This is a genomic window from Glycomyces harbinensis, from assembly GCF_900101745.1.
GTDB lineage: Bacteria > Actinomycetota > Actinomycetes > Mycobacteriales > Micromonosporaceae > Glycomyces > Glycomyces harbinensis.
In genome coordinates this window covers 283,752-341,422 of sequence record NZ_FNAD01000001.1, presented here as the reverse complement: position 1 = coordinate 341,422, position 57,671 = coordinate 283,752, and the positions used below count along the sequence as shown (strand labels likewise).

General features: G+C 70.7%; 43 protein-coding genes (2 of these 43 cut by a window edge). 17 read left to right on the top strand and 26 right to left on the bottom strand.

Annotation, left to right across the window (positions count from 1 at the left end; all coding sequences use genetic code 11):
- The 6 genes in view from BLQ63_RS01420 to BLQ63_RS01395 are tightly spaced (at most 34 nt apart) and all read right to left on the bottom strand, a layout consistent with a single transcriptional unit that may run on beyond the window.
- Positions 1 to 468: the 5' portion of a substrate-binding periplasmic protein gene (locus BLQ63_RS01420; RefSeq protein ID WP_091027361.1), read on the bottom strand. Its footprint begins 357 nt before the window's first position; the window shows 468 of its 825 coding nt (coding positions 1–468); its start codon is at positions 466 to 468; the stop codon falls past the left edge of the window.
- 10 nt (positions 469 to 478) lie between these two features.
- Positions 479 to 1,831: a hypothetical protein gene (locus BLQ63_RS01415; protein WP_091027360.1), complete on the bottom strand. Its 1,353-nt coding sequence runs from the start codon at positions 1,829 to 1,831 to the stop codon at positions 479 to 481.
- Positions 1,828 to 2,484: an FHA domain-containing protein gene (locus tag BLQ63_RS01410; RefSeq protein ID WP_091027359.1), complete on the bottom strand. Its 657-nt coding sequence runs from the start codon at positions 2,482 to 2,484 to the stop codon at positions 1,828 to 1,830. The genes BLQ63_RS01415 and BLQ63_RS01410 overlap by 4 nt, the downstream gene beginning before the upstream one ends.
- Positions 2,481 to 3,764, bottom strand: a complete 1,284-nt coding sequence (locus BLQ63_RS01405; protein ID WP_091027358.1) for a vWA domain-containing protein — start codon at positions 3,762 to 3,764, stop codon at positions 2,481 to 2,483. Before BLQ63_RS01405 ends, BLQ63_RS01410 begins: the two co-directional genes overlap by 4 nt.
- A gap of 34 nt (positions 3,765 to 3,798) precedes the next feature.
- Positions 3,799 to 5,919: a serine/threonine-protein kinase gene (locus tag BLQ63_RS01400; RefSeq protein ID WP_091027357.1), complete on the bottom strand. Its 2,121-nt coding sequence runs from the start codon at positions 5,917 to 5,919 to the stop codon at positions 3,799 to 3,801.
- A complete protein-coding gene (locus tag BLQ63_RS01395; protein WP_177154735.1) occupies positions 5,916 to 8,309 on the bottom strand; it encodes an AfsR/SARP family transcriptional regulator in 2,394 nt (797 codons plus the stop codon). Before BLQ63_RS01395 ends, BLQ63_RS01400 begins: the two co-directional genes overlap by 4 nt.
- 140 nt (positions 8,310 to 8,449) lie before the next feature.
- On the opposite strand from BLQ63_RS01395, the gene BLQ63_RS01390 reads away from it, so the two are divergent.
- From BLQ63_RS01390 to BLQ63_RS01375, 4 genes are read left to right on the top strand one after another with little or no spacing between them, the layout of a single operon-like run.
- On the top strand, positions 8,450 to 8,788 hold the full coding sequence (locus BLQ63_RS01390) for a CU044_2847 family protein (RefSeq protein WP_091027355.1): 339 nt from the start codon (positions 8,450 to 8,452) through the stop codon (positions 8,786 to 8,788).
- A gap of 11 nt (positions 8,789 to 8,799) precedes the next feature.
- Positions 8,800 to 12,735 (top strand): trypsin-like peptidase domain-containing protein, encoded by a 3,936-nt coding sequence (locus BLQ63_RS01385; RefSeq protein WP_177154734.1) that lies wholly within the window; start codon positions 8,800 to 8,802, stop codon positions 12,733 to 12,735.
- Positions 12,736 to 12,772: 37 nt separating this feature from the next.
- Positions 12,773 to 13,606 (top strand): CdiA C-terminal domain-containing protein, encoded by an 834-nt coding sequence (locus BLQ63_RS27590; protein WP_143014722.1) that lies wholly within the window; start codon positions 12,773 to 12,775, stop codon positions 13,604 to 13,606.
- Entirely contained in the window at positions 13,596 to 14,072 is a 477-nt protein-coding gene (locus BLQ63_RS01375; protein WP_091027352.1) for a SitI3 family protein, read from the top strand. The genes BLQ63_RS27590 and BLQ63_RS01375 overlap by 11 nt, the downstream gene beginning before the upstream one ends.
- Before the next feature lie 137 nt (positions 14,073 to 14,209).
- Here the strand turns inward: BLQ63_RS01375 and BLQ63_RS01370 are convergent, their stop codons facing one another.
- From BLQ63_RS01370 to BLQ63_RS01355, 4 genes are all read right to left on the bottom strand, one after another.
- Positions 14,210 to 14,836, bottom strand: a complete 627-nt coding sequence (locus BLQ63_RS01370; protein ID WP_091027351.1) for a hypothetical protein — start codon at positions 14,834 to 14,836, stop codon at positions 14,210 to 14,212.
- A gap of 31 nt (positions 14,837 to 14,867) precedes the next feature.
- The gene (locus BLQ63_RS01365) at positions 14,868 to 16,235 is read right to left on the bottom strand and encodes a S1 family peptidase (RefSeq protein ID WP_177154733.1); all 1,368 of its coding nucleotides are present in this window, start codon (positions 16,233 to 16,235) and stop codon (positions 14,868 to 14,870) included.
- A 166-nt stretch (positions 16,236 to 16,401) separates the two neighbouring features.
- Positions 16,402 to 17,775: an outer membrane protein assembly factor BamB family protein gene (locus BLQ63_RS01360; protein WP_091027349.1), complete on the bottom strand. Its 1,374-nt coding sequence runs from the start codon at positions 17,773 to 17,775 to the stop codon at positions 16,402 to 16,404.
- A gap of 267 nt (positions 17,776 to 18,042) precedes the next feature.
- Positions 18,043 to 18,900, bottom strand: coding sequence for a hypothetical protein (locus BLQ63_RS01355; RefSeq protein WP_091027348.1), 858 nt, complete (start codon positions 18,898 to 18,900; stop codon positions 18,043 to 18,045).
- A gap of 233 nt (positions 18,901 to 19,133) precedes the next feature.
- On the opposite strand from BLQ63_RS01355, the gene BLQ63_RS01350 reads away from it, so the two are divergent.
- The 3 genes from BLQ63_RS01350 (at position 19,134) to BLQ63_RS01340 (ending at position 26,632) form a co-directional block, all read left to right on the top strand.
- On the top strand, positions 19,134 to 20,360 hold the full coding sequence (locus BLQ63_RS01350) for a glycosyltransferase (protein ID WP_091027347.1): 1,227 nt from the start codon (positions 19,134 to 19,136) through the stop codon (positions 20,358 to 20,360).
- A 769-nt stretch (positions 20,361 to 21,129) separates the two neighbouring features.
- Positions 21,130 to 24,894 carry a GTPase gene (locus BLQ63_RS01345; RefSeq protein WP_091027346.1) on the top strand — a complete coding sequence of 1,255 codons (3,765 nt, stop codon included), beginning with the start codon at positions 21,130 to 21,132 and terminating at the stop codon, positions 24,892 to 24,894.
- A gap of 1 nt (position 24,895) precedes the next feature.
- Positions 24,896 to 26,632: a GTPase domain-containing protein gene (locus BLQ63_RS01340; RefSeq protein ID WP_091027345.1), complete on the top strand. Its 1,737-nt coding sequence runs from the start codon at positions 24,896 to 24,898 to the stop codon at positions 26,630 to 26,632.
- A gap of 866 nt (positions 26,633 to 27,498) precedes the next feature.
- On the opposite strand, the gene BLQ63_RS01335 is transcribed toward BLQ63_RS01340, so the two are convergent.
- From BLQ63_RS01335 to BLQ63_RS29515, 5 genes are all read right to left on the bottom strand, one after another.
- Entirely contained in the window at positions 27,499 to 28,539 is a 1,041-nt protein-coding gene (locus BLQ63_RS01335) for a LacI family DNA-binding transcriptional regulator (RefSeq protein WP_218124985.1), read from the bottom strand.
- A gap of 19 nt (positions 28,540 to 28,558) precedes the next feature.
- Positions 28,559 to 29,341, bottom strand: coding sequence for a carbohydrate ABC transporter permease (locus BLQ63_RS01330; protein WP_342673908.1), 783 nt, complete (start codon positions 29,339 to 29,341; stop codon positions 28,559 to 28,561).
- 95 nt (positions 29,342 to 29,436) lie between these two features.
- The gene (locus BLQ63_RS01325) at positions 29,437 to 30,327 is read right to left on the bottom strand and encodes a carbohydrate ABC transporter permease (RefSeq protein ID WP_091027343.1); all 891 of its coding nucleotides are present in this window, start codon (positions 30,325 to 30,327) and stop codon (positions 29,437 to 29,439) included.
- 91 nt (positions 30,328 to 30,418) lie between these two features.
- Positions 30,419 to 31,732: an ABC transporter substrate-binding protein gene (locus BLQ63_RS01320; RefSeq protein WP_091027342.1), complete on the bottom strand. Its 1,314-nt coding sequence runs from the start codon at positions 31,730 to 31,732 to the stop codon at positions 30,419 to 30,421.
- Positions 31,733 to 31,741: 9 nt separating this feature from the next.
- Positions 31,742 to 33,844 (bottom strand): glycoside hydrolase family 36 protein, encoded by a 2,103-nt coding sequence (locus BLQ63_RS29515; RefSeq protein WP_091027341.1) that lies wholly within the window; start codon positions 33,842 to 33,844, stop codon positions 31,742 to 31,744.
- A 211-nt stretch (positions 33,845 to 34,055) separates the two neighbouring features.
- Between BLQ63_RS29515 and BLQ63_RS01310 the strand changes: the two genes are divergently transcribed.
- A complete protein-coding gene (locus BLQ63_RS01310) occupies positions 34,056 to 36,752 on the top strand; it encodes a carbohydrate-binding protein (protein ID WP_218124982.1) in 2,697 nt (898 codons plus the stop codon).
- 99 nt (positions 36,753 to 36,851) lie between these two features.
- Here BLQ63_RS01310 and BLQ63_RS01305 read toward each other — a convergent pair whose 3' ends face one another.
- The 3 genes from BLQ63_RS01305 to BLQ63_RS01295 all read right to left on the bottom strand — a co-directional run bounded on the left by BLQ63_RS01305 (position 36,852) and on the right by BLQ63_RS01295 (position 39,146).
- Complete coding sequence (locus BLQ63_RS01305) at positions 36,852 to 37,739, bottom strand: C40 family peptidase (RefSeq protein ID WP_091027339.1); 888 nt, start codon at positions 37,737 to 37,739, stop codon at positions 36,852 to 36,854.
- 52 nt (positions 37,740 to 37,791) lie between these two features.
- Positions 37,792 to 38,412, bottom strand: coding sequence for an N-acetylmuramoyl-L-alanine amidase family protein (locus BLQ63_RS01300; RefSeq protein WP_245680817.1), 621 nt, complete (start codon positions 38,410 to 38,412; stop codon positions 37,792 to 37,794).
- Positions 38,413 to 38,624: 212 nt separating this feature from the next.
- Positions 38,625 to 39,146, bottom strand: a complete 522-nt coding sequence (locus tag BLQ63_RS01295) for a MarR family winged helix-turn-helix transcriptional regulator (RefSeq protein WP_091027337.1) — start codon at positions 39,144 to 39,146, stop codon at positions 38,625 to 38,627.
- 132 nt (positions 39,147 to 39,278) lie between these two features.
- Here BLQ63_RS01295 and BLQ63_RS01290 point away from each other — a divergent pair, with 132 nt between their 5' ends.
- Complete coding sequence (locus tag BLQ63_RS01290; protein ID WP_091027336.1) at positions 39,279 to 40,211, top strand: NADP-dependent oxidoreductase; 933 nt, start codon at positions 39,279 to 39,281, stop codon at positions 40,209 to 40,211.
- A gap of 59 nt (positions 40,212 to 40,270) precedes the next feature.
- Here BLQ63_RS01290 and BLQ63_RS01285 read toward each other — a convergent pair whose 3' ends face one another.
- The 3 genes from BLQ63_RS01285 to BLQ63_RS01275 form a co-directional block, all read right to left on the bottom strand.
- The gene (locus BLQ63_RS01285) at positions 40,271 to 40,648 is read right to left on the bottom strand and encodes a hypothetical protein (RefSeq protein ID WP_091027335.1); all 378 of its coding nucleotides are present in this window, start codon (positions 40,646 to 40,648) and stop codon (positions 40,271 to 40,273) included.
- Positions 40,649 to 40,802: 154 nt separating this feature from the next.
- On the bottom strand, positions 40,803 to 41,387 hold the full coding sequence (locus BLQ63_RS01280; protein WP_091027334.1) for an alpha/beta fold hydrolase: 585 nt from the start codon (positions 41,385 to 41,387) through the stop codon (positions 40,803 to 40,805).
- Positions 41,388 to 41,461: 74 nt separating this feature from the next.
- Positions 41,462 to 42,220: a sulfite exporter TauE/SafE family protein gene (locus BLQ63_RS01275; RefSeq protein WP_091027333.1), complete on the bottom strand. Its 759-nt coding sequence runs from the start codon at positions 42,218 to 42,220 to the stop codon at positions 41,462 to 41,464.
- Between the two features lie 306 nt (positions 42,221 to 42,526).
- Here BLQ63_RS01275 and BLQ63_RS01270 point away from each other — a divergent pair, with 306 nt between their 5' ends.
- From BLQ63_RS01270 to BLQ63_RS01250, 5 genes are read left to right on the top strand one after another with little or no spacing between them, the layout of a single operon-like run.
- Positions 42,527 to 43,798 (top strand): ABC transporter substrate-binding protein, encoded by a 1,272-nt coding sequence (locus tag BLQ63_RS01270; protein WP_218124981.1) that lies wholly within the window; start codon positions 42,527 to 42,529, stop codon positions 43,796 to 43,798.
- Positions 43,799 to 43,808: 10 nt separating this feature from the next.
- Positions 43,809 to 44,780: a carbohydrate ABC transporter permease gene (locus BLQ63_RS01265; RefSeq protein WP_091027332.1), complete on the top strand. Its 972-nt coding sequence runs from the start codon at positions 43,809 to 43,811 to the stop codon at positions 44,778 to 44,780.
- Positions 44,780 to 45,712, top strand: coding sequence for a carbohydrate ABC transporter permease (locus BLQ63_RS01260; RefSeq protein ID WP_091027331.1), 933 nt, complete (start codon positions 44,780 to 44,782; stop codon positions 45,710 to 45,712). Before BLQ63_RS01265 ends, BLQ63_RS01260 begins: the two co-directional genes overlap by 1 nt.
- Positions 45,713 to 48,295, top strand: a complete 2,583-nt coding sequence (locus BLQ63_RS01255) for a beta-galactosidase (protein ID WP_091027330.1) — start codon at positions 45,713 to 45,715, stop codon at positions 48,293 to 48,295. It abuts the gene before it with no gap.
- Between the two features lie 27 nt (positions 48,296 to 48,322).
- Positions 48,323 to 49,549, top strand: coding sequence for an ROK family protein (locus tag BLQ63_RS01250; RefSeq protein WP_091027329.1), 1,227 nt, complete (start codon positions 48,323 to 48,325; stop codon positions 49,547 to 49,549).
- Positions 49,550 to 49,556: 7 nt separating this feature from the next.
- Here the strand turns inward: BLQ63_RS01250 and BLQ63_RS01245 are convergent, their stop codons facing one another.
- Positions 49,557 to 50,201 (bottom strand): hypothetical protein, encoded by a 645-nt coding sequence (locus BLQ63_RS01245; RefSeq protein WP_091027328.1) that lies wholly within the window; start codon positions 50,199 to 50,201, stop codon positions 49,557 to 49,559.
- Positions 50,202 to 50,369: 168 nt separating this feature from the next.
- A complete protein-coding gene (locus BLQ63_RS01240) occupies positions 50,370 to 51,242 on the bottom strand; it encodes an alpha/beta fold hydrolase (protein ID WP_091027327.1) in 873 nt (290 codons plus the stop codon).
- A 254-nt stretch (positions 51,243 to 51,496) separates the two neighbouring features.
- Between BLQ63_RS01240 and BLQ63_RS01235 the strand changes: the two genes are divergently transcribed.
- From BLQ63_RS01235 to BLQ63_RS01225, 3 genes are read left to right on the top strand one after another with little or no spacing between them, the layout of a single operon-like run.
- Positions 51,497 to 52,168 (top strand): GOLPH3/VPS74 family protein, encoded by a 672-nt coding sequence (locus tag BLQ63_RS01235; protein WP_091027326.1) that lies wholly within the window; start codon positions 51,497 to 51,499, stop codon positions 52,166 to 52,168.
- 33 nt (positions 52,169 to 52,201) lie between these two features.
- Complete coding sequence (locus BLQ63_RS01230; RefSeq protein ID WP_091027325.1) at positions 52,202 to 53,707, top strand: APC family permease; 1,506 nt, start codon at positions 52,202 to 52,204, stop codon at positions 53,705 to 53,707.
- The gene (locus tag BLQ63_RS01225; RefSeq protein WP_091027324.1) at positions 53,697 to 54,260 is read left to right on the top strand and encodes an N-acetyltransferase; all 564 of its coding nucleotides are present in this window, start codon (positions 53,697 to 53,699) and stop codon (positions 54,258 to 54,260) included. The genes BLQ63_RS01230 and BLQ63_RS01225 overlap by 11 nt, the downstream gene beginning before the upstream one ends.
- 55 nt (positions 54,261 to 54,315) lie before the next feature.
- Here BLQ63_RS01225 and BLQ63_RS01220 read toward each other — a convergent pair whose 3' ends face one another.
- The 3 genes from BLQ63_RS01220 to BLQ63_RS01210 all read right to left on the bottom strand — a co-directional run.
- Complete coding sequence (locus tag BLQ63_RS01220; RefSeq protein ID WP_091027323.1) at positions 54,316 to 54,858, bottom strand: maleylpyruvate isomerase N-terminal domain-containing protein; 543 nt, start codon at positions 54,856 to 54,858, stop codon at positions 54,316 to 54,318.
- A 37-nt stretch (positions 54,859 to 54,895) separates the two neighbouring features.
- Positions 54,896 to 56,518 (bottom strand): copper resistance CopC/CopD family protein, encoded by a 1,623-nt coding sequence (locus BLQ63_RS01215; protein ID WP_091027322.1) that lies wholly within the window; start codon positions 56,516 to 56,518, stop codon positions 54,896 to 54,898.
- 90 nt (positions 56,519 to 56,608) lie between these two features.
- Positions 56,609 to 57,671, bottom strand: partial view of a short-chain fatty acyl-CoA regulator family protein gene (locus tag BLQ63_RS01210; protein WP_177154769.1) — the 3' portion only. It continues 356 nt past the right edge of the window; only the last 1,063 of its 1,419 coding nucleotides appear in the window; the start codon falls outside the window, past its right edge — the gene reads right to left on this strand; its stop codon occupies positions 56,609 to 56,611.

The window sequence follows — 57,671 nt, the reverse complement described above, 5'->3', positions numbered from 1 at the left end:
GCGCTCGAACACGTTCGCGCCGGTGGCCTCGCAGATGGTCTTGCCTTCGAGGTCGGCGAGCGCGGTGATGGACTCGTCGGCGCCGCGGACCAGGAGGTTGAACGACTCCAGCACGTACGGTCCGGCGAAGTCGATCTGCTGCTTGCGATCGGGGGTGATGGAGAAGGCGGCGAACACGAGGTCCACCTCGCCGGTCTGGAGGAAGGTGATCCGGTCGTCGGCGTCGAGCGGGACGAACTCGGCCTCGATGCCGAGGTCGTCGGCGATGTGCCGCGCCACCTGGACGTCGAAGCCGTCGTAGGTCCCGTTGGCGTCGGCCTCGCTGATGAGCGGGTAGTCCCTGAAGACGCCGATGTGCAGGACGTCCTTGTCGAGGATGGACTCGTCCTCGTCGGCCGCGCAGGACGTGAGCGCGGCGGCCATCGCGGCGCAGGCCGCCCCGGCGGCAAGGGTTCGCAGTCGGTTCATCGGTCTCCTCTCAGGACAGTTCGCGCAGTCGCGGGACGATGCCGCTGAAGGTGAACACGGCCAGGGACACGAGCGCGGCGGGCAGGAGGAACGCGAAGTCGGCGATGGCGCTCTCGCCTTCGCCGATGGCGTCCGCGAAGAGGTCGAGGTGCCTGCCCGACAGGTCCTTGAGCGCGGCCTCGTAGTCGGCGATCGCGGCGACGACCGTCGCGAGGCGCTCGGAGGGCGGCGCGTCGCTCGCGCGCATGGCGGCGTCGGCGCGGATGAGCGCGGTGTAGGCCGCGAGGGCGTCGTCGCCGCTGGCGCTGCCGTCGAGGCCGACCGCGACCAGGCCGGTGTCGGAGGGGGCGCCCTCGAGCGAGGCCGCGTACTCCTCGAGGTTCCCGGCTTCGACGTAGACGAGCTGCTGGGCCTTGTCGAAGTAGGTCTGCTCGTAGACGTCGGCGCGTTCGGGGTCGAGGAGGAACCGGATCTGGTCGGCGTGGAGGCTGTTGGAGATGGCCTTGGCGCGTTCGAGGGACAGTGCGGCGTCGAACCCGTCGGTCTTGGCCTCGGCGAGGGCGTCGCGTTCGGCGTCGAGCACGACGACGCCGGTGTACAGGTAGAGGCCGGTGACGGCGGTGGCCACGAGCAGTGCGGGGCTGAGGAGCCGCCGGAACGTCTGCGCGAAGTAGACCTGGAGCCAGATCAGGGCCGCGAGCGCGGCCGCGCCGGCGAGGGCGACCGCGGGAATGCCGAACCGGATCGCGGACTGGGCCTCGTCGTGGGCTTCGCGGACGATGGTGCCGTTCTCGAGGGTGAGGTTGTAGGCCTGCGGGAGGATCCAGCCCTGCATGAGGTCGGAGGCGGCGCGGTAGGCCTCCAGGACCGCCTCGGGCACCTGGCCTTCGGTGTAGGCGGCCTGCTCGGACTGGAGCAGGGCTTCGGCGGCGAGCTGTTCGTACTCCCCGTAGTAGGTCATGATCGATTCGATGGTGTCGCGCTGGGTCGCGGCCGCGCCCGCGAGCCGGTGGGCTTCGAGGAGGGACGCGGCGATGTCGCCGCGCAGGCGGGCGTATTCGCGGGCGGCCGCCTCGGTGGCGTCGGGGTCGGTCTCGCCCAGGAGGATCGCGGTCGCGACCTGGGTGTCGGCGTCGCTGAGGGCGAAGTAGAGGTCGGCGGTGGCGACCACCTGCGGGCCGGACTCGTGGCCGATGGTGTCGAGGGCGTCCCGGGAGGCGACGACGGCGAAAGCGAGGCTCGACACCATCGCGACGAGCGCGATCACCACGACGGCGGCGCGCGACCACAGCGAGGTGGTGCCGGTGGTCCCCCGGCGGAGTCCGAGTCGGCCGAGGGCGGCGTCGTCGCGAGAGGCGGTCACGGGCGGCTCCCCTCGGTGTCCTTGCGGTGCAATGTGATCGCGGTGAAGAATCCGATGTTGATCACGTCGTCGGGGGCGAGCAGGCGGGGAGCGCCGGATTCGAGCCGCACGCCCGAGACGTAGGTGCCGTTCTTGGAGTCGAGGTCGGTGACGGTCCAGTCGTCGCCCTCGCGCTGGAGGACGGCGTGGACGTGGGAGACGCCGAGGTCGGCGGCGGGCTTCTCGGCGAGGTTGACAGGGGGCAGGGCCTTCCCGCCGGGCCGGACCCGGCGGACGCGGCCGATCTCGACGGCCTCTCCCCGCAGCCGGACGGTGCGTTCCGGTGCGTAGGAGGGGAAGACGGGCCGCTCGTCGCCGCGGGTGGCGGCGGTGTCGTCGTAGTAGCCGCGGTCGACGTTGATGCGGACTTCGAAGTCGGCCACCAGCACCGGCGGGGTCGGGGGGTCGGTCTCGGCGGCGTATCGGGTGCCGCATTCGGGGCAGTACTTGTGGTCGCCGCCGCGTACGGCGCCGCAGGAGGAGCAGCGGGCCTTGGGCGCCATGAGGAACGTCGGGTTCCTGGGGAGGCCGACCGAGTCCGACATGGGCATCGCGCATGCGGTGCACAGGTCGGGGTCGGCGGAGGCGTGCCCGTTGGGGCACCGGAAGGTCATGACGGCTCCTCCTTGCGGCCGAGGACGGTCCGGCTGCCCTCCATCTCGTAGCTTCCGGTCATCGCCGACTTCAGGTCGCCGTCGCTGACCTTCTGGCGGATTCTGACGGACTTGGTGTCCGGGTCGTAGACGGCCAGCCTCCCGAGCGTGTGCATCAGGCCGTCGAAGCCGCCCTCCTCGGCGAGGCGGTACGCGCGCTGCGCGGCCTGGGTCGCCGTGTCGAAGTCGCCGGCGTCGATCGCGCGCACGGCCGAGTCGATCTCGGCACTCACCTCGCCCTGTCCCAGCAGGGCGGCGACCTGCGGATCGATCGCGAGGAACTGCGAGCGCTCCTCGGTCCACCTGACGATGACGCGCTTCTCGGCGACGAGCTCGTCGCCGCGCCACACCTCGATCAGGACCTGGAGCCGCATGCCCAGGCCGGTCGGGGGGAAGTCGAACCGGAGCAGGTACTCGCGGGTCTCGGTCCCCCACGCGGCCAAGGGGAACGCCCAACCCTCCTCGTCGTCGTCGAGCGGCCGCCGATGCCCGGCGAGGTCCTGTTTGACCGGGACCATCTGGCTCAGCGACTCCAGTTCGGTCTCCTCGGGCACGACCACGTGCAGTTCGACGTCGGCGGCGGCCTTGGACATGGCGTTCCCGCTGATCTGCGTGAAGTACTCGGGCAGAGCCGCGAGGTCCTCGCAGAACTTGAACGTGCCCTGGAAGCGCTCGGCGAGTTGCGCGAGCTCGTCGGGGTCCCAGTCCAGGCCGATGCCCACCGAGTCGCACCGGAACTTCCCGTGGCAGTAGTCCAGGTCGGCGTGGTAGCCGAAGGTGTTCTGCGTGACCTGGCCGTCGGTCAGCAGCAGCACCTGCCCGATCGCGGCGGGCCGGGTGGCCAGGATGTCGGCCGCGCAGCGCAGCCAGGCGCCGATCGAGGTGGAGCTGCCGCCGTTCATCGCGTCGATCGCGGCGCGGGCGCCGGCCCGGGTCCGGTCGTCCGCCTGGGCGAGCGTCCCGTCGAGCGGGTACTGCGGGACCGCTTCGGTGGCGCCGGCGACGACCGAGAAGTAGGCGCCGTCGCGCAGGACGTCGACGGCGGCCTTCGCGGCCCGTTTGGCCTCGGTGAACTTGTCGCCGTACATCGACCCGGACCGGTCGATCACGATGATCTCGGCGACCTCGGCCGTCGAGTTCCCGTCGGTCTCGCTCGTGATCGCGACGGCGGCGTCGAGCCGCGTGTCGCCGGCGGCCAGCCAGCCGTTGTACCCGACGGTGAGGTCGAATGCGGTGCTCACGGGTTCCTCCTCGTTCGGTCCGGACAGGGGTTCGTCACAGCCAGGTCCTCGGTCGGTTGCGGTTCGCCTCCAGCACCAGGGCCCACCGGGCCGACTTGGCGTCGCAGTACAGTGCCACCCGGCGCAGTACCGCCTCGTATGCCGCGCCGATGTCGTTGCGCGTCAGCGGGACACCGTGAATCCGGCGACTGGAGTCCTCTTCGGACGGTTCGAGGACGGCCAGCGCGGCCCGCCAGATCTCGGCCTCGATGAGTCCGGCCTGGAAGGTGTCGAGGCCGCCGAGATGGTCGAGGCGGGCGGCGGCCTCCGAGACCGAGTCCAGGCTCGGCCCGAGACGCACGTGGTCGGCGATGAGCGCCTGCTGAGCGGCCAGGTACTGGCTGGAGGCGGCCGGGACCTGGGCGAGGGCGTCGAGGCGGTCGGAGCGTTCGGTCGAGCAGCGGGCGATGCCGAAGGCGGCGCTCGGGTAGGTGCGATCGACGCGCCACACCTGGGCGTAGCGTCTGGCGGCGCCGCGGTTGCCGTCGGTCGTCGTCGCGGCCTGGCCGTCCAGTTCGGCGCAGACGGCGAGCGCGAGCATGGGGGCCAGTTCGCCGGGGAGGTGGCGGCGGACCTTCTCGAAGTGCTCCTTGGCTTCGGCGGGTCGGTCGGCGAGGTCGCGCACGCCGCGGAACCAGTCGAGCCGCCAGTCGTCGCGGAGGCGGGTCTCGGCCGCTTCGAGGAGCGTCGCCGTGTCGGCGGCGTCGGTCTCGATCGCCAGGCGCAGGAGGGTGAGGAGGACTTCGTCGGTCCGAGGGAGCACGGCGGCGAGTTCGACCGCCCGCGAGGCCGGGTGCGCCGCGAGCGCCGCCAGCGCTGAATAGGAGGTGTCGGCGCGGTCGGCCAGGGGCACGGGCAGCACGGCGCGGGCGTCCTGGCCGCGGGCGTGGTCGAACACGCGGTCGGTCGCCACGGCCAGCTCGGAGGCGAAGGCTCCGCGTTCGCTGCCGAACCGGTTGGAGGCCAAGGGGGTGGGATCGCCTTCGGCCTCGGCGAGGAGCTGCCGCAGGACGCCTTGGAGCTGGTCGGCCATCTCCTCGGCCGTTTGGAACCGGAGTCTCCTGTCGGTGTGGCAGGCGCGTTCGAGGAACAGGTACAGCGATTCGTTGAAGGCGTCGGGTCGCTCGGGGAGGGGGATTTCGCGCACCTCGTCGCCGACCAGTTCGGCGGTGTCGAAGCCGAGGGTCAGGACGGCGAGGGTGCGCCCGACCGTGCGCAGGTCGGAGACGACGTCGGGCGCGTGGCCGAGGGCGACTTCGGGGGCCTGGTAGCCGGGGGTGCCGTAGTACCGGCTGGCCTCCATTTCGAGGTGGCGCATCGCGCCGAGGTCGATGATGGTGAGCCAGTTGCGCGACTGGATGATGTTCGAGGGCTTGAGGTCGCAGTAGACCAGTTTGGACCGGTGCAGGAACGCGAAGGCGTCGAGGATCTGGAGGCCGAAGCCGGCCGCGGCGATCGGCGAGACGACGCCGCGGCGTCCGTGGCGGGCCGGGTGCGCCTTGTCGCCGAGGGTCTTCCCGGGCACGAAGTCCATGACGAGGTAGTCGTATTCGGCGCCGTCGGGGAAGCGGTGCTTCACGGAGTTGTGGATGTCGACGATGTGGGGGTGTTTGACGGTGACGAGGAAGCGGCGCTCGGCCTCGACGAGCGCTTGGGCTTCGGGGTCGTCGGGGTTGAGGAGTCCCTTGAGGATCACGTCGCTGTCGAGGTTGCGGTCGTGGGCCTTGTAGATCCCGCCGAAGCCGCCGTGCGCGATGCAGCCCAGGACCTCGTACTGGTTGGCGACGAGGACGCCTGCCTTGAGATGGTTGGTGAAGTCGAAGGGCTCGTGGCAGCTCTCGCAGGTGCCCTTCAGCGGACCGGAGCGGCCGTCGCTGGTGAAGCCGACCCGGTGGTGGTTGCGGCAGCGGCGCTGGCTCTCGGGCGGAACGGGGTCGATGAAGACCGAGGTGAACTCGTCCTCGGGGAGTGACGGCCCTCCTCTCGGTGCGGGCGGTTCCTCGACGGGGTCGTCGATGTGGGCGCCGCACCTGTTGCAGAAGCCGCGTTTGTTGTGGACGCCGCTGCCCTCGCCGGGGCAGTCGGGACGGACGCAGTGGGTGCCGGCGTGGGTCATGGGGCGGCTCCGTCGCGGTTGCCGTCGCGCTGTCGGCGGACGTCGTCGAGATGAGTGTCGATCATGGTGGCACGCAGTCCGTGGGACCGGTCCCGGTCGAGGGCGCGCGCGGCCAGGAGGCGGGCTTCGGCGGCCCGGAAGTCGCCGAGGCCCTGGTGGACGCGGGCCAGCGACAGCGAGGTGGTGACCGCGCCGTCCCACGCACCGCAGGTCTCGGCCGCGGCCAGGGCCGCTTCGAGGACGGGCAGGGCCTCGTCGTACCGCTCCAGGAGCGCCAGCGCGCCGCCGAGGTTGGCGCGGGCGGTCCCGGGGCGGTCCCCGCCCGGAGTGGACTCCAGGGCCGCGACGCACCTGCGGCCGTAGGCGACGGCATGCTCCAGGTCGCCTTGCGCGAAGGCGGCGACGGCGACGAGGTTGCAGTGCCGGGCGAGGTCGACCGGATCGGTCGCGGACGCGGCGGCGCGTTCGCCGAGGCGCACGAGTTCGGGGAGCCGGTGCCCGCGCTGGGCGAACGCGCACAGCGCGTTGGCGAGCCGGGAGGTGTTGGGTTCGGCCTGCCAGGCTTCGTATGCGGCGGTGAGGAATTCGAAGTCCTCCAGTGCCACCGCGGCGCCGAGGAGGTGGAAGTGGGCCACGACCCGGTCGCGGGTGAGCCGGCGTTCGGCGGCGGACAGTTCCCGTTCGGCGCGGTCGGCGGCGTAGGCGGCGACGAGGTTGTGGGTCTCGTACCGGTCGCCGACGCGGCGCAGCCAGTGGGCGCGGACGAGGCCGTCGAGCAGCGCCTGCGGGTCGTCGCCGATCCGGCGGGCCACAGACAGCGCCAGGTCCGGGCCGATGCTCGGGCCCGGGAGCGGCGCGAGCGCCAGGTGCAGGCGCCGTTCGGCTTCGCTGAGGTGGCGGTAGGACAGGTCGAACACGGCCCAGAGGTCGGCGCGGTCGTCGTCGGCGCGGCCTGTCGGGTCCGTGAGCGTCCCCGCGGGCTGGTCGGTGTCGCCGAGGAGGTCGGAGGCGATCCTCAGGGCCAGCGGCAGGCCGCCGCAGCGTCGGATGAGCGGCGCGAGGGTTGCGGAGCGCTCCGCCGAGGGCGCGGCCCCGGCCAGGCGCAGCAGGAGTTCTTCGGACTCCTCCGCGTCCATCTCCTCCAGTTCCAGCGCGTCCAAGTCGCCCAGTTCGGGCATCTTGGCGCGCGCGGTCACGATGGTGAAGCCGTCCCCGACGCCGGGCAGCAGTGGCCGCACCTGGTCGGCGTCGAGGGCGTTGTCGAGGAAGACGAGCAGGCGCCGCCCGGCGGCGTAGGCGCGGAAGTCGGCCCCGGCCTGGCCGAGGTCGGCGGCGAGCGCGGAGGCGGGGAATCCCAGGGCGCGCATGAAGCCGTGGAGGACCGCGAGCGGTTCAGCCGGCCGTTCGGCCGAGGCGCCGCGCAGGTCGGCGAAGAGCTGCCCGTCGGGGAAGTCCTTGACCTTGCGCTCGGCCCAGGCCAGGCCCAGCGAGGTCTTGCCGAGGCCGCCGATCCCGGAGATCACGACGCCGGAGGCGCGGCGCAGGCGGCTGCGGTCCATGCGGCGCAGCGGGCCGGTGCGGCCGGTGAACTCCCCGGCCGTGGAGGTCAGCTGCCTCGGTTCGGTCGGCCCCTGCCGCGACTGGGAGGGCGGCGGACGGTCGCCGCCGCCGATGCGGTCGTACAGGTCCCGGACCTCGCGCACGGGCCGGTCGCCCGACCGCTCGGCGAGTCGCGCCTGGAGCTCCTCGAAGACCTGCTTGGCCTCGCTGTCGCGCCCGGCCTCGGCCAGGGCGGCCATGAGCCGCCTGGTCGCCTCCTGGTCGAAGGGCCGCTCGCGGATCGCCTGGCGCCCTTCCCCGATCAGGGTCGCGAAGCGGCCGAGGCGGAGCAGCGCTTCGAAACGGGTCTCGTCGACTTCGGCCTTGAACTCCATGAGCTTCGCGGCGCCCGCGTCGATGTCGGGGCCGGTGAGGCCGTCGAGGGGCCGGCCGCGCCACAGCCGCAGGGCCTTGTCGAGCAGGTCGACCGCTTCGGCGTCCTCGCCGTATTCGAGGCGCACCCGGGCGTCCCGGACCTCGCGCCGGAAGACCTCGACGTCCACCTGGTCGCGCCGCACTTTGAGCCGGTGGCTGGAGCCGATCCGCTGGAACTCGCACAGCAGGTCGTCGGGCAGCCAGTGCTCCAGGTCGCGGACCAGCTTCTCGATGCGCTCGTCGGCGCCGAGGGGCCGCGTCTCGCCCCAGAGCACGCGCCGGAGCACCTCGGTCGGGACCGGGCGCTCCTCGGCGAGGAGCAGCATTCCCAGGACGCGCCGGCGCCGGTCGTCGAGTGCGGCCTCCGGTTCCCCGGGCACGCTGACTCGCAGCGGTCCGAGGATGGCGAATCGCATGGGGTGGCTCCGGATTCGAATAGGGGTGAACGGCATTTCGTATCGGGCAAGCGTACTGGAACTGCGAGGTTCGCGGTCGCCCGCAATAATGGGATGCCCCCGCAGATGCGGCGGGCCCCGGTGATTTCGAGGAGCGGTGGATGGAAACGGTCGGCTTCGCGCTCGACGATGATGAGAACGGCCCGGTTGTGCTGGTGGACTTGGAGATCGGCGACGGCGCCCCTCAGGAGGGGCTCGAACGGGCGGGATTGTTCGACGCGGCCGCCCGCCGCGCCAAGATCACTTTCGATGAAGCGCTGGCCTCCATTCCCGCAATTGCACGCGCCGTTCGCGCGCAAGTCGCGAGTATCGACGAGCCGCCCACTGAGGTCACTCTTTCGGTGGGGCTGAAGTTCACCGGTGAGACCAATGTGAAGATCGTGTCGGGCAAGTCCGAGGCGCATTTGAACCTCACGATGAAATGGGAGAACGAGCGATAGCGGACACGGCGATGCACGAGCGGCCCCCTTGGCTGGCCCGCGTCCGCAACTCCGGCGGCGGGACCGCGGGCACCGCCGTGGCCGTCGACGGCGAACACGTCGTCACCTGCGCCCACCTGGCCGAACCGCGACAGGGCGGCGCGGCGCTCCTGCTGGAACCGGGCCGCGAGGTCGTGCTGGAGTTCCCCTTCCTCGGCAGCACGGCCACCGCGACCGTGGTCGACGGCGGCTGGTTCCCCGAGATGCCCGACGGCACCGGGGACTTCGCGGTCCTGCGCATGGCCGACCCTCCCCCGGGCCTGGCGCCCGCACCGCTGCGACGCCTCCCCGGCCCGGTCGGCTCCGCGGTCGAGCTGCGCGGGTTCCCCGACGACAGCGCGCTGGCCAGGACCGCGAAGGGGCGCCTGTCCAATCCACCGCGGCCCGAATGGATCCAGATCGACCCCGATGGCGAGGGCTGGTCGGTCGCGAAGGGCTTCTCGGGCGGACCGGTCTGGGACGTCGGGCAGCAGGCCGTCATCGGCCTCACGGTGGCGAAGGACGCCAACCGCGTGGGCCACATGCTGGCGATGCACTACCTATGCGAGCTGTGGCCGCCGCTGACCGAACAGCTTGCGGCGATTCCCCCTGCGGCGGAAGAGGACCTGTCCCACTGGTGGCCGCGCGCGAGAGGCCTGTCGGGCACCCACGAGCAGGGCTGGCTGTTCCGGGGACGCCGCAAAGCGCTCACCGAGATCGTCGACTGGCTCCGCGACGGCCGCCGCCACAGCGTCCTCGTGGTGACCGGCACGCCCGGGGTCGGCAAGTCGGCGACACTCGGCAGGATCGTCACCACCTCGCACCAGCCTTGGGCCGCAATGCTTCCCGAGGACGACACGGCGGTGAGGGCCGAGCCGGGCTCGGTCGACTGCGCCGTCCACGCCAACGGCAAGACGGCCCTGGAGGTCGCCAACGAGATCCTCGCCCGGCGCGGGGGCGGTCCCGTCGAACGGCCCGAGGACTTCGCCGGCGCCATGGCCCGCGCACTCGCCGGCGGGGAGCGGTTCAACGTGGTCCTCGACGCCTTGGACGAGGCCGCCGACGCGAAGGAGGCCCGCGCGATCGCCTCGCGGGTGCTGCGCCCGCTCTCGGAGCTGCCGAACACGAGCGTCGTGGTCGGCGGCCGCCGCGTCGACGGCTCGGGTGACCTGCTGGCCCACTTCGGGAACAGTTTGCACCGGCTCGATCTGGACAGTCCGGAGTACTTCGAGTTCCAGGACCTCACCGACTACGCCGAAGCGGCGTTGCGGCAGGCCAGCGGCGAGCAACGCCGGAACCCGTACGGCGATCCGGGCACTGCGGGCCCGGTGGCGCGGCGCATCGCCGAACTGGCGGAGGGCAACTTCCTGGTGGCGGGCCTGGTCGCCCGCAGCCACGGCCGGTACGACGAGGAGCCGGTCGCTCCGGAGGCGCTGGCGTTCAGTTCCGATGTGAGCGTGGTCTTCTGGGACTACCTCGAACGGTTGGAGCCCTTCGATGACGTGCCCGCCGAGGAACTGCTGACGGCCCTGGCCTTCGCCGACGCACCGGGCTTCACCGCGGAGCTGTGGTCGGCGGCGCTGCGGTCCCTCGAGGGGACCGAGGTGAGCCCGATGCGGCTCGCCAGGTTCGCGAAGTCGGGAGCGGCGAACTTCCTGATCGAGACCGGTGCGGCCGACGGGCGGTCGTTCCGGATCTTCCACCAGGCCCTGGTCGACGCGTGCCTGGGAAGGCGGGCAAGGACCGAGGAGGACCGGGCCGAGAGCGAGGCACTGCTCACAAAGGACTTCATCGCGATCGGAAGGGCCGAGGGATGGGAGCAGGCCCCGCCGTACCTGTGGCGGTCTTTGATCGGCCACGCGGCCCGAGGCGATGCGGTAGGAGCGCTCCTCGATGAACTGGACTTCCTGGTCGTGGCCGATCCTGAGCGCATGCTGCCAATGCTGGGGCGCGCGGGGTCCGGTGAGGCGGCCCTGCGAGCCTCGATCTACCGGGCGTCCTCGGGGCACCTCGCCATCGCCACGCTGCACGAGCGCCGCGCGCTGCTCGCCTACAACGCAGCACGGTTCGGTGCCGACCAACTCGCGGCCGATCTGGCGCGACCCGCCAAGAGTCCAGGCCTCGAATGGAGGCCGTTGTGGGCCACGGGAAGCGGCATCGACTCGCGACTCCAACTGACCATCCAGGTCGCCCCGACCGGGTCAGACGCGATCACCTGCGCCGTCGTCGATGACGTTCCCGTTGTGGCGGTCGGCGTCGGAGACGCGATCAAGGTGTGGAACCTCGTCACGGGAAGCCCGCAGGCCGAGGTGCCGTCGACGTCCGAGACATGGGTCACCGCGCTCGCCGGCGGGACGCTGAACGGGGCGCCGATCGCCGTCATCGGACATGAGGACGGAGCGATCAGGGTCGCCGACTTGGCCACCGGCCGAGTGTTGAGCAGGACCGAAGGCCCCGGCGGCACCTCCATCCGGTGCCTCGCATGGGCGACGGTCGACGGCCGGGAGGTCGCGGTCTCCGGCGATGACATCGGCTCGGTCAAGTTCACCGACCTGAGAACCGGCGCCTATTACGGCGACCGTTCCCCGAGCCATATCGGGAGCGTGAACGCCGTCGCCTGCACCGAGATCGACGGCCGGCCTCTTGCGGTGTCCGGAGGCGAAGACGGTTCGATCCGGATCTGGGACCTGACCACCGCACAGCAGAGCGGCGAACTGCGGCTGGTGCCGCCGGTCAAGTTCCTCAGCGTGAGCGCGATCGACTGCGCCGTTCTCGATGGCCGCCCCGTGGCCGTTGCGGGCGACCTCAGCGGCCTGCTGCAAGTCTGGGACCTGCAGACCCGGGAGCCGCTCGGCGCCCCGTTCGGCGACGAAGGCCAGATCATCCGCGCACTGGCCTGTCGGGAGTTGCAGGGCGTTCCCGCGGTCGTCACCGCCGATCGCGGAGGAATGATCCGGGTCTGGAGCCTGCGGGATCGGCGTGAGCACGGCGAGGGCTTCCGTGCCGCCAACACCAGCCTCGGCAGTCTGGCCTGTACCGCCTTGGGAGGCCGACAGGTGGCGATCACCGCCGGAATCGGCGAAATGGTCCGCGTCTGGGACCTGCTTGAGCACGAGCAGCAAGGAGAGAGCACGATCGGCCATGACTCCGAGGTCTCCTCGATGACGACGGCGATGGCCGCCGGAGCCTCGGTCGTGCTGTCCAGCTCCCGAAATGACGGGATAACGCTGCGAAAGGCCGCTACCGGAGCGACGGTCCGCAGGATCTCCGGCAAGCGCAGCATCTTCACCCTCAAGGACATCGCCGGTGCGGTGGTCGACGGCGAGTGGACGGTCGCGGCCGTTCAACAATCCGATGTCATCCGCATCTGGCAGGTCGGCACCGGAGAACAGCTGCGGCCGATCCTCATCGAGGTCGAATGGCCGCAGGCCATCGCCTCGGTGTCCATGGAGGGGCGTGCCGCCGCGGTGATCGGCGGAGACGACGGCGTGCTGCGACTGCGCGACCTCCACACCGGTGATCCGCTCGGGAGCGTCGACACCGGCAATGAGGGCGGTATCAGCGCGATGGACTCGCTGACGATCGAGGGCGACCCTCACGCCGTGCTGCTGGTGTACGGCGGTGAACTGGAAACCTGGAATCTGCGCACCGGCGAGCGGCGGCATCGTCTCGAGTTCGGGTTCAAAGGCTGGATCTCGAACGGACTCGCCTGCGCGGAACTCGACGGCGAACTGTTCGCCGCGGTGGGCTACAACCGCGAGGCGACGGTCGTCGACCTGTCAACGGGTGCGGTGAAGTCCGTGATCCCCTTCCCCGAGCCGGTGCAGACCGTCGCCTTCACCGAGGAGGGCCACCTCGCCGTCGGCTCCGGCCGCGACGTCTCGGTCTTCGCCCGAACGACCAGGAGGCGAAAGCACGCCGCTTCATGATGGAGAATGACCTGCCCTGTCTCGCAAGGACTTTCGCGTGTCGCTGCTGAGCGAACTGGTCGAGCAGCTCAGAGCGCTCACCGACGACACCGGTCAAACCCGAACCAGTCTCGACGCCGTCCGAACCCAACTCGGGGATTCGGTCGGCTTCATCACCGCAGCGACGGTCGGGTCGAGTAGCCCACTGGTTCCCGAGGGCGTCGCCCAATGGCAGGCCGCGCTCGACAGGCTCGACGAGGCCCGGGCGAATATCCGAGTGGGCGACGAGGCGATGAACGCATACATCGCGCTACTCGGCGGCGGGCATACGGCCGCACCGGGCAACCATAGCGGCGGCGCCTCGCCTGGACCACCGCCTCAAACAAGTTCTCCAACCGGTGAACCCGGAGGTGAACGTCCGCCCGCAACGCCGCCGCGCTTCGCGCCCGACTCGGCCCGGCGACCGCGCGGCGAGCCTGCGAACGCCGACATCACCGGCGGCAACCCGACCGACATCCGCAGAGAGAACGAGGCCGCGAAGGTGCTCGCCGAAGCCGGCTACGACATCGAGCAGAACCCGCCATCCAGACCCAACGGCAAAGCGCCCGACTACATGATCGACGGGCAATGGTGGGACTGCTATTCGCCGACCGGTTCCAGTACCCGCACGATCCATACCAGCATTCGCAACAAGGTCGGCAAGAGCGACGCCGACCGGCAGGCCGACCGGATAATCTTGAACCTCGACGGCTGCGGCGCCACCGCCGAGGAGATCAGGGCCCGGTTGGAGCGCTCGCCCATCCGCGGCCTCCAGGAGATCAAGGTCGTCAAAGGCGGCAAGGTGACACAGTTCTACCCGTGGGATACGGAGGCGGCACACCATGGCGATTGAGTTCACCCTCGAAGCCACCCCCGTGCTGTCCGAGGCCAAGGCGCTCGACTACTTCGCCGATCTCCTCGGCTGCGAGCACCGGCACACGGCGACCTATGCGGCGCGCGCCGATCTCCAAGTCGACACCGCCACCTGGCCCACTAAAGACGACCCCGAGATCCGAGCGCTCCTCGGTGACGAGGCGACCTACCTGTCAGTGACGTTCCGCGAGGTCAAGAACATCGGCGGCGAAGCCTCCGCAGCCGTCGAGGGTGACATGATCAACGCGGTGGTCCGGTTCTTCGAGGATCACCTCAGTACTAAGGGCATCTTCGTCTACAACGGCGAGGAAATCCTGCTCCAACGCCTCGGCGAGGGCATCGTCCTCGACGAGCGGCTGCGCCGAGGCGACTACAACCGCCACGGCCTCCTCGATCCCCTGCTCGTGAAATACCCCGTGCGTCGACTGGAGCAGGTCTTCCTCTGAATCGGCCCGCATCCGTCCAGACTTCACGGCGTTCGAGCACGCACCTGGTACAACGACCGAGGAGCATCATGAGCGAGGGGCTACACGATCAACTTCGCGACCAGCCTCGACCCGGGCGGCGAATGAGCACGCACCGTTCAATCCTGCGGAGGCTCGACGTAAGGGCTGTAGGCCGGCGCCTCTGCGCGGGGGCGCTCTTTCGAATCCTGTACCGCCAGCAGGACGATGACGAGCGCCGACCCGACGATCAGCAGCGTCCACGAGATCACCTGCAAGGCGGTGAGCCAGGCGGGAGTGGCCTCGATGAGCGCGTTGGATATCTGGTTGTTGTACGACTCCCCGAAGAACGACGCGCTGGTGACCCCTTTCCGCAGGAGAAGGCCGCCGATGCCGCACCAGCCCAGGGAGACGCCCGCCAGGACCCAGCCGAGGATCCTCGCCCACCGCTTGTCCTTGTAGTTCAGCGGGCCCAGCACGAGATGGAGCGCCGCGAAGACGAGGTACAGCACGGCGGTGATCTTCAAGGAGAAGGCAATTACCCCCGCGATGTTTCCCGACGCCCAGTCCGCGTCCGCGAAGGACGGATCCCCGAGCAGTACCTCTTCGAGGGCGCCATTGATGTCCGCTTGCGACATGAGCAGGCCGATCGCGGTGGCGAACAAGGAGAGCGCGGTGAGGTACATCGTCAACGGCACGATGAAGACCGATGCCCGATGCAGATTCGCCCCCTGCGGTCGCGGGGGCTGCGGCGGCACTTCGGCCATGACTCGCTCCTTTTCAGCGGTGGATCGGCGTTCAGCCCCAGAAGCTGATCTTGCCGCCCACGGTCTGGGTGTCCACCAGCCGGTCCCCCGCGTGCCGGGAGAGCGCGTCGAGGAGGGCTTTGCGCTGCGGCGGCTCTAGCGGGCCGAGAACGCAGGCCACCTGCCACTTCGCGCTTCCGGGCTTCAGCTCCACCGCTGCCGGGACGGGCCAGCCCGCCGGCCGGCGGAGCGCCTTGTCCTCGCCGCTCCGCAGCTTGACGTGGACGGCCTCGAACACGTCGTCGAGCGCCTTCTTCTTCAGAGGATGGGCCCCGATCCGGGCGATGACTACCGATTCGATTGCCGCCCAGGGGAAATGAAGGTTGCCGTTGGCACCGGTGGTCTTGACGCCCTCGCCGTCGACGGTGAGCGACCAGGGCATCATCCGTCCTTTGAGGGGCTTCAACTCCTCCACTCGCAGGTACCAGGCGTACCAGCCCGCCGCCGCGGCGATGCCGACGAAGACGAGCCGGAGGGGACGGAGATCCTCATCGGTGCTGTAGGTCCAGCTGTCCGGATTCTCGTTCTGGAGCACCATCGCCAGAAGGATGAGCCCAGCGGCGACGATGACCATGATGAACATGCCCCCCGGCTCGGGGAGCTTCGTGTACTTCTTGAGCGGCTCGTCGCCGGCCCACGCCTGCCTGAACACGGGCCCGCGCGGGCGCGGAGCCTTCGGGCGTTCCGGTTCCGCCTCAGGCGGTTCGCAGTCCCCGTCCCGGATCGGGAGCCGCGGCCAGAGTTCGCGGAGGTACCGGACCGGCAGGAGATGGCCGCTGCGGTGGCGGTCCATGAGGGCGATGATGCCGACGACCGCTCCGGCGTCGTGGTCGTACACCGGCGCGCCCGAGAAGCCGTGCTCGACCGACCATCCGGTGACGCCGTCCGCGTCGACCTGCACCCAGTTGCCGGACTGGCCGCTCGCGCCGCGAATCGTCCCCGCCGCCTCGCGCGCGGCGCGGTCGCCGGACGGAAAGCCGTGTACGGAGAAGCGGTGGCCCCGCATCTGCTTCGGGATCATCAGCGGCGCCGACTCGACCTCGCGGACGGGCCTCTCGAGTCGCAGCACGGCCACATCGCCATCGCCGTCGTCTCGGAGCGGCGCCCAGTGGACGATCGTGGCGGGGTGCGGTCCGGCCAGGTCGGCGAAGGGGAACTCGACGCTCACCGGCCATGCCGGGGCGGCCCCGCGTCCGGCGGCCTCGGCGGTCCGTCCGGCGTGCAGGCCGACGACATGCGCGCACGTGACGATGAAGCGGCGGCTCACGAGCATGCCCGCGCCGGCGATGCGGTCGCCGTCCGGGTAGGGGATGCGCACGAGCCACGGTGGGCGCTCGGCCAGATGATCGGATCTCGCCATAGGTTCAGAGTCTCCCATATCCGAAGCCGCTCAACCGGTCCCGTTCACCGCCCGGGAACGCGCCCCTCTTTCTCAGCCGCGGCTTTCGAATGAACTTGCCGCTCGACGCCGCCGACTAGCCCGCATCCCCAGGGACCACGAAGAAGTCGGTGACGAACTGATGCGATCACTCAATCGCGTAAAGGTTGAGGTCATCGAGAATGGCCCCGTCGGCACGCCCCGCCACCACCGCATACGCTTCGGACGCCGTCACCGGGACGCCGAACTGCTTGGCGGATGAGACCCCCTTGCCGGCTGCGTCGACCACTAGGTTTCTCGTGTCCTCGTCTTGTATGACGATCCAGCCCGACAGCAAGGCCGTCGGCCAACGTACGGAACTGGGAAGCGGATCGGCGGCAATGCCGATGCCCGGGTCGGCGGCGTCGAAGGTGAAGAGCTGGACCACGGGCTCGCTACCTCCAAGGTCGGCGAACGTGCAGGCCATGCGGGTGATTCCATCGTTGACGCAGTCGACCTGTGTGTCGACGCTCGCCAACGTCTCTCCGGTCGCCGCATCCAAGAGCACGGATTGTTCGGCCGGGTGCGTCCACTCGGGATTCGAAGAGAGGTGGAGCATCGCCGCCCCGGCCACGGCGGTCTCCACCCTCACGTATCGGTCTTCCTCCGCGAAGGTCCACAGCCCGGTCCCGGTGGCAAGGTCAAGCCCTACTATCTCCGACGGCGCTCCGAGGACCATCTGTTCAGCGTCTGCGGCATAGACCATCCCGCCCGCAACCTCAAGCGACCCTAGGACATTGAAGACCGAGGTCCCCGGCGCCTCCCAGAGCATCGAGCCGTCAGCCGCGTCCAGCGCCACGGTCCGGAAGTCGGCGAACGCTGCTTCGGGAAGCGGCGCGGCGGTGTTGTCGGTCCGGACGACACCGACATCGGCGACGACCGTGCCACCGCTGACCGCAATGCCGTTGAGGATCTGGTTGGTCTCGTGGTCCGGGTTGTATTCGAAGAGCGGCGCGGTCCACTGCACGCTGCCGTCCTCTGCCGAGAGCGCGGCGACGCCGGATTCGGACGTCTCGCCGGCGACTCGAAAGTTCAGGCCGGTGTAGGGGACCAGGACCAGCCAGCCGTCGGGTCCCTGCATCACCGAGGGAGGGGCGAACTTCGCATCGAGCCCGGGTGCCCAGACCTCGACGTCCGCCCCGGGAAGCACGTCTTCGCCGTGCTGCTGCCATTTGACCTCGCCGGTCGCGATGTCGAGCACGACGAAGTGGTCGAAGGAGTCGGTGCCGCCGGAGACGATGAGGTTGTCGCCGGCCAGCGCGGCGTCCCGCACCACTTCGATGAGTCCGCCCGAGATCGCCGACTCGTCGACATCGAGCTTCGGTGTCGCGGGCAGGGCGAACGCCTGCGCGGCGGCGTCCTCCTCGATCACGGTGATCTCGAGGTCGCTCTCGATCACGGGCGAGGGTTCGGTCTCCACCGGCGACGACTCGTCCGGTTCGGGTTCCCGGTACGGATCGCCTTCATCGATGAAGGTGGACAAGCCCACCAGCGCGACCAGTGCGACGCCGCGACGCCGAGGAGGCGGAGGGCGGGGGTTCCTGTCATGCGGCGACGGTACCGGTACGCGGCAACAGGTTTCGGGCAATAAAAAAGGCGAGTGCCGATTCGGCCTCGCTTCCCCTCTTACTATAACCACATCGCGAATGCCCCTCGACACGGGGGTCGCCTTCAGGGTTCGGAGGCGAGCCTCGCCGCCTGCATCCGTTGCAGCGCTTGCGATCAGGTCGACGAGGCGGGCGTCCGAGGGTCAGTTGCCGCTCTCGACGGTGACTTCGAGGTCGGTGAGGCCGGGGGCCGCGCTCCTGGCGAGTTCGTCGGCATGGGCCGCATCCGCTCCCGTCGCCACGACGATGCTCGCGCGTTCGGTGCCGTGCTCGGAGAGCAGTGCACCGCCGACGACCGTGTACTGCGCGGCCACCGCTTCGTACGCGGCGATCGCGGCGGCGGGGACACGGCCCTCATTGTCGGTGGCGACCCTGAGCGACGTCGGCGCGCCCTGCACGGTGCTGACCTCGAGGGTCGTCACCGTCGCTGAGGAGAACGGCCGGTACGGGTCGGTGTCGGCGGCCATCTCGTTGAACACCGCCATGGCTCCGGAGCCGTCGGCGGCGGTGATCTCGATGGTCCAGCTGTCTTCGTTCTGGAACCCGATGTCGATGGCGCCGGACGATACACGGTCGTCGGCCGTCAGCGATTCCCACATCTCCACCACTTGGCCGGTGCGCCCGCTGTCGGGGGCGACGGCGAAGGTGACGCCCTCGGCCGTGATCTCGCCGGTGACCTCGCAGTTGTCGGCGACGTACGCCCCGAGTTCGTTCGCCAGCTCGGCGACGCGGTCGGCCGAGGTGCCGTCCTCGAGTATCAGCGTTCCTGTCGCCGATCCCATGAAGGGCAGCGTGTTGGCGCCGTAGGTGTCGATCTCCGCGACGTCCGCGGTGTCGGCCCAGTGCTCTTCGAAATCCGCGGCGAGCGCCGAGCCCTTGTCGATGGCGCAGCCGGCCAGCAGGGTCAGACCCGCAGCGAGCGCTGCGGTCCGCACGAGCCACTTGGGGACGTCGGTGTTCAGTGTCTTCTCCTCGCTCGCGTCGCCGGTCTCACGCGCCACTCGCGGCGCGTGAGCCCCGTCAAGCCTGCCCGCGAAAGGCGCGAACGGCGAGGCGTGGCACCGGCGGAAGAGCGGCGGGAAATGGGCATGAAAAAAGCGGCCGCTGCTTCCGGCCACCTTCATTATTTCTATCGCACCGCGTCGAGCACGCCGTCACCGGGGGTGAATACCCCCCTCTGACCTGGTGCAGAATAGCCGCTCAAGCACAGAATCCTCGAAGAGGGAGACCAGGAATGCGCGTATTGCTGTCGAGCCGCGGATCGCGCGGCGACGTCGAACCGCTCGCGGCCCTCGCCGTCGAGTTGCAGCGCCTCGGTGCGGAGACGCTGGTGCTCGCGCCGCCGGACCAGGAGTTCGTGGATCTGCTCGGCAAGGTCGGGGTGCCGCACCTGCCCGTGGGCGGTTCGGTCCGGGCCCTGGTGAAGGACCTGCGGACCACGGGCAAGGCGCCGCGGACCTCCGCTGACCTGCGCGTCCACGTGGACGAGCTGATCGAGGCCTACTCGGGGCCGCTGACCGAGGCGGCCCGGGACGCCGATGCGATCGTGGCGACCGGGCTGTTCCCGGGCGTCGCGACCGCGCAGGCGGTGAGCGAGAAGCTGGGCCTGCGGTTCGTCAAGGTGTTCCTCCAGCCGACCACGCTGCCGTCGCCGGCGCACCCGCCGCACCCGATGCCGGGCTGGCCGCTGCCGGAGGGCGTGACGGACAACCGGGTGCTGTGGGACCACAACATCGAGGTCATGCAGGACCTGTTCGGGCCCTCGATCAACGAATACCGAGAGTCGATCGGGCTGGCGCCGGTCGACAACGTGCGCGACTACGTGAACAACGGGCCGTGGCTGGCGACCGATCCGGTCCTGAGCCCATGGGAGACGACCGACGACGACGTGGTCCAGACGGGCGCGTGGATCCTGGAGGACGATCGTCCGCTCTCCGCAGACCTGGAGGCGTTCCTCGCGGCGGGCGAGGCGCCCGTGTACGCCGGGTTCGGGAGCATCCCGCTGATGGCGCCGGGGGAGGCCGCTCGGGCGGCCGTCGAGGCGGCGCGGGCGCACGGCCGGCGGATCGTGCTGCTGCGCGGCTGGGCCGATCTGGACGTGATCGACGGCGGTGACGACTGCTTCGTGGTGGGCGAGGTGAACCAGCAGGCGCTGTTCCGGCGCTCGGCCGCGGTCCTGCACCACGGCGGGGCGGGGACCACGACGACCGCGGCCATGGCGGGCGTGCCGCAGGTGGTGGTGCCGCAGATCGTGGACCAGCCGTACTTCGCCGGGCGGGTGGCCGCGCTCGGTATCGGTGCGGCGCATGAGGGTCCGGTGCCGACCACGGAGTCGCTGACGGCGGCGTTCGCGACCGCGCTGGACTCGGCGACGGCGAGGCGGGCGACCGAGGTCGCCGCGTCGATGCGCCGCGACGGCGCGGCCTACGCGGCGAAGCTGCTGGTGGACGAGATCGGATGAGCCGAGGTGGCTTCGGACGGGGCGCCAGCTGAGTTGAGGTCGCTTCGCACGATGCATCGACTGAGCTGGGCCGAGATTGCTTAGGGGGACAGTGCCGCAGCGGCGCCACGGTCCGGCGGTCAGCGCTCACGCGCACCGCCCGCCGGGCCGTGCGCACCCGGCCGCCGAGCAATGCTCGCTGGGCTGGGCGTTTCGAACAGTGCTTTCCATCAACACCCGTGGAAAGAGCGGGAGGCCGGGCGGCGACGTCCGGCCTCCCGTGCCCGGAGGTTCGCCGGCACGGGCCGGAGGCCTGGGTGCGGGCCAGGGCGACCTGGTCGGCCTCGGCACGCTCGGTGCCTTCCGAAGGCTCGCGGGCCCGGGCATTCACGATGGCCGCCGTGGGTACCTGCGACTACGGTTCGCGGACACGAGTCGCCGCACCGGTCGCCGACACCGACTCGGCGGTTCGACGGCACGGACCGGAGGCCGGGTCCGACCTGGTCGGCCCCGACACGGTCGGTGACTTTCCAGGGCCCGCAGGCCCGGGGTATTCACGATGGCCGCCGGCACCGGCCCGGCGGCGGCTCGCGGGCCCGGGTCGCCGTATCGGTCGCCGGCACCGACTCGGCGGTTCGACGGCGCGGGCCGGGGTAGTCGTTGACGCGGACATGTCGGCCGGGGCTCGTAGACTGGCCGGAGCCGAGGAGACCGCCGTCGGCGGCGACATGCGCACGAGACCGTGCAGGGACGACCCTGCGGAGAAAGCCGGTGGGCAGAGGAGCCGTCGATGCATTCGGAAGCGGACGACCACGGCCTCGCCGCGGCCATCAGCGAAGCGATGGCCGGCAGCGCGCCCCAGGCGCGGTCCATGGTCGAACGCCTCGACCGCATCGCGGCCGCCTTGCAGCACTCGATGCGCCGCCAGGCGGCGGACGCCGCGATCCCCGAGAGCGGGTCGCGTCGGCAGCGGGCCCGGGCCGACTCGATGCAGGCGCTCGCGGCGGCCGAGTACGAGTCCGCTTCGAGCGTCGCCGCCGGGCTCCAGTCGATCTCCCACCGCCTGAACGTCGCGGCCGCCAAGTTCAACATCGTGCTCTTCGGCCGCACCGGCGCCGGAAAGAGCACGCTCATCGAAGCGCTCACCCACGGCGACGGGGCGTCCATCTCCCCCGGCCGGTCCGACCACACCGACGTCGTGCGCCATGTCTTCTGGAACGACTGCGTCCTGCACGACACGCCCGGCACGCTCGGTTCGGGCCGCGAAGGCGTCACCACCGACTTCCTTGAGCGCCAAGCGCACGAGGCGGTCCTCATCGCCGACGTGGTGCTGCTGTGCTTCGACTCCCAGAACCAGACGCAGGGCGAGTTCGCGCAGGTCGCCGAATGGATCGCCGCGTACGGCAAGCCCGCCGTCGCGATCCTGAACGTGCGCAACAAGGGCTGGCGCAATCCGCGGAAGGTCACCAGCCGCGGCGACCGCAGGGACCTCTCGGTCGCCGTCGAGCAGCACGTGCGGCGCATCCGGCAGGAACTGCGCGCGACCGGCCTGGCGAGCACCCCGGTCGTGGCGATCAACGCCCAGTTCGCCGCGTTCGCCAGGGCGGGCGAGGCCTACGCGGGGCCGTTCACCGCCACCCGCAGCGGGATGCTCAAGATGCACGGGGCCGCGAAGATCGACGCCTGGTCCAATGTGCCCGCTCTCGAGTCGCTGCTGACGCGGGCGGTGCGCACCGACGCGGCCGGCCTGCGCCTGGGGATGCTGCGCGGGCAGGTGCGCAGCACGCTCGACCAGGCCGCCGACGTGCTCGACGCCGAGATCGTCAGGCCCGCAAGCGCATACGCGGCGGACCTCGAGCGCGCGGTCGACCAGTCCGTCGAAGTGCTCGGGCTGCCCGCCTCGGGCGATCCGGGCGGCTTGCGTCCGGCGCTGGCGCGGATGAACGAGCTGCGCGGCAGGGCCGGGCCCGCGGCGCCGATCCCCGGCAGGGTCGAACCCTATGCGCGCCACCAGTTGAAGATCGTGCTCGGCGGGCTCCAGGACGAGGCGAACGAGAACGCCTACCGGCTCGTGCAGGCCGCGATCCGCGACCGCAGCGACATCGGCGAGGCAGCGTTCGAGGCCGGGGTGTACGGCGCGCTCGACCTCGACACGGTCGTCCGGGACTTGAACGCGAAGATCAAGGAGTTCCTGCGCGAGAACCTCGACATCATCGACAAGGGACTCGCGGCCGACCTCGACCTGACGCGGCGGACGCTCAGACTCGAAGGCGCCGCGGGGAAGCGGCTCATCGGGGTGGGCAACGTGTCGGGCGTGATCGGCTCGGCTGCGCTCGTCGGCGGCCTGACACTGGCCGTGGGCGCCCTGGCCGTGGGCGGCCCGCTGGTGATCCCGGTGCTCCTCGTCGGGGCGGGCGTGGCCGGACGGATCTCGGGGATGCTGCTCAAGCGGCGCGGCAAGCGCCTGTTCGACGAGAAGACCGGCGATCTCGTGGCGCAGGCCAGGCTCAGCGTCGACGCCACGTTCGACAAGCTGCGGCGCGACGTCCACAACGAGATCGACACGCTGCTGGAGACGCTGCGCAACACCACCGTGCTCCCCCGCATCCGCCGGGCGGTCGAGTTCCGCGAGCTCGGATCGCGCGTCGCGAGGCTGCGGGAACTCCTGGTGCGCGAGAGGGACGAGGTGCCGGCGACCGGGCCGGTGCCGCAGGAACTGCTCGCGGCGGCCGTGGCCGCGTGCGAGACGGCGACGGGGCGCACGTCGGGGCAGCTGTGGCTGGGCGAGGACTGGTGCGACGACCCCGACTTCCTCCGGCCGGACGGCGAGGAGGGCGAGGTGGTCCTGGCGAAGACGCCGCGGCCCTCCTCGATGTCGCGCCTGCTGCTGCGGCTGCGTTCGGCGCCGCAGTTCAGGACCGCGCAGCGCCACCCCAGGCTCGGCGCGGGCCGCAAGTGGATGCGCGAGGTCGCCGCCGCGGCGGAAGCGCTCGCGGACCCGGAACTCACTGCGCTGCAAGGCGAACTGGCGGGCCTCATGTCCGACCGAAACCCCACGGTCGTCCTGTGCGGGGACTACAGCACCGGCAAGACCTCGTTCATCAGACGCCTGATGCTGGAGGCGGGACGGCTCCCCGGGGACGGGCTCGAAGTGGCCGCGCAGCCGCTGACCGACAAGGTCACCGGGTGGGAGATGGACGGTTTCACCCTTGTGGACACTCCGGGGCTGCGGTCGGGATCGCGCGAGCACACCGCCGCGGCGCTCACCGCCGTCCGGCGCGCCACGATGATCCTCTACCTCCTCAACCCGACCTTCGCGCACGGCGAGAACACCGACCTCGACGAGGTGTTGGGGACCGGCGACGACGCGGCGGAACCAGGGAGGATCGACCGGGTCCTGTTCGTGCTCAACCGCGTCGACGAGATCGGACCCGACCCGTTCTACAACGAGGGCGAGTTCGCGAAGGCCATCGGCGAGAAGCGCGACGCCTTCCTCGAACTGCTCAAGCGGCGCGGGCACACGGTGCCACCCGAACGCGTCCACCACGCGATCAGCGCCCCTTCGGGAATGCTGCTGACGCGGCCGGACCAGATCGCGCCGTACCGCGCCTGGGACGGCATCGCCGAAGTCCTCGGCACGATCACGACCTCGGTCAAGGCGCTGGAGCGCAACGGACCCGACGCCGCGGTCCTCCACACCGGACACCACTCGCTCGCCGGGCTCCTCGCCGGGGCGCGGGCCCGCCGGCACCGGGCCGAGCGGACCGTGCGCGAACTGGACCTGTTGGAGCGCACCGCGAGACAACAGGTCACGGCGGCCGCGCATCTACGGTGGGCGCAGATCGCCGAACTGCGCAGCGCGGTGCGCCTGCACCTGGAGAAGCGGTTCGACCGGATCAGGAACGCGCCGGTCGCCGCCGCGCGCAAAGAGGCGGAGACCTTGCGCGACTGGGCCCGCAACCCGGCGGTGGTCGACCTCGTCAACGCGTGGTTCATGGCGACCGACGAGCAGATCGGGCAGTGGAACCGGCATTCGACGGAGAACATGCGCGCCGAGTTCGGGCGCAGGGCGTTCCGAGAGGCGCTGCCCGACGCCGAGTTCCCCGCCTCGATGACGGGACTCAAATGGGGGCGCGGGCGCACCCCGATCGGAAGGGTCGGCAGGATCCTCCAGGACCCGCTCGCCGGCGTCGTGATCGGCGGCGCCATCGGCGTGCTCGTCACCGGGGTCGTGGACGCGGCCGAACCGCTCGCCGAACGCAAGCGCGCGAAGAAGCGCGACCCGCTCTTCGAGCAGGCGCGCGCCGAACTCGCCTACTCCGGCGAGCTGTGGGTCGACCGCCTCCTCGACCCCAGCCGCGAGGACGCGGGCCCCGCGGCCGAGCTGATCGCCGAACTGGACCGCAACGCCGGAGCGCTCGCTGCCTGGGCCGATCTGCGGCGGCGCGAGCGCGAAGAGGCGCAGCGACAGATCGACGTCGACGGCGCGCGCATCGCCCAGTACGAGGACTTGTTGGAGAAGGCACGCAAAGCCCTACGCACACCGAAGGATTGAAATGGCGACCATTGCGCAGTGGAGCGAGCAGGTGCGCGAGCGCGTCCAGCGGCTCACCGACCGGGACCACGTGTCGCACGCCGACGCGGCATGGAACGAGTTCGCCGCCCGGCCGCAGCTCGTGGTCACCGTCTACGGGCCCTACAACGCCGGGAAGACCACGCTGATCCGCCGGCTCCTCGTCGAGGACGGCACGCCGATCCCCGACTCGCTCCACGTCTCCGCCGCACCGGAGACCGCCGAAGTGCGCGCGGTGAACTCGGGGCCGCTGCGGTACGTCGACACCCCGGGGATGCGGGCCGGGACCGCCGGACTCGGCGCCGACGCGGACCGGTCCCTACTGGTCACCGACGCCGTGCTCATGGTCGCGCCAGTGCAGCTGCTCACCGACGGCCGGGACGAGTTCCTCAGTGTCGTGACAGGATCGCGGTTCAACCCGCATCGGCCGCTGCCGCTGCCGGACGGGGCGATCCGGTTCGTCATCGGCAAGGCCGACGAAGGGGCCGACCCGGACTATGAGGAGGACTACGCGGCATGGCGGGAGGCGAAGACCGCCGACCTCGTGTCCCAGCTGTCCGACCGGATCGAGGCCGGGAGCGTCCACGCGGTCATCGCCGGGCCCTCCGGGCTCAAGGTCACCGCGGAGCGCGTCGAGCAGCTGCGGGAACTGGGCGACCTCGACGGCATCGCCGCGCTGCGCGAGGCACTGCGCTCACTGGTGCCGCAGCGCGAACGGCTCCGCGAAGCGGCCCGCGTGCGGTTCTGGGCGGCGACGGCCTCCGGAGTCCTGGACCAGGCCCTCGCCTGGACCGAGGAACTGCGCGGGCGCGAGGCGACCGTCAAGGCCGAAGTCGTCCGCTACGACCAGTTCATCGAACTGCTCGAAAGCCTCAGGAAGGCCGCCGAAAGCCAACTGCGCCAGCGCATGGCTGCACTGGCGGCCGAGTTGGGCGAGCAGCAGAGCGGCAGGGGCATCGCGGTGGCGCAGGAGCGCTTCACCCGCGTGGTCGAGGAGTGGACCGAGCAGTCGTTCGCGCAGCTGCGGTCGCTCATCGAGCAGGCCGCGGCCGACCAGCAGGAACGGTCGACCGCCCTGGCGTGGAGGGAGACCGGGCAGCTCGTGGCGGAGATTCTGGACGTGCGCGACACCGGGCGGGCGCTCGAGCGGGCGGCGAGGACCAGCGCGCTGGTCGGTGGACTGGCAGAGCGGCTGCGGGACGCCTCGGCCCAGCGCATGGCCTTGCGCCCGCAGGCTCCGGCGGCGCCGGTCTCGGTGCCGCGCAAGGTCACGCAGATCGAAAGGGTGCGCGACCACACCTGGTTCCAGACGCCGGAAGGCGGGGTGACGTACCGGACCACGGAGTACGTGCGCCGCACGGTGGACGGGAACCGGGGGCTCCAGTCGATGGCGAACGCCGTGTCCAAGGCCGCGCCCGCGATCCTCGCCGGCGGCGCGGCGGCGCTCCAGGCCTGGCACGAGAGCCGCGAGAGGCAGTTGGAGCAGGAACGGCGCTTCGCCACCAGGGACGAGCTGCGCGCCGCGGCCGACACCGTGGTCGACGCGGTCCTCAACAGCCCGGGGTCGGGCTGGAACGGCCAGGTCGACGCCGTCCGCGACGACTTCCAGGACCGGCGACCGGGATCGATGGCCGAGACGATCGCCGCCGAGATCGCGCACTGCGAAAAGGAGACAAAGGCGCTCGATGCGCTGCTTCGGCATCCGCCAACCGAGCACTGACGGCCCTGTGGTGTCCGGTGCCCCAGTTGTTGGGCGTGCGGAGACTGCACCGGAGTGCTGCTGCCGCGCTGATTGCTGGGTGTTGGTCGGGACTGGTCGGGGTGCGCGTGGATCGGGCGCAGATGCCGACCGGTCGTGATCATCGCAGGTGGCGCTTCAGAGGGCCTTTGCCTACGGTATGTGCCTCGTTGAAAACACCAGCCTCCCGGCGCTCGAGGTGATCCCGGCCGAAAGGACACCCCCACCCGATCCGGTGCTCTGCACCGTACTGCTGCGGGGTCCCGATAGCACTCCGAGGGCGACACCCCCCAACCCAACCGAGACGACTCGGAGAGTGACAGTGTCGGGGACTTCTACAGAGGAACGACTCTCGGCCAGAGGCTTGGCGTAGTCTGCTTACACCGGCCGCCGCCTGTACGAATCCCTTACCCTTGTGCGTACCCCAATTCTCCCCCACACCGGTACCACCCGCAACACCCACACGGGGGCAACACACTCACATTCCACACCCGGACACCTTGCGCTGCAAACAGACCGGAAGCCTTTACGCCTCACAGGACCCAGGCCACGACCAGACCCCGGGGGCCACCGCCCACCCCGAGCCACTTCTCGCCTCTTCGTCGATGCCCGCCTGAACCCCAAACGAAACAGCGCACCGGACCGCCACCAACCCGACACGTCCCTGCCTCTTCGTCGCCGCTGGTTCCAGCCCTCCGAGTACCGGCTCGTTCCCGGCCGCGCGCTCTGAGCCTCGCCTGTGCCGTTCCATCGTTGCCGGATGTGACCCCGACCGCCCACCCGCTCCTACCCGGACAGGTGCGGCCTCGACCCTCGCCCTGACCTCTGGTGGCCTGATCTCTGCCGAGCTACCTGCGAGGTCTCGGCTCCGCGGTGCTCTCTCGCAGGACCAGGCCCGGGCGCTCGGTCGAGTAGCGGCGGTCGCCGGTGCCGTCGATCTCCTGGAGCAGCAGCTGGAATCCGCGGCCGCCCAATCCGGCGAAGTCCTGCTTCGCGGTCGTCAGCGGCGGCGACCACAGCTCGGCGAGCGGGTGGTCGTCGAACCCGGCCACCGAGATGTCCTGCGGGACCCTCAGGCCCGCTTCGACGATGCCGCGCATGACGCCCATGGCGATCTCGTCGTTGCCGCAGAACACCGCCGTCACCTCAGGATCGGCCGCGAGACCGCGACCGATCGCCACACCGCTCTTGGGGTCCCAGGTCGCGTCCCGCACCGGCGGGACCGGCGCGCCCGCGTTCACCAGGGCCCGCTTCCAGCCCGACGTGCGCCCGTCGACCCGGCGCGAGGGCGGCACCCGCACATGGTGGACCGTCTTGTGGCCCAACCCGAGCAGGTACCGCGTCAACTCCTCCGCGGCGTCGGCTTCGTCCAGGACCGCCTGCCGCACACCGGTCTCGCGCGTGCCCGACAGCGCCACGACCGGCAGGTTCCCGGGGATCTTGCGCAGCGCCGCCACACCGGGCGGGTCGAACTTCAGGACCACCACGCCGGCCAGCGCCTGCGTCAGCGTGGCCGAGATGGCACGGTCCACTTCGTCCTCGTCGGCGCTCTCGACCACGGTGATCATGACCGTGTAGCCCTTTTCGCGCGCGGCGATCTCGATGCCGCGGATGGTCTCCGCGTAGCCGTACCGGGAGGTGTTGCCGGCGATCACGGCGATCGTCTGCGACCTGCGCGAGACCAGGACGCGGGCGGCGGCGCTGGGCCGGAAGTCGAGTTCGGCGATGGCGGCCTCGACCAGCTCGCGCTTGCCCGGGCTCACGCGGGCCGCGCCGGTGAGCACGCGGGACACGGTCGGCACCGAGACCCCGGCGCGCTGCGCGACGTCCGAGATCGTCGGGTTCTTGCGTCGCTCGTCCAACCGGTCCGCCGCCCTCCTGTTGCTCACCGCATCGCTCCGCCGGCGCTCATTTGACCGCACCGCTCGTGATGCCGGAGATGATCCTGCGCTGGGCGACCACGAACGTGATCAGCAGCGGCAGGCTCATGAGGATGATATAGGCGAAGATCAGGTGCCAGTTCTGGAGATACAGTCCGGCGCTGGCGACCTGGTACAGGTTCAGCGGCAGGGTGTCGATGCGGCCGCCGATCACGAACAGCGCGTAGAACACGTCGTTCCAGATGTAGAGGCAGATCAGGATCGTCGCGGTGGCGAGCACCGGCTTGAGCAGCGGCAGGATGACGCGCAGGAACACGCGCACCGGGCCGGCGCCGTCGACGCGGGCGGCCTCTTCGAGCTCGTGCGGGATGGTGCGCACAAAGCCGGTCACGAAGAAGATCACCGTGGACAGGTACATGCCCATGTAGACGCCGATCATGCCGAGCGCGGTGCCGGCGAGGCCGAGCTGGCGCAGCAGGAGCACGATCGTGACCACGGCGGGCGGGAGCACGATGCCGGAGATGGCGAGCGCGTAGATCGCGGCGCTGAGGCGCCCGCCGCGGCGTCCGAGGATCCAGGCGGCCATGGAGCCGAGGACGAGGACGCCGACGACGGCAGGGACCATCACCAGGAGGCTCCCGAAGAAGGCCGACATCATGCGGCCGTCGCCGAAGACGGTCGCGAAGTTGTCGAGCAGCCGCCAGTCCGAGGGCGCTTCGAGGTTCGGGTCGAGGGCTTCGGCCTGGTCCTTCGAGGCGGTCGCGATGACCAGCCAGAAGGGGACGCCGAGCACGAGCACGGCGACGAGGATCGCGGCGACGGGCTGGTACGGGAAGCGGAAGCGGCGGCGGGGGGCGCGCCTCGCGGCGGCCGGGGCCGCCGTGCGGGGCGAGGTGGCGGTGATGCTCACAGGACGTCCTCTCGCTTGCGCAGGTACCGGATCACGGGGAAGGCCAGGATGGTCACGAGCAGGAACAGCACGAGGCTCATGGTGGTGGCCTGGGCGAACAGGCCCTGCCCGAAGGTCCGGAAGATGAAGATGTTCAGCAGCTCGGTGGTGCCGCCGGGGCCGCCCTCGGTGGTGGCCTGGACGATGTCGAAGCCGTTCATGGAGCCGAGCAGGGCGGTGGCGACGTTGAAGGTCACCGCGGGCGCCAGGAGCGGGAAGCGGATGGAGCGGAACATGGTCCAGCGGTTCGCGCCGTCGAGGCGGGCCGCTTCGAGCACGTCCTCGTTGATGGTCTTGAGCCCGGCGAGGTAGATGAGCATCGACAGGCCCATCCACTTCCAGGCGTGGACGATCGCGACGACCACGATCGTCCAGGTCGTGTTCCCGAGCCACGGGATCGAGACGTCCGCGCCGGTGAGGGCGCCGAGGATGCCGTTGAGCGCGCCGTCGGGCTTGAGGAGCGCCTGGAAGATGTAGCCGACCGCCAGCGCGGACATGATGACCGGGATGAAGAAGGCGACGCGGACGGCGCGGTTGACGCGGGTGTCGCGTTCGAGGAGGAGCGCGAGGCCGAGGCCGAAGGCGTTCTGGAAGAGCGCCACGAGCACGGCGTAGACCAGGGTGACCTTGAGGGAGTTCAGGAGCGTGCCGTTGGTGAACAGCGACGTGAAGTTGTCGATCCCGGCGAAGTTGATGGCGCTCTTGAAGCTCGACCAGTCGGTGAACGCGTAGACGAAGTTGAACAGGGTCGGGACGAAGAAGAACACGACCAGGACCACGAGCGCCGGGACGAGGAACCACAGCGGATGGTCCTTCTGCCGGGGGCGCGCCGCGCCCTTCGGGAGCATGGTGTTCGTTGACACGATTGCGGCCTTTGCCTTTCGTTGCGGGGCCTGGTGGTGGCGGGGGCGCCGGAGGGATCGGCGCCCCCGCTTCGCGTTAGAAGCCCTCGGCGCCTTGGGCCTTGGCCAGTTCGTCGAACTGGCTCTGGGTGGCCTCGGCGACCTCGGCCGGGGTCTTCGTGCCCTGGATCATGTCGGCCAGGTAGATGTACAGGTCCGGGTTGGCGATCGCGGAGGCCTGCATGGAGCCCACGGAGGTGCCGAGCGAGTCGCTGACCGAGAGCAGCGCCTCGGGGACGGTCGCGGGCGTCTCCACATCGGTCTGGAGCGAGACGGTGGACTGCGCGTTCACGAAGTCCTCGTAGCCGTCGCCCATCCAGTACGAGAGCAGTTGGCGGGCCGCGGACTCCTGGTCGGCGTCGCCGGTCTTGAAGGCCACCAGCGCGTTCGACTGGTCGGGGATGAAGGTGCCGACGTTGCCGGACGGGGAGATGGGGAAGAAGCCGATCTTCTCGTTCAGCTCCTCGGTGTCGGCGAGCGACTGGAGCTGGCCGAAGAACGAGTTGACCTGGACGGCCATCGCGGCGTCGCCGGCGAGGAGGGCGGCGCCCTGGTCCTCGAAGGTCGCGGTCTTGATGTCCTCGTTGAACAGGCCCTCTTCGATCAATCCCTGGTAGGTGTCGATCGCGCCCTGGATGGTCGGGTCGGTGAACAGCTCCTCGCGGGTGTTCACGCGGTCCCACAGGCCGTCGGCCGCGGCGTCGGCGAGCTGGACCTGGACCCACCACTGGGTGCCCCAGCGGTCGGCGGCCATCTCGTGGAACGGGGTCACGCCGGCGCCCTTGAGGTCGCGGGCGGTCTGGAGGAAGGAGTCCCAGTCGGTCGGGGTCTCGGTGATCCCGTTGGCCGCGAACACTTCCTTGTTGTAGTAGACGCCCTCGACCGCGGGGGTGGTGATGAGGGTGGCGTAGCGGGTGTCGTCGAGGACGCCGGTGATGTCGCGCAGTTCGGGCTTGTACGCGTCGAGCCAGGGGGCGTCGTCGAGCGGCTGGAGGTTCTGGCTCGCGTTGAGCGCGGTCAGCTGCGAGGCGGTCGGCTGCCAGAACGCGAGGTCGGGCATGTCGCCGGTGGCGACCTTCGTCTGCACGCCCTGCTCGTAGGGGTCGGGGATGGTGACGACCTCGACCTCGGCGCCGGTGAGGTCCTCGAAGCCCGCGATGACGCTGTCGGGCACGGTGTTCGAATTCTGGGCGGCCCAGATGGTGAGGGTGGTGCCGGAGAGGTCGGCGTCTTGGGCGGGCCAGTCGACGGGGCCGGCGTCGTCGGTGCCGGCTCCGGGGTCCGAGCAGGCGGTGAGGGTCAGTGCTCCGGCGGCGGCGAGCGCCAGCGCGTAGCGGAACGGCTTCTTCATTGAATGCTCCTAGTTCTTCTTCGAGGATTGGGCGGTGAGGCGCAGGGTGCGGGCGGCGGTGTCGGCGTCGCCCGCGTGCACGGTGAGGGTGCCGGTCTGGGCGTTCCACGAGGTCTTCCACTCGGGGAGGCCGGTCGGGAACACGGTCGCGACGGTGACGTCGCCGCCTGCGAGGTGGGGGAAGCGCAGTTCGGTGCTGTCGGGGCCGCCGCGGCGCCAGACCGAGACGTGGTCGGCGTCTTCGGTGCGCAGGGCGAGGGCGGTCCACGGGTCGGTCCAGCGGGGCAGTCCCGCGGGCCAGTGCGCGTGGCCGTTCGCGATCGTGGTGCGGAGGGTCTTGGCGGCGCCGATCGCCTCGGCGACGACGGCGCGCTGGGCGGCGGTCATCTCGTTGAGGTGGCCGGAGACGTAGAAGCGGCCGAGGAGTCCGGTGACGAGGCAGAACGCGGCCTCCTCGTCGTTCATGCCCGGCTGCGGGTAGGCCCAGTTCGCGGCCTGCTCGGGGAGCAGGGAGATCGGGGCGGCGGCGGCGATCGGCGGGAATTTCGTGAAGTCCTGCTGGTCGGAGGTGGACTGCATGGCCAGGCGCGAGAGGATCGCGTAGTCCATGCGCATGGCGCCGGAGGAGCAGTTCTCGATCACGAGGTCGGGGTGGCGGTCGAGGAGGCCGTCGATCCAGGCGAGGTGGGCGCGGTTGTGGCCGAGGAGGCCGTCGCCGACGGAGTCGGCGGCGAGGTCGGTGCCGGGCCCGGGGTTGACGTTGTAGTCGAACTTGAAGAAGCCGATGCCGAAGTCGTGGACGAGGCGGTCGACGACGCCGTCGAGGTGGGCCACGGCGGCCGGGTGGCGCAGGTCGAGGTGGTAGCGGTGGTGCTCCACGAGGCGCTGGCCGTGGCGTTGGAGGAAGGCCTCTGGGGGGAGGGTGTCGGCCATGGGGCTGCGGACGCCGATGACCTCGGGTTCGAGCCAGAGGCCGGGGACCATGCCGGCGTCGCGGATGGCGTCGATGACTTCGCCGAGGCCGCCGGGGAAGCGGGTGGTCGACGGCCGCCACTCCCCCACGGTGGGCCACCAGTCGCCGCTGTCGTCGTACCAGCCGGCGTCGATGCAGAAGATCTCGGCGCCGACTTCGCTTGCGGCGCTGATGAGCGGGAGGAGTTTCGCGGTGGTGGGGTCGCCGTTGAGGGTGTTCATGTAGTCGTTGAAGACCACGGGCATGGCGGCGTTGTCGGGGTGGGGGCGGCGGGCGGCGCGGCGGAAGTCGGTGAGGGCGGCGAGGGCGTCTTCGGTGTCCGCTCCAGCGGCGAGTGTCGCGGGGACGGTCGTGAAGGTCTGGCCGGGTTCGAGGGTCTTGGTCCAGGCCGAGTCGGGGTCGGTGGGGCCGGAGAGGCTGAGGTAGCCGCCGTCGACGTCCTCGCCGATCTCCCAGCGCCAGGCGCCGTTGTGCTCGATCTGGAAGGCGAGGGCGAGGTCCGGGGAGGCGAGGGCGCCGGTCGGGAGGTGGTATCCGGTGGACCAGGTGCCGTCGGAGGTGCGGGTCCAGGAGCCGCGGGGGTTCTGGAGGGTGAGTTCGGAGGCGAGGGGCACGAAGTCGTCGCCGCGCAGGGGCTCGCGGGTCCAGCGGCCTTCGCCGAGCCAGTCGCTGGTGCCCCAGAGGCGTTCCCAGCCGTCGAGATGGTCGGCGGCCGAGGGGTCGGCGGCGGTGAATCCGAAGGTCAGGGAGGCGACGGAGCGGAGCACGAGTGTGCTCGTGCCGGTCGCGCGGACTTCGACGGTGGAGCGGATCGCGGCGGGGGCGCGGTCGAAGGCCTCCAGGGTGAGGGTCGCTTCGACGCCGTCGGCGCCTTGTCGGATCGCGAGGGTGCGTCGGCCGCCGAGGTCGCGTACCTCGTGGTCGATATACCTTAGTTCAGAGCCGATTTCGGTGTGGGCCAGGCGGTCGGATGAGGGCAGGTGGCCCCGGTCCGCGGTCAGGATCTCCACGAGCGGCACGGCGTGGACCGGGTGGGCCCCGCCGCCGCGCGAGAGGCTCGCGACGCGCACCGGCGAGTCGGCGCCCCACGCGAATCCGAGCTCGAATTCGGGCCTGCCCCAAGACAACTGATCGACCACGACACCCCTTGTACGTACTGCGACTCATGCTTCCGGCGACCGCTGCCAGGCGGTACGCCTGGTAGCGATTTCAGGCGCAACCGTAACGCATTTCTGAAATCGATTTCAAGTTGTGTCTTGAAATCGTTATCAAAATTGGGTACGGTCAGGCTCCGATCCTCGGATCGACCCCTGTCAATGACGAGAGGACCCCCACCACATGAGGAGACTGATGGCCACTGCCGCTGCCGCCGCGGTCGCCGCCACGGCCGTGACCGGCCTGGGCGGCGCTCCCGCAGGCGCCCAAGACAGCGACGTGCTCGCGGTGGACTTCGCCGAGCGCACCGGCGAGTTCCGCGGCGGCGCGACCGGCACGCTCTACGGCTTCGGCGACGAGGGCGCCCCCACCCAGGCGCTCATCAACGGCGCCCACATCACCAACACGAGCCAGAAGGCGCCCTACGGGACGCAGCACCCGTCGGGCGACGCCGTCAAGGTCGAGGACGGCTTCTTCGCCAAGCACGGCGAGGACATGTACATCTACGTGCAGGACTACTACCCCGACTGGGCGTACAACGGCGGCAGGCGCCCCGGCGACGACCGCACCTACAACCCCGAGGACGGCACCTACACCGAGGAGCCCAACGGCGTCTGGGACTACCTCGAGGTGGTCGAGTTCGTGGCCGAGGCCGTCGCGACCGACTCCGACCGCCCCCAGGACTACGTCTTCATCCCCTTCAACGAGCCCGACGGCGGGAACTGGTACCCCGACTGGGCCGGCCAGAAGGACCAGTTCCTCGGGGACTGGCAGGCCGGTTACGAGAAGATCCAGGAGGTCTGGGAGCGCCACGGCCTCGGGCACGCCCGCATCGGCGGGCCCGGCGACACCCGCTGGCAGCCCGAGCGCAGCGCCGACATCCTCGCGTTCGCGAAGGAGCACGGCTCGCTGCCGGACATCTTCATCTGGCACGAGCTGGGCATCGACAACCTCGCGAACTACCGCCAGCACTTCGCCGACTACCGCGCGCTCGAACAGGAGCTGGGGCTCGACCCGATCCCGGTCAACATCACCGAGTACGGGATGCTCCGCGACATGGGCGTGCCCGGGCAGCTCGTCCAGTGGCTCGCGATGTTCGAGGACACCAAGGTCGACGCGCAGACGGCGTACTGGAACTACGCGGGCAACCTCTCCGACAACAGCGCCAGGCCCAACGGCGCGAACGCCGGCTGGTGGATGTTCAAGTGGTACGGCGACCTCGCCGGCTCCGAGACGGTGCGGGTCACCCCGCCGAATCCGGACACGGTGGACACGCTCCAGGGCATCGGCGCGGTCGACGAGGCGAACAGGCGGGCCACCGTCCTCTGGGGAGGCACTGACGCCGGCGTGACACTGGACCTCAAGGGCCTGGACGAGTCGGTGTTCGGCAAACGGGTCGACGTCGAGATCCGCGAGGTCGCGCTCACCGGCGCCGAGGGCCTGGCCGGCACGCCGCGCGTGGTCGGCGCGTACGACAACGTGAAGGTCGACGGCGGGGCGCTGGAGCTGGACGTCGACACGTACGACCGCTACGCGGCCTACCAGATCGTCATCACCCCCGACCAGTCCCGCGACGTCGAGGCCGCGGCCGAGGCGCAGGCGTGGACCGCCTCGATCGAGGCCGAGCACATGGCCCTGACCGACGCCCAGGTGTACTCGCACGACCCGAAGGGCAACGGGGGCTGGCAGTTCCTGTCCTCCGGCGGGCAGGACGTCGGCTCGTTCAACCAGGCGACCTCGCGGGCCGACTGGACCGTGGAGGTGCCGCGGGACGGGACCTACCGGCTCCAGGTCATCGGCGGGGCGCCGGGCGTGCCCGGACGGCACGCGCTGTTCGTGGACGGGGCCTCGGCGGGCACGATCCAGTACGCCGCCGACCTCGGGCTCAACGCCACGAGCAAGTGGCAGTACCGCGGCAGCGCCGAGGTGCTGGTGGACCTGACCGCGGGCGGCCACACGCTGTCGATCATGTCCAGTGAGGACGGATCGACCGCGCTTCCCAACTCGGACATCACCCTCGACAAGGTCTCGCTCACCTCGGTGGGCGAGGGCGAGCCGACCGAGTACCCGGCCTCGACGTTCCGCCTCGAAGCGGGCGCGGCGCTCGACTGGGCCGAGCGGTCCCCGCTGCGCGGCGGCGCCCGCATCGAGGGCGACGCACGGGCCGACCTGTACGCCACGGCGATCGAGACCGGGTACTACGACCTCGTCGTCGACTGGGCCTCCACTGGGGACTCGGCGGTCGAGTTGAGCGTCAACGGTTCGCCGACCGCCCGGCTCGAAGCCGACCGCAAGGGCACGTGGCGCTCGGTGGCCAGGGTCCACCTGGTCGAGGGCATCAACGAGATCGAGGTCCGCTCCCCCGAGGGCGCGCTCGTCGCGTCGCTGACCACCGTGCGCGCCAGGGAGGCCGACGAGGCCGCCGTGTCGATCGAGGCCGAGGACGCCGTGCTGCACGGCTCGGCCGCGCCGACCGCGCTCGCGGAGAGCACCGGCACCAACGCCTCCGGCGGCACCTTCGTGGGCTGGATCGGCAACGGCGAGGAGAACGCGATCGAGATCCCCCGCGACGGCTTCGCCGAGGCGGGCGACTACGACGTCACGGTCCACTACGCCAACGCCGAGCTGTCGGGCGACCACGACTACAACCCGCAGGTGGTCGACCGGCGGCTCTCGGTCCAGGAGGGCGGTGAGGAGGTGGGCCACGCCTACTTCCGCTACACGTACTCGTGGGACAGCTTCTTCCAGCGGAGCATCGCCGTGAGTCTGTCCACTGCGGACGAACCGCTGCGGCTGGGCAACGCGGACGCGTGGGCGCCGAACATCGACCGCGTGGTGATCTCGCCGAGGCTCCTCGGTGAGCCGGTGACCGAAAGGCTCGCCGGACGCTGAGCGCCGCACGGCGAACGGGCCCCGAGCGCAGTGCGCTCGGGGCCCGTTCGCCGTCTCGGTCCCGCGCTGCGGTGAGCGCGATTGCGAGGCGGCGGATGCTCAGGCGTTGGTGATGCCGAGGATGCGGTACGCCCCGACGCGGCTGCTCACGTAGTCGTTGTGGAAGCCGACCGGCACGCCGTCCTGCTGCGCGTCGAAGACGTCTCCGCCGCCCGCGTAGAAGGCGACGTGATCGACGAGCCGGGAGTTGCCCGGGATGGTGTTGTAGAAGATCAGGTCACCGACCTTGAGATCCGAGTAGGCCACCGATTGGGCGTAGAACCTCCCCGGTGAGTCGTGGCCGCGCACCCAGTTGTACATGTCGTTCGCGGTCCGCACCGTCCAGCCCGGGAAGTTGTGGACCTGACCGTATGCGGTGTAGACCAGACCGGAGCAGTCGTAGCCGGGGCCGGTGCCGCCGTAGTCGTACGGGGCGCCTTCCTTGTCGACGGCCCTGCGGTAGGCGATCCGGGTGTAGTTGAAGATGTTCTTCTTCACGGAGCAGTCGACCCCTTGCTCCGCGGTGCCGTTCTGGACCGACACGACGAGGTGGTTGAAGTCCCCGAGGTTGCCGGGGTTCCACGATCCCGTGGTGCCGTTGGTCCCGCTGTCGATGCCTCCCTCGAGGATCACGTAGGTGTGGCCGTTGTCGAAGACGTGGGGCGAGGTGCCGTCGGGTCCCTTGGCCGAGAGGCGCAGTACGGGCTTCAGCCCGTATGCGTTGGTGGTGTCGTAGAGCGACCAGCGAACGGTCGCCTCGTTCGCTCCCGTCCAGTTCACCTGGATGGTCGACCAGGCGCCGGTGCACCCGATCCTGTATTCGGCGCTCGGGTTGTCCAACGGGGGTACGGCGCCGGCGGCCGGAGCGTTCACCAGAACGGCTCCGGTGATCATGAGGAGCATCGTCGTTGCGGTGGATACGACCAGGGCAATGAGTCTTCGTGTCATCGCGTGGTCTCCCTTCGTGGGGCGATGGGCTTGGCTTGAGAGAGTGGACGCGCTAATTGAAGAAGTTGTTGATGCCGTGGTAGTGCCCGAGGGCGACGTCCTGCCTGAAAGCCGCCGACTTCAAGAGGTTGGCGTTGGCGACGTTGTCGACGAAGAGGTTCTCGGTGAGGACCGCTGACATGTTCGTGTTCTCGACCACGTAGAAGCCCACCGCCTTCTTCCCCCGGTCCGTGACGGACTGGTCCTTGTTCATCCACGCGATCACCCTGGCGTGCACGTTGTTCTGGAGCCGCACGGTGCGATCCGACACGGCGCCGTCGTCCCGGTAGCTCTCGAATCCGTATCCGCCGCCGGCGTTGCAGTGGATGCTCACGAAGATGGACGCGCCCCAGCTGTTGGCGTCGTTCACCCGGTAGCTCAGGCTCCGGGTGATGTCCGTGCTGCGGGACATCCGGACGTTGTAGCCGTGGCGGTCCAGAATCTCCCTGAGACGCTTGGCGATGTCGAGGGTAACGTTCTTCTCGACGACCCCGTTCGCGGAAGCACCGCGGTCGTCGCCTCCGTGGCCCGGGTCGATGTAGACCTTTTCGCCCGCCATGGGGCTGACGACTTGGGCCAGCGCGGCGTTGCCGGCGAAGGGCAGGGCTGCGAGTCCGGCGGTGGCGCCGAGCAAGGCGGCACGCCGTGAAACATTCCTTTGTGGCATAGGGATGCGGCTCCGTTCGGAATGAGGGTCGATCACGGGGTAGTGTGATCGCTGTCTCAATCCTGGGTGGACTCCGCACCAGATTCGCACCAGTTTCGCATGAGCCGCCCCGCAGTCAGCGGCGAGTCAAGCTCAGCGCAGCTTACATGTTCTTGTGACCTGTTGCGCCGCAATCCTTCTTAGGAAGCACGCTTCTTGCGGGGCGCGGCCGAACGAGGCGGTTGGGCCCTCATGTGGTCGCGCACGCGCGCCATGATGTCGCCGAGACGGGCCACGTCGGCGTCCGTCAGCGGCCCGAACAGGAGGCGCTTGGCGACCTCGACGTGGCCGGGCATGACCTGGTTGACGCGGGCGTAGCCGGCGTCGGTGATCGCGACCCGGGTCGAGCGCTCGTCGTCGGGGCTGGGGCCGCGCGAGACCAGTCCCGCCTTCTCCAGGAGTCCGGCCTGGTAGGTCAGGCCGCTGCGGCTGTAAACCACGCCGTCCGCCAGCTCGGTCATCGTCAGACAGCCGCCGGCCGCGGCGAGGCTCGCGAGGATCTGGAACTGGACCGTGCTCAGGTCCGCGTCGGCGCGCAGCTGCTGCTCGACGTGGTGCTGGAGCACGCCCACGGCCTCCATGAGCGCGAAATAGGTCGCCATCTCCTCGGGCGCGAGCCCGGGTCCGGGGTCGAAGGCGTCGTCGGGCGCGGGCTCGGTCATCAGTCGACCGTACCTGCTTCGGATTCGAAGCAATGTGCGGAGCGTCACCCGCGCGTCGACTTGCTTCGAATTCAAAGCACTTTACACTGGGGAGGTGCTTCGAATTCAAAGCACCTATGCGAAGGAGCCATCATGAAAGCAGTGCGCTACCACTCCTACGGCGACAGCGACGTCCTCGTGCTCGAGGAGGCCGAGCAGCCGAAGGCCGGCCCGGGCCGAGTGGTCCTCAAGGTCGCCGGCGCCGCGTTCAACCCGGTCGACACCGCCATCCGCTCCGGCGGGTTCCAGCAGATCGCGCCGGTCGCCTTCCCGCACACCCCGGGCATCGACGCCTCCGGCGTCATCACCGAGATCGGCGAGGGCGTGGCCGGCTGGAACCTCGGCGACGCCGTGATCGCCAACCTGCCGATGAGCGCGCCGGGACCGTCCGCCGAATACGTCGCCGCTCCCGCCGACGCCCTGGCCGCGGCGCCCAAGAGCATCCCGCTCGCCGACGCCTCCGCGCTGCCGGCCACCGGTCTCACCGCCTGGCAGGGACTGTTCGAGCACGCGAACCTCCAAGCGGGACAGCGACTCCTGGTCAACGGCGCGGGCGGCGGCGTCGGCGGGCTGGCCGTGCAGCTCGCCAAGCGGGCCGGGGCCGAGGTCACCGCGACCGCCAGCGCGCGCAGCGCCGACCGGGTCGAGGCCGCGGGCGCGGACCGGATCGTCGACTACACCGCCGTCCCGGTCGCCGAGGCGCTGGAGGGCGAGCGGTTCGACGCCGTGTTCCACCTGGTGTACGCGACTCCCGAAGAGGTCGAGCGGCTCGTAGGCCTGGTCGCGGACGGGGGCGTGTTCGTCACCACCACGGGGCCGGCTCCCGAGGGGGTCGGGCGCGGGGTGCGGGCGGCGCAGATGTTCATGCACAGCGACGCGGCGAAGCTCGCCGAGCTGGCCGCGCTCGTGGACGCCGGGGAGCTGACCGTGGACGTGGCGGAGCGGCTGCCGCTGGCCGAGTTGCCGTCGGTGCACGACCGGGCGGCCGCGGGCGGCCTCGCCGGGAAGACGGTGCTCGTTCCCTGAACGGAGGCCGGTCGGCCCGCGTGAGGCGGACCGACCGGCGTTCGTGGGGTTGCCGCCGGTTACGGTCCGGACGTGATCGCCCTCGCGATGTCGACGCGGACGCCCGTCGAGCAGTACCCGACGATCCTGCTTCCGTCGGCGACATGCCAATTGCTGTAGCGGATGTCGCTGGAGCCGACGCAGCTCCAGGCGAGCCTGAACCGATAGGGGGCGGGCTGGCTGTTGTAGCAGCGGGCCCAGCCAAAGTACCGGATGCTGTCGCCGCTGCCGGTCGCGCTCATGCCGGTCTCGCAGTGCCTCGCCTGCACCTCCACAGGTTCGGCCGCGGCGGCCGAGGCGGTGCCGAGGACGGAGAGTCCCGTGAGGGATGCGGTCATCAGGAGCGCGGCGAGCAGTGCCGACGCTCGCCGCGCACCGCTCTTGAGGATGGTGGTCATGGAGGGTGACTCCTTCTTTCGCCGATGCCGACGGCACCGACCCGGCTGGATCGGTCCGCCTTGGAAGGGTGTTGGAAATCGATTCGAGCAGACTCAGTCTGTTGGCGAAGGGGATCGGTCGCAAGGCGGAAGACCGGCAGGACGGCGGCGGGAGTCAGGCGGCGAGGCCCCGGACGTCGGCGACGAAGCGGTCCAGGGCGGTCAGGTGCGGGAACTCCCCCGGCGTGCCGTAGGACTCGCAGCGGGCCTTGGGGATGCGTACGCGGAGCCATGCGGCGTAGCCCGGTTCGGGTTCGGCGGCGAACACCGACAGGTACGGGCAGTCGATCGGCTTGCGCGGCCCGGTGATCTCGCGCAGGGCGGCGTCCGGTTCGCCGTCGGCCCGGACGTCGAGGCGCTGCTCGACCGCGACGACGGCGTGCGCGAGGTACCGGGCGGCGAACACCGAGGCGACCAGGGCCGCCGAGCCGTGGCCGGCCAGAACCGGTGCGCGCGTGCCCATCTGGAGGACCATGTGGGCGAGGTCTTCGGCGAGGGCGGGCGGTGGGTGGCCTTCCGGCAGGTCGACCACCATCACGGCGTGGGTGTCGCCGAGGGCGGCGGCCACGGGCCACCAGGCGGAGCGGTCGTGTTCGGGGCGGTTGAGCAGCAGGACGGGGCGGCCGCAGCCGCCCCACTGCTCGTACGCGGACTCGCGTCCGGGGTCGTGCAGGAGTGTTGCGATTCGCGGCGTCGGCACGGCGGGTCTCCAGGGGTAGGTCGCGTTGGAGGCTGCTGGACCGCGGGCCGTCGGCTCGGTGCCTCCGGTTCCGGTCAGATGATCAGGAGGGCCGCTCCGACGGCCGAGAGGGCCAGCGTGGCGATCTCGAACTGCTTCTGGTCGATGCGGTGGACGAGGGCCCTGCCGGCGAAGGCGCCCAGGGCCACCGCCGGCACCAGGATGAGGGTCGTGAGCAGCGTGGTCCAGGTGATGAGGCCCAGGCCGACGCTGAAGGGGACCTTGAAGAGGTTCACCGCGAAGAAGCACCAGGCCATGGTGCCGAGGAAGCGCAGTTTCGGGAAGCCCGAGAGCATCAGGTAGAGGACCATGACCGGACCGGCGGCGTTGGCCATCATCGTGGTCGAGCCGACCGCGATGCCGGTCCCGGCGGCGGCGGTCCGGCGGGCGAAACCGGTGGGCGGCTTGGGATCGTCCGTTTTGGGTTTGAGTTTCGACCAGATCTGGAGGGCGAGCATCGCCAGGAGGATCGCGCCGATGACCACGCGCATCGCGGCGTCGTCGGCGAACCACAGGGCGACCGCCCCGGCCCCGACGCCGATCACGATCCAGGGGGCGAGCCGGGCGAGCACCGGCCACTCGACGTGCCGGGAGTAGAAGCGGATCGCGAACAGGTCGGCGACGATGAGCACCGGCAGCAGCGCCCCGGTGGACTCCTTCGCCGGGAGCATCGTGGCGAACAGCAGGATCGACAGCGAGGAGGTGCCGCTGATCCCGGTCTTGGAGAATCCGGCCAGCACGGCGGCCACCGCCAGGGCCGTCCATGCGAGCGCATCGGAGGGAAGTTCGCTCATGAGTCGCCATCATTCACTTCCCTCACACGGGCGGGGCGGGCGGCCCGAGGCGGCGTGACGCGTTCCCGGCGGACGGGCGGGACGCCCGGGGCGCTCGGGGCCTCAGGGGTTGACGGTGATGTCGGTGGGACGCAAGGGAAAACGATCTTGAGTCTCGGAAGTCCGTTTGTTAACGGTCTCATTTCGAAAACGAAACGTCTTTCGATCTTGTCCAACCGTTTTTCTAAAGGTTAGATTTATCCATGTCTTAACTAGGCGCCGACGCCCCGTCGGCGTCGACCCCCCGACCGCAAGGAGGCGGAAGACATGGTGGACAAGGTTCGCTGGCACACGCGCGCAGGCATCGCCGCGACGGCACTACTCGGCGTGGCAGGCCTGACGGCCTGCGGCTCCGGTGGAGGTGACGACGACGGGACCCTCTCGATGGTGGTCTGGGGCGGCGACGCCGAGAAGGAGACGTACCAGCAGCGCGTCGACCTCATCGAGGCCGAGAACCCGGACATCGAGATCGAGCTCCAGCTCATCCCCTCGGACCAGTACGAGCAGAAGGTCCAGACCATGATCTCCGGCGGCGACGGCCCCGACATCATGCAGGTGGCCGAGAACGTCAACTCCTACTCGTCCAAGAACCAGCTCGTCCCGCTCGACGAGTACATCGAGTCCTCCGGCCTGGACATGGAGCAGCGCTTCGGCCCCGCCGGCGACCTGTACTCCTTCGAGGACCAGACCTTCGCCGTCCCGGACCGCTCGGGCGCGATGGTGGTCTTCTACAACAAGGACCTCTTCGACGCCGCGGGCGTCGAGTACCCGACCGCGGCGTGGACCCAGGACGACGCCCACGCCGCCATGGAGCAGCTGACGGTCCCCGGCGAGCAGTGGGGCTACGGCGGCGCCGGATGGTGGGCGCAGTGGTGGAGCTTCGCCTACCAGAACGGCGGGCAGATCATCGACGACGAGGGCCAGCCCACCGCCAACTCCCCCGAGGTCGCCGAGGCGCTCCAGTGGGCCAACGACCTCGCGCACGTCGACCACGTCGTGCCCACCCCCGCCGAGTACGCGGACATGGGTCCCGACCTGGGCGGCGACCAGGCGTTCGCCGCGCAGACCGTCGCCATGAACACCACCGGGTTCTGGGGCATCATCGGCCTCGCCGAAGCCGACTTCAACTGGGGCATCGCCCCCATGTGGCAGAACGAGCAGCAGGCCGTGACCGGCTTCGGCTCCGGCCTCGCCGTCACCCGCGACAGCGAGAACCCCGAGAAGGCCTTCGAGGCCATCGAGCTCCTCACCGACGTCGAGGCGCAGCAGGTCCTCATCGACAACGCACTCGACGTGCCCGCGAACCTCGAAGTGCAGCAGTCCGACGCGTTCCTGCACCCCGAGTGGGCCCCCGAGGACCTGAACATGGGCGCCTTCGGCGAGTCCTCCGAGTTCATCATCCGGGCCCCGTTCATCCCCGAGTGGAACGAGATGATGGCGGCCTTCGACGACAACCTCGGCACCTTCTGGAACGAGGGCGGCGACGCGCAGACCGAGCTGGACAAGGTCCAGACGCAACTCGAGTCGATCATCGAGTAGGGCGATCCCGATGACGACCACCGTCGACGAAGCCCCCGGTGCGGTGCGCCCCGCGCGCCGCGCCGGGAGGCGTCGCCCCAAGATGTCCAAGCGGCGCAAGAAGGAGGCCTTCTTCTTCTGGCTCTTCATCTCGCCGTGGCTGATCGGATTCGTCGGATTCCTGCTCGGCCCCATGATCGCCTCCGTCTACATCTCCCTGACGGAATGGGACTCGTTCACGCCGCCCGAATGGGTCGGCCTGGACAACTACGCCAAGGCGCTCACCGAGGACCCGATCTTCTGGAAGGCCCTCTGGAACACCTTCTTCTACGCGGCGATCTCCGTGCCGCTCGGGCTGGTCATCGGCGTATGGCTGGCGAACCTGCTCAACAAGCGCGTGCGCGGGCGCAAGCTCTTCCGCACCTTCATCTACCTGCCGACGCTGGTCCCGCTCGTGGCGACCGCGATGGTCTTCAAGATGGTCCTCGCGCCGTCGGGCCCGTTCAACGACATGCTCGGCTGGTTCGGCATCGAGGGCCCGCAGTGGCTGCTCAGCGCCACGTGGATCAAGCCCGCACTGATCATCCTGTCCGTCTGGGGCGCGGGCGCCGCGACGGTCCTGCTCCTGTCGGCCATGAACGGCATCCCGCGCGAGCTCTACGAGGCCGCCGAGATCGACGGCGCCAGCGCCTGGCGCCAGTTCTGGGCGGTCACGTTCCCGCAGATCACGCCGGTCATCTTCTTCAACCTGATCATGGGCCTCATCGGAGCGTTCCAGATCTTCTCGCAGGTCTACATCCTCGCGCCCAACAACAACGTGGGCGGGCCCGACAACGCCAGCCAGATGATGGTGACGATGCTGTTCCAGGAGGCGTTCTCCTTCTACCACTTCGGTTACGCCTCGGCGGTCGCATGGCTGCTGTTCCTGGTGATCATGACGTTCACCGTGATCGCGTTCCGGACCTCCCGCAAATGGGTCTTCTACGAGACGGAGGTGCGCTGATGGCGGTCGCCGCCGAAAGCCCCGAGCACGTCGCAGGGCGCAGGAAGGGCCGCAGGGCCGAGGGCGAGAAGGGCACGCGGACGCTGTCGGTGTTCAAGGCCTCGCCCGCGACCTACGCGGTGCTGCTGGTCGTGTCGGCGCTGTTCTTCGTGCCGTTCATCCTCATGATCTCGATCTCGCTGGCGAGCGACCAGACGAGCGCGCAGAACGCGTTCACGGTCTTCCCCACCGAGTTCGAGTGGTCGAACTTCACCGACGTCTTCACGGCCACCGGGCTGCCCGTGGGCCGGTTCGTGCTCAACTCGGTCCTCATCGCCACGCTCTCGGCGGTGGGCCAGGTGCTGTCGTCCTCGCTCGTGGGCTACGCGTTCGCGCGGCTGCGGGCGCCGGGCAAGGGCGTCATGTTCATGATCGTGCTCGCCACGATGATGATCCCCGCGCAGATCACGATGATCCCGCAGTTCCTGCTGTTCAAGGAGCTCGGCTGGGTCAACACCTATCTGCCGCTGATCATCCCGAACTTCTTCACGAACGCGTTCAACGTGTTCCTGGTGCGGCAGTTCGTCTCCCGCATCTCCGGGGAGCTCGACGAGGCCGCGCAGATGGACGGGCTGGGCTACTTCGGCGTCTACCGCAAGATCATCCTGCCGATGATGTGGCCGATCCTCACCGCGATCGCGATCTTCACGCTCACGCACGCGTGGGGCGACTTCATGGGCCCGCTGATCTACCTCAACTCCGAGGAGTCCATGCCGCTCGCGCTCGGCCTGCAGTACATGACCTCCACGAGCAACGCCATGCAGCTGCCGCCGTGGAACCTCGTGATGGTCGGCTCGATCATATTGACGCTGCCGATGATCGCGATCTACTACCTCGGCCAGAAGTACCTCTACGAGATGAACCTCCAAGGCGGAAGTGCAGGAGTGAAGTAAGTGACTGATCTGTCCACCGCGACCGTCCGGCTCGGCCCCGCGGGACTCGTGCTCGACGGGCTCGAGGAAGCCCTGCTGTGCGCGTCCCTGTTCTACTTCCGCCTGCCGCGGGAGGTCTGGGAGGCCCGTCTCGCGCAGGTGCGCGCGACCGGCTACCACGCGATCGACGTCTACCTGCCGTGGAACTTCCACGAGACCGCCCCCGGCGAGTGGGACTTCGCAGGGCGGCGCGACGTCGCGGCGTTCCTCGACCTCGCGCACGAGGCCGGCCTGGCGGTCGTCGCCAGGCCCGGCCCCTACATCTGCTCCGAATGGGACGGCGGGGCGCTGCCGTCGTGGCTGGGACTCGAGACGGAGATCGGCCTGCGGCAGGCCGAACCGCGCTTCCTCGGCCACGTGCGGGCCTGGTTCGACCGGGCCATGCCGATCCTGGCCGAGCGGCAGTGGGGCCGCGGCGGCGCCGTCGTCGCGGTGCAGCTGGAGAACGAGCTCGACTTCTTCGACACCGAGGACCGCCACGCGTACATGACCGCGTTGCGCGACATGGCGGTCGGGCACGGCATCGACGTGCCGCTCATCGCGTGCGCGGGCCAGGGCGACCTGGTCGGCGCGACCGGCGGGGTCGAGGGGATCGCGCCCGCGTTCAACTTCTACCCCGACGACCGGTCCGCGTTCGTCGAGCCCGAGGTCCGCCGGTACGCCGACCTCGTGGCCGAGCGCGGCCTGCCGCTGCTGGTCACCGAGACCAACCGCAGCCACACGACGCTGCGGCGACTGCTGGTCAGCGGCGCGACGCTGCTCGCGCCGTACCTCCAGGCGTCGGGCTACGACCTCGGCTACACGCCGTCGGTCGGCAACTGGGGCGACCCGGGCGGGTTCATGACCCACGACTACGACTTCGGCGGGTATCTGTCCCCTGTGGGTGAAGCGCGGCCGGAGACGGCCGAGGCGCGCGTCCTGACCGCGTTCACCCGCACGCTCGGCCCGGCGCTGGCCAAGGCTCGCACCACCGAAGCCGAAGGCGTGCACAGTGTCTCGGTGGCGACCAGTGCTTCGCCGTCGCGGCTCGTCCTCGACGGCGGCGGCACGGTCACCGGCGTTCCGAACCTCACCGGGGAAGCGGGCACGGCATCGGTCGCGACCGGGCTCGGCGAGTTCGCGATCGCGCTCGCGCCGCACTCCTGTGCGCTGATCGTGCAGGGCCTGCCGCTCGCGGGCTTCGGCCTGCCGGGGGTGCTGCGGTTCGCGAGCGCCGATCTCGTCGGCGCGGACGAGAGCGGGCTCCGGTTCGCCTCAAGGGTTCCGAGCACGGTCGTCTTCTCGACCGAGGGCGAGACGCCGATCGTCGCCGAATTGGACGCGCCCGCGGTGGGCGAGCCGAAGCGATACACGGTGCAGTCCGGCTCCACCGCTTGGGAAGTCGTGGTGATGCACCCGGAGGACGTGCACGCCCCGGACGGTCCGGTCGAGCCGACCGGCGTCACCGGCGAACCGGAAGCGCTCGGCGGGGCCGTGCGCCTCGCGCTGGAGACGCGGACGGGGAGCACGGAAGCGCATGAGCTGGCGCCGGTCTCCGAAGCGGTCGGCGTCCTGCGCGGGCGCACGCACTACGCGACCTCGGTGGAGGGCATCGCGGAACTGCTCATCGAGGGCGCGGGCGACATCGTCGACCTCGCGTTCGACGGCGTCGCCGCGCAGACGTTCGCGCGCTTCGGCGCCACGGTGCGCGTGCCCGTGGCGGGCGCCGGGTCGTTCGAAGCCGTGGTCGAGACGTGGGGCCACGCGAACTTCGACGACACTCGGCTGCCGGGCCTGGCGATCGGGTCGCTGCGCGGCCTCGGCCGCGTGTGGTCGGTGGCCGCGAGCGAGGACGTCAGCGCACTGTGGACCGTCGAGGGCGGCGACCAGTGGGCCGGCGACCCCGCGCCGCTGCGCAGCCTCGGCGGCTGGAGCAGCACCCGGATCGGGCGCCCCGCGACCTATCGGCGTTCGCTGCCGGTGGACGGCACGAGTCACCATGCACTGCACCTGGACGGGCTGGAGAGGCCGTGCGAGGTCGCGGTCGACGGCGCGTCCCGGACGGTCAGCCCGAACGACCCGTGGGTGCACCTGGCCCCCGGCGAGGGACGGGACGTGGCGGTCACCATGCCGCACTGGCCCGGATCGGGAGGCGCCGCCGCGCTGCTGCGCCTCGACGCCATCCGGGACTGGCAGGTCGAGCCGCAGCCCGACACCGCCCTCATCGGACTCGCCGGGCGGGAGAGCGCGGGCGATACCGTTGCGTTCCCGCTCGAACTCGAAGCGGGCGAAGAGTTCTGGATCGACGTGCTGGTGCCCGCGGGCGGGCGGTCGCTGCGGTTCGAGGGCTCGCAGGTGCGCGTCAGCGCGTTCGCGCACGGCGAGCTGCTGGGACGCGTCTGGACGGACGACGCGAACCGGCCGCGGTTCACCGGCGGCGACCCCGGGCGGCTCTGGCTGCCCGGCGCCTGGAACACCGGTGGCGTGCGGCTGCTCGTGCGAGGGACCATTGGAGACGGAAGGCCGGTCCTGTCGGGCATGACCGCCGCCCCCACCCCCGAATAGACCCCTGTAGCGAACCCTGGAGCCGACATGGCCGTCACCCGGCGCACCTCACGTGACATCCGCAGCGAGTCGCGACTCGACGTCCTGCACGCGCTGCTGCTGGCGGGCGAGGCGAGCCGGGGCGACCTGGTCGGCGTGACGGGCCTGAGCAACGCGACCGTCGCGACCGTGGTGAGCGACCTGATCGAAGGGGGCCTCGTCATCGAGGCCCGGCGCACCGGCGGTCGCGTCGGCCGGCCCACGACCTCGTTGCGGCTCAACGGGAACCGGGGGCGGATCGTCGGCGTCGACGTCGCGGAGACCTACATCAGGGCGACGGTGTTCGACGCGGCGCTCGACGAGCTCGCCTCCGCCGAGGTCGCCGCCGACGAGCACGACGACGACGCCGACTACGTGGTCGACCGCATCGTCAGCGCGCTCGACGCCGCGATCGGGCAGGCGGGCGTCGCCCGCGCCGACGTCCTCGGGGTCGGCATCTCGCTGCCGGGCGGGATGGCCGGCTGGGGAGGCGTGTCGGCGGTGGTGCCCGACGCGACCTGGCCCCACGTCGACCGGCTGCGCGAGCGCATCGACCTGCCGATCGTCATCGACAACCCGCTCAAGGCGATCGCGACCGCCGAGCTGTGGTTCGGCGAGGGCCGGCGGCACGCCAGCATGATCACCATCAACCTCGGCACCGGCGTGGGCGCCGGGATCGTCCTCGAAGGCACGATCCTGCGCGGGGCCACGAACTTCGCGGGCGAGTGGGGCCACAGCCTCCTCGCCCTCGACGGGCGCCAGTGCCGTTGCGGGCGAAAGGGATGCGTCGAGGCCTATGTCGGCGCCTCCGGCATTCAGCAGACCCTCGCCGGGATCGCCCCCGCGCATCCGCTCGCCGCCGAGACCACGCAGCGCGAGTTCATCGGGGCGCTGGCCGCCGCGCTGGAGCCGCCCTCGCCCGACCCGGCCGTGAGCGAGACGATGGACCTCACCGCGCGCTACCTCGGGTCCGCGATCGCCGACCTCGTCGCCATCGTCAATCCCGAGATGATCACGCTGACCGGATGGACCGCGTGGGCGCTGGGCGGCCACCTCGTGCCGGCCGTGCGCCGCCGCGTGATCGAGGAGTCCCCCGGCGACGCGGCGGCGGGCCTGGCGATCGAGGTCTCCACGGTGCGCGGCAACTCCGTCGCCACCGGCATCGCCACGATCGCGCTCGAACGCTTCCTCAGCGACGTCGGCCTGGTGACCACGAGGCTTCCCACGGCGCTGTGAACACGCCCTAGGGGCTCGTGCGGCGGTCCTCCGCCCGCATGGCGATCCCCGCGCCCGCGGCGGTGCCCACCGCCAGCGCGCCGAACAGCAGCACCCACCACAGGTCGGTCGCGTAGCCGACCGCGGCGATCAGCGCGCCCGCGAGAAGCACGCCGCCGAGGCCCGCCGACTTCGCCGTCGTCGCCGGCCGGCGCGGCTTCGCCGCGGCACGCGGCGACAGCAGCGCCGGGACCGCCCAGAACGAGGCGCAGGAGATCGCGAGCAGGACGACGCCGACATCGCGCCACGCCCGGTCGCCTTGGGCGACGCCCCAGGCCAGCACGGCGATGCCCGCGACGAGGACCGCGCCGAACGGGGCCGCCCTCCAGCCGCCCATCACGTACATGCCGGCGCACGCGGCGACCAACAGCCCCAGTCCGACGAAGACCGCCATGACGGCCAGCGAGACGGTCATCGCCTGCTCGTACGGGTAGACCTCGGCCGCGCCCAGTGCGCCGGCGCCGAGGCCCAGCACCAGTCCGGCGAGGATGAGCCCCAGCGATGTCCAGGTCACGCGCTTCTGGAACCGCGCGGCCTCCGCCCGCTGCTTCTCGCGCTCCGCGTGGCGCCTTTGGCGCTCGGCCCTGCCCGGTCGCGCATTGCCCGAAGCCATCATTCTCCTTCGTGCCCCCGATCCCGAAACGGCGGCGATGCGCGCCATCTTAGGGGGCGGGGGCGCGATGCCGTTCGCCTCCGACCCGGTGGCGTCCTCGGCGGCCGCGGCCCGGCCGGGATCTCCCGCCGGCCGCGTGCGGCGCGGCGTCGATGCCGCGCGGGTCGGTCAGCGCTCCTGGGCCAGGAAGTCCGCGAGGAACTCGGCGACCTGCTCGGGGGCCTCCTCGGCCATGTGGTGGCCGGACTCCACGACCGCCTGGCGCACCGGCAGCTCGCACCAGGACTCCCAGATCGCAGCCGGGTCGATGTACAGCTCCCCCATGTCGTCGTGCCAGGACCACATGACGAGCGTCGGGGCCTCGATGCGTCGGCCCGCCTCGCGGTCGGCCTCGTCGTTGGCGCGGTCGACGGTGAGCCCGGCCCGGTAGTCCTCCAGCATGGCCCGCACCGTGAGCGGGTCGGTGACCGCCTCGACCATGTCCTTGTAGTTGGCCCCGCCCATCGCGGCCACGTCGGGCTCGTACCAGGCCATCGGATCGGCGGTGATGACCCGCTCGGCGTGCGGCGAGGCGCCGTAGAAGAACCAGTGCCACCACTTGGCGGCGAAGCGGCCGTCGGCGCGCTCCAGCGCCTCCAGGATCGGGACGCCGTCGCACACGGCAAGGGCGCTCACGCGTTCGGGATGGTCCAGGGCCGCACGGTAGGCCACATAGGAGCCGCGGTCGTGGCCGGCGATCGCGAACCGGTCGTGTCCGAGGACCGTCATGAGCCTCATGACGTCGTCGGCCATCGCGCGGTCGGAGTACACGTGGTGTTCGGCGTCGGGCTCGGGCTTGCTGGAGCGGCCGTAGCCGCGCAGATCGGGGCACACGACCGTGAGGCCCTGTGCGGCGAGGACCGGCGCGACCTTGTGCCAGGTCGCGTGGGTGCGCGGATGCCCGTGCAGCAGCACGAGAGCGGGGCCGGTGCCGCCGGAGCACCCGTGGAGCACGACCCCGGAGGACACCTCGATGTCCCATTCGGTGAATCCTTCGAACATGTATGCATTGTGCCCAAGATCGCGGCCGAGCGATACGGGTGCGGGCGGATCCGCGGTCCCGCCGCCGGGTCCGCACCGTCCTGAGGCGACGTGATGTGAGCGGTCGTTCACCCATGACATGCAGGCTTTTCGGGTAATGGGATGCATCGCGGGAGCGATCCCTGCAAATCATCTGCAATACCGATATGGCGTGGTGGAAAGGGCAACGGTATGGTTCTCGGATGAATCACCCTGTATAGGAAGGACTACCCCCGGTGCCCGACGCACCCGCCCCCAGACTCGTGTACGACGCGCTGCTGATCACCTCCCACCACGACTTCTACAAACCCGCCGTCGCACCGCGGGTGGCCGAACTCGGGCTCGGCGCGGCGCTCGTCGCCGAACTCGTCCTCTCGGGCCACCTCGCGGTCTGGTCCAGCGACGGCTCCAAGCTGGCGCCCCGGGACATCGGCGTCGCGCCGCCCACGGACTCGTTGGGGCTGTGGCTGACCGAGCTGGTCCGCGCCGAGCCCGAACCCCTGCCCGTGCCCGAATGGCTCGACTTCCTCGCCGTCTCCGACCTCTATGCCAAGACCGCCGACCACATGGTCACGACCGGGCTGATGCACCGCACCGAGCGGCGATCACGCTGGCGCAAGGCGTCCCAGGTCTCGTACGAGCCGGCCGACGCGCTCGTCGCCCAAGCCCCTTTGGCCCGCATCCGCAGACACCTGTCCTCGATGGAGCATCGCATGCCGCTCGCGGACGCGTTCCTCGTCGCCCTGACCGAGGCCGTCGGACTGTCCAAGTCCCTGTACTCCCAGACGCCCTACGGCGCGCGCGAATACGCCCTTTCGCACACGCGCTCCCTCCCGGCCCCGCTCCAGTCCGTCCACGGCCACCTCGCCGCCGCCGTGGCCGACACCGCCATCACCGGCAACTTCTGAGTCCGCTTCATCCCTTAAGGAGTGACCACCTCGATGCCAGCCACCTCAGCGCCGCCCAGCGCGGTCAGATCGACCCTCGCCCACGACAAGCTCGGCACCTTCAGCCTGCTCCACTTCTCGCTCACCGCGGCCACACCGCTCACGGTCATCGCCGGCGGGGTCGTGGTCATGTTCGCCGTCGCCGGCCAGATCGGCATCCCCCTGGGCTACATCGTGATCGCCGCGTGCCTGTGGCTGTTCAGCGTGGGCTACACGACGATGTCCCGGCACATCACCAACGCGGGCGCCATGTACGCGTTCATCGCCCGGGGCCTGGGCCGCATCCCCGGCGTCGCGGCCGCGTGGGTCGCGGCGACCTCCTACTGCGCCATGCAGGCCAGCCTGTACGGCCTGCTCGGCGTCACCGCCGAGGGCGTCCTGGCGAGCGCCGGGCTCACCGTCCCGTGGTGGGCCGCGGCGCTCGTCGCGTGGCTCCTCATCGGGCTCCTGGGCACTCGCGCGGTGGACATCAACGCGAAGGTGCTCGCGGTGCTCCTGGTCGTGGAGATCGCCGTGATCCTGCTGTTCAGCGCGTCCAACTTCGCCAATCCGGCCGACGGCCTCTCGCTCGCGCCCCTGTCGCCCACCGCGCTCGGCGGCGAGGCGGCCGGCGCGGTCCTGGCGCTCGCGGTCGTCGGGTTCATCGGCTTCGAATCGCCCACGGTGTACGGCGAGGAGGCCCGCGACCGCCGCCGCACGGTCGCCCGCGCCACCGTCGCCACCATCGGCATCCTGGCGTTCATCTACATCGCGTCGTCGTGGTCGATCATCACCGCCGTGGGCGAGGACGACGTCGTCGCGGCCGCCGCGGCCGACCCGACCGGGCTCATGTTCAGCCTCGCCGGGGACCAGCTGGGCGACGCGTGGGGCACGATCGGCAGGGTGCTGCTGCTGACCTCGGTCACCGCCGCCGCGCTCTCGTTCCACAACACCACGGCCCGCTACCTGTTCGCGCTCGGGCGCGAGCAGGTCGTCACCGCGAAACTGGGGCTCACCTCCGTGCGCGCGTGCGCGCCGTGGGCGGCCTCGCTCGCGCAGACCGCTGTGGGCGGCATCGTGATCGTCGTCTGGGCGGTGCTCGGGCTCGACCCGGAGCTGCACCTGTTCTATTACCTGGGGACGTCGGCCGGGATCGGGCTGCTCGCGCTCATCACCGCGTGCGCGTTCGCCGTGGTCGTCTACTTCTGGCGCGACAGGCAGGGGGAATCCCTGTGGCACACGCGGATCGCGCCGGTCCTGGCGTGCGTCGCCCTCGCGGGCGTGCTGTTCCTGTCGGTCCTCCACTTCCACACGCTCCTGGGCGTGGAGCAGGGCTCGCCGCTGCCGCGCCTGGTGCCGATCGTGTTCGCGGCGCTCGCGCTGCTGGGCGCCGGCTGGGCCGCGTACCTCAAGCGCGCGAAGCCGGACGTGTACTCGGGGATCGGCTACGGCGCCAAGGCGACCCTCGTCCAGGGCACCGGGGACGTCAAGGTCTCGGCGGAGGTGGCCCGTGGCCGCTAGCTCCGAGGTCGCGGCGATGCTGACCGAGGCGTTCCTCGATCTGCCGACCGCGCAGTGGCTCGTCGCCGACGTCGACGAGCGCCGCAAGGCGGTCCTGGGCCAGTTCGAGATCCTGACCGCGCACGCCGAGGCGCACGGCGGGATCGCCACCGCGGGCGACCTCGACGGGGCCGTGGTCTGGTTCGACCACACGACGCCGCCGGCGCCGATCCCCGACTACGACGAGCGGCTGCGCGCCGCCTGCGGCGAGCACACGAGCAGGTTCGCGCACCTGGACAAGCTCATGGAGCACCACCACCCGTCGGAGCCGCACGTCTATGTGGCGCTGGTCGGGGTGCGCCGGGAGCGGCGCGGCGAGGGGCTGGCGACCGCCATGCTCGACGAGGTCCACGCGGGGCTCGACCGGGCGCGGACCTCCGCGTATCTGGAGGCCGTGTCGCCGGAGACCGCCGCTCTGTACGGGAGCCTGGGCTACCGGACCCATGCGCGGCCGTTCCATCTGGAGAAGGGCGGTCCGGCGCTGTACCCGATGTGGCGCCACCCCGCCCGCTGACGCGACGCGTTCGGCCCCAGCCTCGATGGCCGGGGCCGTTCGCGTCAGTGCGGTGTCACCAGGACTTGCGCTCCTCGCGCCAGGCGGCCATGGGGTCGGGCAGGCGCAGTGCGGCGAACTTCGGGGTCCAGTCCGCGGCCTTGTAGCCGATGCCGAGGTCGGTGTGGTGGAGTTCGACCTCGGTGAGGCGGCGCGGGAGCAGCAGGGCGGCGCGGAAGAGGGGGCCGTCGAGGACGCGCACCTCGTGGAGCCAGGCGGCGTCGGTCAGCATCTCGGCGTCGGCCGCGAAGGCCTCGGCGCTCTCGGCGAGGTCGTCGCGCAGGTCGTCGACGTCGCGCCCGGCGCCTTCCTCGATGTCGGCCACGCGGTCCGACGCGCGCCGGTAGGCGGGGGTCTCCACGCCGGTCCTCGCCCAGTCGAGGAGGTTGCGCAGGGCGTCGGCGTTCCTGGCGACGTGGGTGATCACGTGGCCCCTGGTCCAGCCGGGCAGGAGCGACGGGGCGGCGGCCTCCTCCTGGGACATGCGCTCGACCGCGACGACCAGTCGGTGCGTCGCCACCCGCAGGACATTCAGCAATTCGGCTCGCTCCGTGGTCATGGCCACATCGTACCGATGCCGAGGTCACGATTGGACGTCAGTCGACTTGCACTGCCGCGGTGGCGATGTAGTGCTCGTCGGTGGCGGCGAGCACGTGGAACTCGATCTCCCACCCGCCTTCGAGGGGCAGGTCGAGCACGGCGAGGTAGCCGCCGGCGGGATCGAGTTCGACGGCGGCCTGCACCGGGCCGAAGTCCTGGGCGGGAAGCGAGGCGAGGACCATCGGCGGTTCGACCGGGTCGAGCGGCAGCGCCTGGGCGTCGTAGAGGGCGAAGCGGAGCGTGTTCTCGCCGGCGCGCCCGGGGTCGAGGACGGCGTTCACCGTGCCGGGACCGAGGTCGGCGGTGATGGCGACGGGTTCGGAAGGCGGGGGTTCGGGGGCGGCGGGGCTGAGGTTGACCATGACGCCGGTGGCGGCGACCGCGAGCGCGACCGCGGCGGCCTCGCCGAGGAGGACGCGGCGCAGGCGCCGCAGGCCCGCCCAGTCCCCCGCGGCCTTGCGGACGACGGGGACGAGCAGGTACCGGTTCCAGGCGGCCAGGGCGACGGCGAGGGCGACGAGGTCGAGCTTGGCGAGGAGCGCGATGCCGTGCTCGGACTCGAGGAGGCTCGACCAGGTGCGGTGGAGGACGAGGGCCATGGTGACGCCGCTCGCGCCGAGGGCGGCGAGCGTGGCTGCCGCCCAGGTCGAGAAGCGGGCGACGACTTCGGCGGTGGCGGCGGGGTCGGTGGCCGTGCGCAGCAGGATCGCGAGCCCGGCGAGGCCGCCGAGCCAGACCGCGCCCGCGGCGAGGTGGACGAGGTCGGCGGCGGTCATGAGCCAGCCGGGGTCGTAGGTGCGCGTGTGGCCGGTGAGGGCGGGCGCGGCGAGGGCGAGGGACGCGGCGGTGAGGGCGGCGGGCCGGAGCCCGCGGGTGAAGCACCGGTAGGCGGTGAGGAGGCCGAGGGTCGTGGCGGCGGCGAGGAGGATCGTCTCGGCCCGCGCGAGGTCGCTCCAGGCGGCGACGTCGGCGATGCGGGACGGCGGGAGGCCGGCGGCGTCGAGGGCGCCGACGGGGACGGCGAGGACCGTGGCGGCGATCGCGGTGGCGGCGGCGGTCCTGAGGAGCCGGTGGCGCGGGTGCGGCGGCCGGTGGCCGCGGGCGATGGCGATCCTGAAGCACAGGAGGCCGGCGAACAGGAGCAGTCCCGCGTAGTGGAGGGCGGCGAGGGCCATGACGGGCCACCGGACGGGTTGGGCCGCTTGGTCGTCGGTGGCACCGGGCGGCGGGGCGTCGCCGACGCTGAATTCGAGGACGCCGGCGATGGGGTGGCCGTCGGCGGAGGTGACGCGCCAGTTGAGGAAGAACCGTCCATCACCGAGGCCGCCGGTGGCGACGACGACGTCCCGGTCGTTCGCGGTCGCCGCCGCGACGTAGGTCGTGCCGTCCGTGCCGATGAGTTCGACGCCGTCGGGGACGGGCTGGACCGGTTCGCTGAAGTGCAGGGTGATGACGGTGGGGGCCTCGTCGAGGGCGGCCTGGTCCTCAGGGTCGGTGGAGAGGAGGGCCGCGTGGGCGCGTGCGGGGGCGGCGGGTGCGAGGAGCAGGATGAGGGCGGCCAGCGCCGCCAGGACCGCGAGTCGCGCTCCCGCCGGTGCCGGTCGGTGGAGGACGGTCACGTTCCGATCATCCCAAAGAATTGACGCAAATCAATATTTCGGATGCGGGGACTTCGGTTGCGGGCGTGGTTTTCTCAGGCGGGCGGTGCTTTATCGACTGTCGGGTTCGGTCGTGGAGGGGTAGGGGGTGAAGCGGCTGCGGTGGTCGGTGACCTCGAGGGGCTTGCCGATGGCGGGGAAGGCCCGCTGCGGGCAGCCGTCGCGGTCGCAGACCTTGCAGCCGGGGCCGATCGGCGTGCGGGCCGCCGGGTTCGCCAGGTCGAGGCCGTCGGCGTAGACCAGGCGGTGGGCGTGGTGGAGGTCGCAGCCCAGGCCCACCGCGAAGGTCTTGGTCGGCGTTCCGAAGCCGCCGTAGCTGCTCGTGACGGTGCGCGCGACCCACAGGTAGGCGCGCCCGTCCGGCATCTGCGCCAGCTGGGTGCGGATCTCGCCGGGCTGGGAGAACGCCTCGTAGACGTTCCACAGGGGGCAGGTGCCGCCGACGCGGGAGAAGTGGAAGTCGGTGGCCGACTGGCGTTTCGAGATGTTCCCGGCGCGGTCGACGCGCACGAAGAAGAACGGGACGCCGCGTGATCCGGGGCGCTGCAGGGTGCTCAGGCGGTGGGCGACGGTCTCGTAGCCGACGTGGAAGCGGCGCTGGAGGAGGTCGATGTCGTAGCGCAGTTCCTCTGCGGCCCTGTGGAAGGCGCCGTAGGGCAGGATCAGGGCCCCGGCGAAGTAGTTCGCCAGGCCGATCCGGGCCAGCGCCCGGGCCTCGTTCCCGGACAGGTCCGCCGCGGCGACCTGCGGCTCGATGAGGTCGGAGAACTCGGCGAGGGCCAGGTGGGTCGCGAGCTGGAAGGCGCGCTGGGAGGGGCTGAGCAGGGCCGAGAGGCGCAGGACGCGGCCTTCGGGGTCGAAGCGGCGCTTCGTGCGGGCCTGCTCGGCGGGGTCCAGGGCGGCGACGGCGGTGCCGTGGCGGTCGCGGAGCAGCCGCGTGAGGCCGCCGGGGAGGTCGGCGGGGTCGAGTCCGGCCTCGGCGTGGACCCGCTCGGCGGCCTCGTCGAGTTCGGGCACGTAGTTGCGCTTGGCGTAGAACAGGTCGCGGACCTCCTCGTACGCGGTGGGCGAGGCCCCGGCGTCGAGTTCGGCGCTCATGGCGGCGTTGCGCTCC

What these genes read in the sequence shown, in the direction of transcription:
- BLQ63_RS01410 (WP_091027359.1), bottom strand. Translation starts at nt 2,484, where the DNA reads ATGACCTTCCGGTGCCCCAACGGGCACGCCTCCGCCGACCCCGACCTG.
- BLQ63_RS01400 (WP_091027357.1), bottom strand. Translation starts at nt 5,919, where the DNA reads ATGACCCACGCCGGCACCCACTGCGTCCGTCCCGACTGCCCCGGCGAG.
- BLQ63_RS01395 (WP_177154735.1), bottom strand. Translation starts at nt 8,309, where the DNA reads ATGCGATTCGCCATCCTCGGACCGCTGCGAGTCAGCGTGCCCGGGGAA.
- BLQ63_RS01390 (WP_091027355.1), top strand. Translation starts at nt 8,450, where the DNA reads ATGGAAACGGTCGGCTTCGCGCTCGACGATGATGAGAACGGCCCGGTT.
- BLQ63_RS01385 (WP_177154734.1), top strand. Translation starts at nt 8,800, where the DNA reads ATGCACGAGCGGCCCCCTTGGCTGGCCCGCGTCCGCAACTCCGGCGGC.
- BLQ63_RS01375 (WP_091027352.1), top strand. Translation starts at nt 13,596, where the DNA reads ATGGCGATTGAGTTCACCCTCGAAGCCACCCCCGTGCTGTCCGAGGCC.
- BLQ63_RS01370 (WP_091027351.1), bottom strand. Translation starts at nt 14,836, where the DNA reads ATGGCCGAAGTGCCGCCGCAGCCCCCGCGACCGCAGGGGGCGAATCTG.
- BLQ63_RS01365 (WP_177154733.1), bottom strand. Translation starts at nt 16,235, where the DNA reads ATGGCGAGATCCGATCATCTGGCCGAGCGCCCACCGTGGCTCGTGCGC.
- BLQ63_RS01350 (WP_091027347.1), top strand. Translation starts at nt 19,134, where the DNA reads ATGCGCGTATTGCTGTCGAGCCGCGGATCGCGCGGCGACGTCGAACCG.
- BLQ63_RS01345 (WP_091027346.1), top strand. Translation starts at nt 21,130, where the DNA reads ATGCATTCGGAAGCGGACGACCACGGCCTCGCCGCGGCCATCAGCGAA.
- BLQ63_RS01340 (WP_091027345.1), top strand. Translation starts at nt 24,896, where the DNA reads ATGGCGACCATTGCGCAGTGGAGCGAGCAGGTGCGCGAGCGCGTCCAG.
- BLQ63_RS01325 (WP_091027343.1), bottom strand. Translation starts at nt 30,327, where the DNA reads ATGCTCCCGAAGGGCGCGGCGCGCCCCCGGCAGAAGGACCATCCGCTG.
- BLQ63_RS01320 (WP_091027342.1), bottom strand. Translation starts at nt 31,732, where the DNA reads ATGAAGAAGCCGTTCCGCTACGCGCTGGCGCTCGCCGCCGCCGGAGCA.
- BLQ63_RS01310 (WP_218124982.1), top strand. Translation starts at nt 34,056, where the DNA reads ATGGCCACTGCCGCTGCCGCCGCGGTCGCCGCCACGGCCGTGACCGGC.
- BLQ63_RS01305 (WP_091027339.1), bottom strand. Translation starts at nt 37,739, where the DNA reads ATGACACGAAGACTCATTGCCCTGGTCGTATCCACCGCAACGACGATG.
- BLQ63_RS01295 (WP_091027337.1), bottom strand. Translation starts at nt 39,146, where the DNA reads ATGACCGAGCCCGCGCCCGACGACGCCTTCGACCCCGGACCCGGGCTC.
- BLQ63_RS01290 (WP_091027336.1), top strand. Translation starts at nt 39,279, where the DNA reads ATGAAAGCAGTGCGCTACCACTCCTACGGCGACAGCGACGTCCTCGTG.
- BLQ63_RS01285 (WP_091027335.1), bottom strand. Translation starts at nt 40,648, where the DNA reads ATGACCACCATCCTCAAGAGCGGTGCGCGGCGAGCGTCGGCACTGCTC.
- BLQ63_RS01275 (WP_091027333.1), bottom strand. Translation starts at nt 42,220, where the DNA reads ATGAGCGAACTTCCCTCCGATGCGCTCGCATGGACGGCCCTGGCGGTG.
- BLQ63_RS01270 (WP_218124981.1), top strand. Translation starts at nt 42,527, where the DNA reads ATGGTGGACAAGGTTCGCTGGCACACGCGCGCAGGCATCGCCGCGACG.
- BLQ63_RS01265 (WP_091027332.1), top strand. Translation starts at nt 43,809, where the DNA reads ATGACGACCACCGTCGACGAAGCCCCCGGTGCGGTGCGCCCCGCGCGC.
- BLQ63_RS01260 (WP_091027331.1), top strand. Translation starts at nt 44,780, where the DNA reads ATGGCGGTCGCCGCCGAAAGCCCCGAGCACGTCGCAGGGCGCAGGAAG.
- BLQ63_RS01250 (WP_091027329.1), top strand. Translation starts at nt 48,323, where the DNA reads ATGGCCGTCACCCGGCGCACCTCACGTGACATCCGCAGCGAGTCGCGA.
- BLQ63_RS01245 (WP_091027328.1), bottom strand. Translation starts at nt 50,201, where the DNA reads ATGGCTTCGGGCAATGCGCGACCGGGCAGGGCCGAGCGCCAAAGGCGC.
- BLQ63_RS01240 (WP_091027327.1), bottom strand. Translation starts at nt 51,242, where the DNA reads ATGTTCGAAGGATTCACCGAATGGGACATCGAGGTGTCCTCCGGGGTC.
- BLQ63_RS01230 (WP_091027325.1), top strand. Translation starts at nt 52,202, where the DNA reads ATGCCAGCCACCTCAGCGCCGCCCAGCGCGGTCAGATCGACCCTCGCC.
- BLQ63_RS01220 (WP_091027323.1), bottom strand. Translation starts at nt 54,858, where the DNA reads ATGACCACGGAGCGAGCCGAATTGCTGAATGTCCTGCGGGTGGCGACG.